This window comes from Streptomyces canus (assembly GCF_030815415.1).
Classification (GTDB): Bacteria; Actinomycetota; Actinomycetes; order Streptomycetales; family Streptomycetaceae; genus Streptomyces; species Streptomyces canus_F.
The window spans coordinates 8145044-8201053 of the sequence record NZ_JAUSWW010000001.1; the positions used below are offsets into that span (position 1 = coordinate 8145044).

Here is a 56010-nt window from a genome sequence, read left to right on the forward strand (position 1 = left end):
CCCGACGCCGTGAACGCTGACGGCGAGGACGGCGAGGACGTCGAGGCCGCCGACGCTGTTGCCGAGGCTCCTGCTGAGGCCCCTGCCGAGGCTCCCGCCGAGGCGTGATCCCAGGGGACGCGAGTCCCCCAGGACGTAACCGATACAAGAGCGACGCTCCACCGTGTGCCCGGTTTCACGACCGGGCACCGGAGCGCCACCCAGAGGAGAGAACGGCGCTATGCCGAAGAACAAGTCGCACAGCGGTGCCAGCAAGCGCTTCAAGATCACCGGCTCCGGCAAGGTGCTCCGCGAGCGTGCCGGCAAGCGCCACCTGCTCGAGCACAAGTCGTCCCGCGTGACGCGCCGGCTCACCGGCAACGCCGAGATGGCCCCGGGCGACGCCAAGAAGATCAAGAAGCTTCTCGGCAAGTGACGTACCCGGCGCCTTCACTGAGCGCCGTACGTCTGGACCGGGACCCTATCGATACCGGGCCGTGTGAGTCCCACCACGGCCCCGCTACAAGGAGTTAACAAGTGGCACGCGTCAAGCGGGCAGTCAACGCCCACAAGAAGCGCCGGGCGATCCTCGAGGCGGCCTCCGGCTACCGCGGTCAGCGCTCGCGCCTGTACCGCAAGGCCAAGGAGCAGGTCACCCACTCGCTGGTCTACAACTACAACGACCGCAAGAAGCGCAAGGGTGACTTCCGTCGGCTGTGGATCCAGCGCATCAACGCCGCTGCCCGCGCCAACGGCATCACGTACAACCGCTTCATCCAGGGTCTGAACGCGGCGAACATCGAGGTCGACCGCAAGATCCTGGCCGAGCTGGCCGTCAACGACGCCACCGCGTTCGCCGCGCTGGTCGAGGTCGCGCAGAAGGCTCTGCCGGCCGACGTCAACGCCCCCAAGGCGGCCTGACGCCTGGCTTTGCGCCGACGTGACATGAGGGACCCGCAGGCTTTTGGGCTTGCGGGTCCTGTTGTGTAGTTCTGAAAGTGAGCCTCATGCACTCCGCACCCCCCGAGCTGATCTCCCCCCGTTCCCCCCGCGTCTCCGCCGCCCGGCGGCTCGCCAAGCGGAACTTCCGGGGCAAGGAGCGGCTGTTCCTGGCCGAGGGGCCGCAGGCCGTGCGGGAGGCCGCCGGGCACGGACTCGTGGAGTTGTTCGCCACCGTCGAGGCCGCCGAGCGGTACGCCGAGATCATCGGGGAGGCCCGCGCCGTCGGAGCGCGTGTGCACCTCGCGTCCGAGGACGTCATCGCCGACATCTCCACCACCGTCGCCCCGCAGGGGCTCGTCGGTGTGTGCCGGTTCCTCGACACTCCCTTCGAGGAGATCCTCGCCGCCCGCCCCCGGCTCGTCGCCGTGCTCGCGAACGTCCGCGACCCCGGGAACGCCGGGACCGTGCTGCGGTGCGCGGACGCCGCCGGGGCCGGGGCCGTCGTACTGACCGACGCGTCCGTGGATCTCTACAACCCCAAGGCCGTGCGGGCCTCCGTGGGCTCCCTCTTCCATCTCCCCGTCGCCGTCGGGGTCCCCGTGGAGCAGGCGGTCCAGGGGCTCAAGGACGCCGGTGTGCGGATCCTCGCCGCCGACGGGGCCGGGACCGACGACCTCGACGACGAGCTCGACAAGGGGACCATGGGCGGACCGACCGCCTGGATCTTCGGGAACGAGGCGTGGGGGCTCCCGGAGGAGACCCGGGCGCTCGCGGACGCCGTCGTGCGCGTCCCGATCCACGGGAAGGCCGAGAGCCTGAACCTGGCGACCGCCGCCGCCGTATGTCTCTACGCGTCGGCCCGTGCACAGCGCGCCTCCGGAGGGTGCCGCTCCGTCACCGAGAGCTAGTAGGGTGACCAGCTCGGGGGCCCTCCGTCGAAGAGGTGGGGTACGGGGACATGAGCGTCGGCACGAGCAGCGCACCGGGAGCACGGGACGTGCGGCACCGGTCCGCGTCCGGCCCCGGTGACCTGGCCGGGCCCGGCATCGACCCCGACCTCCTGCCCGACGGACTGGTCGTCGCCGACGAGCACGGACGGGTTGTCTGCTTCAACGCCGCCGCCGAGCGCATCACCGCCGTACCGGCCGCCGAGGCCCTCGGACAGCGGCTCGACAAGGCGCTGCCGTTAGAGGACCTGGAAGGCCGGCGCTGGTGGCAGGTGACGGACCCCTACGGGGGGCTCGCCATTCGGCGCCGCCAGCCCGAGCGGAATCTGCTCCTTCCCGGCGGACATGAGGTCCTCGTCTCCGCGCAGTACGTGCGCACCGAGCCCCTCGGGCCCGTCCACCGCGTCGTCGTGTGCCTCCGCGACACCGAGGCCCGGCGCCGCACCGAGCGCAGTCACGCCGAACTGATCGCCACCGTCGCCCATGAACTGCGCTCACCCCTCACCTCCGTCAAGGGCTTCACCGCCACGCTGCTCGCGAAGTGGGAACGGTTCACCGACGACCAGAAGCGGCTGATGCTGGAGACCGTCGACGCGGACGCCGACCGGGTCACCCGGCTCATCGCCGAGCTGCTCGACATCTCGCGCATCGACTCCGGACGCCTGGAGGTGCGGCGCCAGCCCGTCGACATCGGGGCCGCGGTGGGGCGGCACATCCAGGCCTACGTCGCCGCCGGGCAGACCGCCGACCGGTTCCTGCTGCGCATCGAGCAGCCGCTGCCCATGCTGTGGGCCGACCCCGACAAGATCGACCAGGTGCTCAGCAACCTGCTCGAAAATGCCGTGCGCCACGGCGAGGGAACGGTCACGATTGACGTCACGCCCTCGGCGTCGCCCCGGGAAGGGGAGGACGTCGGTACGTCGGTCACGGTGAGCGACGAGGGGTCCGGCATCCCGGAGGAGTCCATGAACCGCGTCTTCACCCGCTTCTGGCGGGGCAGCAAGCGCGGCGGCACGGGCCTCGGGCTGTACATCGTCAAGGGCATCGTCGAAGCCCACGGCGGCACCATCACCGTCGGCCGCGCCCCCGAGGGCGGCGCGGAGTTCCGATTTACGTTGCCCGTGGCGGCGCCGGCGTATCTCGCCTAGCGGCCCACGGGCGCATGCGTACACCCCCACCCCGTTAGACTCGGCCTTTGGCACCTTTGTGTCCCATGGACGGCCCTCTGACCTCTGTGTGAGTCGGTGACGGGGACCTTCAGCCAGCCAATCGGAAGCACGGGAAGAGATGTCGGCACCGAACAAGTCGTACGACCCTGTAGAGGTCGAGGCGTTGAAGCCAGAAGAGATCGAGCGCATGCGGGACGAGGCGCTCGCCGCCTTCGCCGCCGCGGACTCCCTCGACGCGCTCCAGGAGGCCAAGGTCGCCCACACCGGCGGCACCTCGCCGCTGGCCCTCGCCAACCGCGAGATCGGCGCCCTGCCCCCGCAGGCCAAGGCCGCCGCCGGAAAGCTCGTCGGACAGGCACGCGGCGCCGTGAACAAGGCGCTCGCAGGCCGTCAGACCGAGCTCGAGGCCGAGCGCGACGCGCGGGTCCTGGTCGAGGAGTCGGTGGACGTCACGCTGCCGTACGACCGTGTACCGGCCGGCGCCCGCCACCCGCTCACCACCCTGTCGGAGCGCATCGAGGACGTCTTCGTGGCCATGGGCTACGAGGTCGCCGAGGGCCCGCAGGTCGAGGCCGAGTGGTTCAACTTCGACGCCCTCAACATCGGCCCGGACCACCCGGCCCGCGGCGAGGCCGACACCTTCTTCGTGCAGGGCCCCGAAGGCGGCACCGAGTCCGGCGTCGTGCTGCGCACCCACACCTCGCCCGTGCAGATCCGCTCGCTGCTCGACCGCGAGCTGCCGGTGTACGTGATCTGCCCCGGTGTCGTCTACCGCACCGACGAGCTGGACGCCACGCACACCCCGGTCTTCCGCCAGGTCGAGCTGCTGGCCGTCGACGAGGGCCTCACCATGGCCGACCTCAAGGGCACCATGGACCACATGGTCCAGTCCCTGTTCGGCGAGGGCATGAAGACCCGGCTGCGGCCGAACTTCTTCCCCTTCACCGAGCCGTCCGCCGAGATGGACATGGTCTGCTACGTCTGCCGCGGCGAGTCCGTCGGCAACCCCGACCGCCCCTGCCGTACCTGCTCCAGCGAGGGCTGGATCGAGCTCGGCGGCTGCGGCATGGTCAACCCCAAGGTGCTGACCGCCTGCGGCGTCGACCCGGAGAAGTACAGCGGGTTCGCCTTCGGGTTCGGCATCGAGCGGATGCTGATGTTCCGCCACAACGTCGAAGACATGCGAGACATGGTCGAGGGTGACGTCCGGTTCACTCGGCCGTTCGGGATGGAGATCTGATGCGGGTCCCGCTTTCCTGGCTGCGGGAGTACGTCGACCTGCCGGCGACCGAAACCGGCCGTGACGTCCAGGCCAAGCTCATTTCGGCGGGCCTCGAGGTCGAGACCGTCGAGCACCTCGGTGCCGACCTCAAGGGCCCCCTCGTCGTCGGCCAGGTGCTGACCATCGAGGAGCTGACCGAGTTCAAGAAGCCCATCCGCTTCTGCACCGTGAACGTCGGCCACGCCAACGGCACCGGCGAGCCGCAGGAGATCGTCTGCGGCGCCCGCAACTTCGCCGTCGGCGACAAGGTCGTCGTGGTCCTCCCCGGTGCCACCCTGCCGGGCGGCTTCTCGATCTCCGCGCGCAAGACGTACGGCAAGACGTCCCACGGCATGATCTGCTCCGGCGACGAGCTGGGCATGGGCGACGACGGCAGCCACGGCATCATCGTGCTGCCGCCGGAGACCGAGGTCGGCAAGGACGCCATCGAGCTGCTCGAACTGGTCGACGAGGTCCTGGACATCGCCGTCACCGCCAACCGCGGCGACTGTCTGTCCATCCGCGGCGTCGCCCGCGAGACCGCCATCGCCTACGGCCTGCCGCTGCGCGACCCGGCGCTCCTGGACGTCCCGGGCCCCAACGCGTACGGCTACCCGGTGCAGGTCTCCGAGCCGCTCGGCTGCGACCGCTTCACGGCCCGTACGGTGAGCGGTCTCAGCCCCGAGGCCCGCTCCCCGCTCTGGCTCCAGCGCCGGCTCCAGAAGGTCGGCATGCGCCCGATCTCGCTCGCCGTCGACATCACCAACTACGTGATGATGGAGCTCGGCCAGCCGCTGCACGCCTACGACCGCAAGCTGGTCCAGGGCACCATCGGCGTCCGCCGGGCCGGTGAGGGCGAGGAGATCGTCACCCTCGACGGCGCCAAGCGGAAGCTGCACGCCGAGGACCTGGTCATCACCGACGAGCGCGGCCCGATCGGCCTCGCGGGTGTCATGGGAGGCGCGAACACCGAGATCGCCGACCACGAGGAAGCCGAAGGCACGACCGACGTGGTCATCGAGGCCGCGCACTTCGACGCGGTCTCCATCGCCCGTACGGCCCGGCGCCACAAGCTCTCCTCCGAGGCGTCCCGGCGCTTCGAGCGCGGTGTCGACCCGGCGGCCGCCGCGGCCGCGGCCCAGCGCACCGTCGACCTCCTCGTGCTGCTCGCGGGCGGCACCGCCGACGCCGGTGTCACCGAGGTCGCCGCACCGTCGGCGCCGCACAGCATCGCCGTCGCGGCCGACCACCCCGACAAGGTCGCGGGTGTGGAGTACGGCCGCGAGACCGTCGTACGCCGTCTCCAGCAGGTCGGCTGCGATGTGTACGGGCAGGACGAGCTGATCGTCACCGTGCCGTCCTGGCGTCCCGACCTCACCGAGGTCAACGACCTGGCCGAAGAGGTCATCCGCCTGGAGGGCTACGAGAACCTGCCCTCCACGCTGCCCAAGCCCCCCTCGGGCCGCGGCCTCACCCACCGGCAGCGGCTGCACCGCCGCGTCGGCCGGGCGCTGGCCGGTGCCGGGTACGTCGAGGCGCCGAACTACCCCTTCCTCGGTGAGCAGGTCTTCGACCAGCTTCTGCTGGAGGCCGACGACCCGGCCCGCCGCGTCGTCAAGCTGACCAACCCGCTCAACGACGAGGAGCCCGCGCTCCGTACGTCGCTGCTGCCGGGTCTCCTCGGTGCGCTGCGGCGCAACGACGGACGGGGCTCGCACGACCTGGCCCTCTTCGAGACGGGCCTGGTCTTCAACCCGCGCGAGGAGCAGCGCGTCGCCGTTTCGCTGCCCGTCGACCGGCGTCCCACGGACGAGGAGCTCGCCTCGCTGAACGCCGCGCTGCCCGCGCAGCCGCGGCATGTGGCGGCCGTTCTCGCGGGCGCCCGTGAGCAGGCCGGCTGGTGGGGCAAGGGCCGTCCGGCGGACTGGGCCGACGCGATCGAGGCGGCCCGGGCCGTCGCCCGTGAGGCCGGTGCCGAACTGGTCGTCCGCGGTGGGCAGTACGGGCCGTGGCACCCGGGGCGGTGCGCCGAGCTCGTGGTCGTCGCCGAGGGCGTGGAGAAGGTCGTCGGGCACGCCGGTGAGCTGCACCCGCGGGTCGTGAAGGCGTTCGGGCTGCCCGCGCGCACCTCCGCGATGGAGCTGGACCTGGATGCGCTGGAGGCCGTCGGCGACGACACGCCTCGGGCGCCGGGCATCTCCACGTTCCCTGTCGCCACGCAGGATGTGGCGCTGGTCGTGGACCAGTTCGTGCCGCATGCCGAGGTCGAGGACGCGCTGCGTGAGGGTGCGGGTTCGCTTCTTGAGGCGATCCGGTTGTTCGACGTGTACGAGAACGCGGAGCAGCTGGGGGACGGCAAGAAGTCGCTCGCGTACGCGTTGCGGTTCCGGGCGGCTGATCGCACTCTGACCGTGGATGAGGCTTCAGCTGCGAGGGATGCGGCTGTTGCCCTTGCGGGTGAGCGTACGGGAGCGGTCCTGCGCGGCTGATGTCGTGTGCCGGGTGCGGGTGAGCTGTGGCTGGTCGCGCCCACGCGGCGGAGCCGCAAATCGACACAGCCCCGCACCCCTGAGGGGCGCGTGCAGTCACCTCACTCAATTGAGTGACATTTCCTGGTGATCTGGTCCTTCCGGGTCATGCTGTCGACAGAATCGGACCGGCCCTTCGGGGTCGGTCCTTCTGTGCTGTCTGGGCCTATTGGGGGGCCATCGGCATGATCCGTATCAGGGGTCGGCTTCCCCGCAGGGTGCTCTCGCTGGGGTTGCCCACCGCGTGGGGGGCCGTGGCGGTCTCGTACAAGCTGACCTGTCCGCTCGCCCAGCAGACCGGCTTCGAGGCACGCCTCGCGACCAGTGCCGTGTTCTTCGCCGTCGGCACCGGGCTGATCCTTCACGTCCGGCATGCGCTGTTGCGCGAACTCCGGCAGATCCGGCAGGTGGCCGGTGCCGCGCAGAGTGCCCTGCTGCGACCGCTCCCGCCCCGCGTCGAGGGGCTGGACATCGCCGCCGCCCAGCTCTCCGCGGACCGCGGTGCCTCTGTCGGCGGTGACCTGTACGAGGTGATCGCCACCGAGTACGGCGTACGGGTCGTCATGGGTGACGTCCGTGGGCACGGCCTCGCCGCTCTCGGTACCGTCGCCGCCGTCCTCGGCAGCTTCCGTGAGGCCGTCCATGACGAGCCCGAACTCGGCGGTGTGCTGCGCCGGTTGGAGCGCGCGCTGGGCAGACATCTGCGCGAGCGGGCCCGGGACGACGACGCGGTCGCCGAGGAGTTCGTCACCGTACTGCTTCTGGAGATCGGCCGGGACGGCGACGTATGCGCACTGAACTGCGGCCACCCGTGGCCGTACCTGCTGAGCGGCGCCCGGGTCGACCCCCTGACCCGAGCGGATCCCCTCCCTCCGCTCGGGCCGTTCCCGCTCCCGTCCGAACTGCCGCCCATGCAATGCGGCTTCCTGCTCCCCGGCGAATCCCTGGTCCTCCACACAGACGGAGCCGAGGATGCGCGAGACCCTCATGGCCGGTTCTTTTCCCTGCCGACGGCTTTGGCGAAAGCCGCAGGCGAGCCTCCTCAAGCGGTTCTCGGTTCTGTTTTCGCAGACCTGTTGCGCCACGCGGCGGGGGCTCCCGCCGATGACATCGCCCTACTGGTACTGCGAAACGAGCGTTGCCAGAGGTATGCCTCAGGGGCGCGGGGCTGTATCGACATGCGGCTCCGCCGCGTGGGCGCGACCAGCCGCATCGCAGCCGCAGCCGACAACGCACCTTTAGACACCCGGTGATTGGTCGTGCTGCCAAGCCGGCGGCAGCCGTCCGCCCCGCCACGGAGTGTCGGGCAGGCAGCTGGGCGGACGGCGCGGAGACGGGCCGCCGCACTGTACGAGGGGGGAGCCGGCGGCCCGGCCGGCCTCTTGCGAGGCATTTCAGTCAACCGGCTGGAAACTCTCCGCGACAGTGCGCGCACGCTACGGATTCGAGCACTCCGTTCACACCCCGTGTGAAGCCACACCCACTACTCTGACGGCACCGAGCCACCCGGGGGGCATATATGCAGCCCAACACTCTGCTCGACGCGATCCTGGACGAAGCGGGAATCTCGCACGCGGGGTTGGCCGCACACGTGAACCAGGCCGGACGTGCGCGCGGGCTCGCGCTCCGGTACGAACACACCGCCGTAGCACGATGGCTCAAGGGCCAGCGACCCCGCGGTCAGGTGCCCGACCTGATCTGCGAGGTGCTCGCCGCCCGGCTGCACCGCACCGTCAACCTCGACGACATCGGCCTCGGTGTCCCCGGTGAGCCCTCCGCCCCGCACGTCACCTCGCTCTCCGGGTTCGTGGAGCGGGCCACCGCGCTGTGGCGCTCCGACGAGCAGCAGCGGCCGCACATACTGGGCGCCCCCGCGGTCACCGGCACGCCCGCGGTCATGCCGGTGTGGGAGTGGGAGAACCCGCCCGAGGACGTCGATGTGTCGCGCGGAGGGCGGCACCGGGTCACCGCCGGCGACCTGGAGATGCTGCGTGCCGCCCGTACGCACTACGAGCAGATGTACCGCAAGGCCGGCGGCATCGCGACCCGCACCCGGATCGTCGGCTTCCTCAACGCCGAGGCCGCCCCGCTGCTGCGCGGCAGCTACACCGACGAGACGGGTCGTCAACTCCACCGGGCCACAGGCGGGTTGGTGGCCGTCGCCGGGATCTGTGCCTACGACTCCGACGCGCACGGTCTTGCCCAGCGGTACTTCCATCAGGCGCTGCGCCTGGCGAAGGCCAGCGGGGACAGGGGGCTCGGCGCCTATGTGATCGCGCTCCTCGTCAACCAGTCGCTGTTCATGCGGGAGAACCGGCAGGCCGTCGCCTTCGCGGAGGCCGCGCTGCGTGCCGCGGGCCGGCACATCACCCCCGCGCTCGCCTCCGACCTGTACGCGATGCAGGCGAAGGCGTACGCGCACCTCGGCGACGGCACGAGCGCGCTGTCCTGCATCCGGCGTGCCGAGCAGGCCGCCGAACGCATCCGGCGGGGATACGAACCCGACGAAACCGGCTATGTCCAGCCGGGGTTGGTCAATGTCCAGGTGGCGGAGGCGCTGCTCAGCCTCGGCGAGCTGGTGGCGGCGCGCGAGCATGCCTCCGTGGCCGTCGACAATCCGGCCCACGACCGGGGCCGGGTGCACCGGCTCGCGATGCTCAGCACGATCGAGCTGCGCCAGGGCAACGCCGACAAGGCGGTGGCCACCGCGGTGCAGATGGCCGAACAGGCCCGCGGGATGGAGTCCCAGCGTCTGCGCGACAGACTCCGCGCGGTACGCGAACACCTGGTCCGCAGCGGCTGTGCGGGCACGTCAGAAGCGGCCGAACTCATCGACGGAGCTCTGCGCGTACCGCTGTAAACCCCTGTCAAGACACCGCGCTGCGGCGGTGAGAGGTCGTTCTGCGTCTGCTGCCGAACTGCTCCTGCTGCGATATTGCCACTTACTCAGCGGAAGGTGGCAGAACCGTGCAGTGGACGAAGCAGAACGAACAAACTGTGTATGAAAACCGCTGGTTCAGCGTCAACCTCGCGGATGTCGAGCTGCCGGACGGTCGGCACCTCGATCACTTTTTGATACGGCTGCGGCCCGTCGCCGTGGCCACGGTGGTGAACGAGGCCAATGAGGTCCTCCTCCTGTGGCGCCACCGCTTCATCACCGATAGTTGGGGGTGGGAACTGGCCGCGGGCGTCGTCGAGGACGGCGAGGACATCGTGTGCGCGGCCGCCAGGGAACTCGAGGAAGAGACCGGCTGGCGACCGGGACCTCTGCACCACCTCATGAGCGTGGAACCGTCCAACGGACTCACCGACGCCCGGCACCACATCTACTGGGCCGAGGAGGGCCAGTACGTCGGACACCCCGTGGACGACTTCGAGTCGGACCGCCGGGAATGGGTCCCCCTCAAGCTCGTCCCCGACATGGTCGCCCGCGGGGAGGTCCCGGCCGCCAACATGGCGGCCGCATTACTCCTGCTGCACCATCTCAGGCTCGGGCAGGACGCTTTGCCCTGAATCCCCCCACCGCGTCCCGCGCTCTAGTGCCCGATGGCCTGCCAGACCGTCGCGATCAGCGCGCCCACGGCCGTGACGGCCGCGACGGCGGGCAGGGGCCAACGGGCGTGCTCCAGTACGACGATGCGTGCGCTGAGGTCGTCCAGTTCCTTGTCCGTCTCCTCCGTGCGATGGCTGAGCAGAGCGAGCCCTCCCTCGACGCGCGCGTACGCGACATCGAGTCGGCGGCGTAACTCTGCGAGTTCTCCATGGACCACGGGATGCTCCGGGTCGGCGGTCACTAGTCCGCTCCTTTCCGTAGTCGTCACATCCCTTGCATGCGCATGAAGAGTCAACTCGCCTGGTGGGCGCGTGGGGAGCGTGTGCGACAGGCATATGCGGGCCCGGCGCGCACACGGTGTGTGAATACGGCGGGCCCGGCGCTCCGAAGAGTGCCGGGCCCGTGTTCGTCGCACTGTGTCATCAGCACCCTGTAACGGGCACTGTGCACACGGCCGGGAGATGTCAGGCGACGCGGTCAGCCGTAGGTGTAGAAGCCGGAACCGGTCTTGCGGCCCAGGCGGCCGGCGTCGACCATGCGCTGGAGCAGCGGGGGAGCGGCGTAGAGCGGCTCCTTGTACTCGTCGTACATCGAATTGGCGATGGAGACGATCGTGTCCAGACCGATCAGGTCCGACAGCTTCAGCGGGCCCATCGGGTGGGCGCAGCCCATCTCCATGCCGTTGTCGATGTCCTCGCGGCCCGCGATGCCCGACTCGAACATCCGGATGGCGGAGAGCAGATACGGCACGAGGAGTGCGTTGACCACGAACCCGGAGCGGTCCTGGGCGCGGATCGCGTGCTTGCCGAGCAGCTTCTCGGCGAAGGTCTGGGCGCGGCTGATCGTGCCCTCGGACGTGGTGAGCGCCGGGATCAGCTCGACGAGCTTCTGCACCGGGGCCGGGTTGAAGAAGTGGATGCCGATGACGTGATCGGGGCGCGAGGTGGCGACCGCCAGCTTCACCAGGGGGATGGAGGAGGTGTTGGAGGCGAGGATCGCGTCCGGGCGCGTCATGACCTGGTCGAGCACCTGGAAGATCTCGGTCTTCACCTGCTCGTTCTCGACGACGGCCTCGATCACCAGATCGCGCTCGGAGAACTCGCCGAGGTCGGTGGTGAAGGACAGGCGCGCCAGGGTCGCGTCGCGCTCCTCCTCGCTGATCTTGCCGCGTTCGGCGGCCTTCGTCAGCGAGTTGAACAGCCGGGTCCGGCCGATCTCCAGGGCTTCACCGGTGGTCTCGGCGACCTTCACGTCCAGTCCGGAACGGGCGCAGACCTCGGCGATGCCGGCCCCCATCTGGCCGCAGCCCACTACTCCGACGCGCTCGATGTCGGTCACATCGTCCCTTTCGCTGGGTCTACGACTGTCCAGGGGTCTCTTTGTGGAGATGCCCTGCTCCGTTCGTGCACGTTACTGGAAAGTATCGATGATCGATCGGCGGGGTCGGGCATCCTGGGCGCGAACGGTCCGCGGTCGGGCGGATCCGCCGTGTTTCGGGGTGTACAGATGGGGCGTTTGTCACGCCGGGCGTTCGCGCTGGCCGTGCTTTCCACGGTCACGACAGCGTCGGGCACCGCGTCGGCCGCACCGGCCCGCCGACCGCGCGAGGTCCGGGAGATGCGGGGCGTCTGGATCGCCAGTGTGGCCAACCGCGACTGGCCCTCCAGGACCGGGCTGACCGCCGCCCAGCAGCGCGCCGAGCTGATGGCGCACCTCGACAAGGCGGTGGCGGACCGTCTCAACGCCGTGATCCTCCAGGTACGGCCCACCGCGGACGCGCTCTGGCCCTCGCCGTACGAGCCCTGGTCGCAGTACCTCACCGGCACCCAGGGCAAGTCCCCCGGCTGGGACCCGCTCGGCACAGCCGTGCGGGAGGCGCACGAGCGGGGCCTGGAACTGCACGCCTGGTTCAACCCGTACCGCATCTCCAACCAGGCGGACCTGACAAAACTGGTCGCCTCCCACCCCGCCCGCCGGAACCCGGAGTGGGTGGTGGCCTACGGCGGGAAGCTCTACTACAACCCCGGGCTGCCCGAGGTCCGCTCCTTCGTGCAGGACGCGATCCTGGACGCGGTGGAGAAGTACCCGGTGGACGCCGTCCACTTCGACGACTACTTCTATCCGTACCCGGTGGCGGGCCAGACCTTCGACGACGACGCGGCCTACGACGAGCACGGCGGCGGCTTCGCCACCCGGGCCGACTGGCGGCGGGACAACATCGACCGACTGGTGCTGGAGACCGCGGCCCGCATCCGGCAGACCCGGCCCGCCACCCGCTTCGGCATCAGCCCCTTCGGGGTGTGGCGCAACGCCGCCACCGATCCGCTCGGCTCCGACACACGGGCGGGTGTGCAGTCGTACGACGACAACTACGCGGACACCCGCAAGTGGGTCCGCGAGGGCTGGATCGACTACCTCGTGCCGCAGCTCTACTGGAACATCGGCTTCGCCGCCGCCGACTACGCGACACTGGCGCCCTGGTGGGCCGAGGTGGCGCGGGGGAGCAGGACGAAGCTGTATCTGGGCGAGGCCCTCTACAAAGCGGGGGATCCGGCCCAGCCGGCCGCCTGGCAGGACCCCGCCGAACTGTCCCGGCACCTCACCCTCGCCAAGGACCACCCGGAGCTGTGCGGGCATGTCTTCTTCGCGGCCAAGGAGGTGTCGGCGGATCCCGTCGGCGCGATGGCGCGCGTGGTCGCCGACCACTACCAGCAGCCGGCGAGGCCTTCACGCTGACCTAGTGCGCGGTGTCCTTGTGACGGATCTCGCTGTCGGGGCCGGGTGAGCACACGCCCACGTGCCCGTCCTCGAAGCGGACGCGGTACGGGGGGTTGCCCCCTTGTCCCATCACTTCGACGATCTCGCCGATCTTGTCGTGTTGTCCGACCACCCTGCCGTGCTGCACAAGCTGGTCGCCCACGGTTGCAAGCATCTGTGGGTCCTCCTCACGAGGTGCGGAAGCAGCGGTCCGTGGCCTTGAGTTTACGGCGCGGCGGCCCGGTTGGACCGTCCCGTGCGCGCCGCTCAGCCTCGCGCCCGCTGGGTGACGGCGATGCAGACAAGCACCGCCGCGGCCGTCAGCGGGGCGGCCACCGTCAGGTGCTCACCCAGCAGCAGCACCGACCACACCAGTGTGAGCAGGGGCTGGGCCAACTGCAACTGGCTGGCCTTGGGGATGCCGATCATGGCCATGCCCCGGTACCAGACGACCAGACCGAGGAACTGCGAGCCCGCCGCGACCCACAGCAGTCCGGTCACGCTGTGCGCGGTGAGGTGCACGGGTTCGTACGACAGGGCCACCACGGTCGCGGGCACGGAGAACGGCAGGCACAGCACCAGCGCCCAGCCGACGACCTGCCAGCCCGGTATGACCTTGGCCAGCCGGCCGCCCTCGGTGTAGCCGGCCGCGCACACCAGCAGGGAGCCGAAGAGATACAGGTCGGCGGAGGTGAGGGCGCCGCCGCTCTGCTGCACGGTGAAGGCGAGGACCGCGGCCGCGCCCGCGAGGGCGGCCGTCCAGAAGGTACGGGACGGGCGGGTGCCCATGCGCAGGGCGGAGAACAGCGCCGTGGTGAGCGGGAGCAGGCCGACCACCACGGCGGCGTGGGAGGTGGTCGAGGTCCGCAGCGCGAGAGTGGTGAGCATCGGGAAGCCGACGACGACACCGCCGGCGACCACCGCGAGCCCCGCCCAGTGGCGGCGGGCGGGAACGGGAACGCGCAGCGCCAGCAGACAGGATCCGGCGATCAGCGCGGCGAGCACGCTCCGCACCCCGACCAGTGACCAGGGCCCGAAGCCCTCCAGACCCCATGCTGTCGCCGGGAAGGTGAGGGAGAAGGCGACGACGCCGAGGGCGGCAACCAGGGTGCCGGCAGTGGTGTTCGGCTTGGCGCCGACCGCTATCGTGATCGGGTCAGTAGCGCTACTCTGTACTCTCATGCAAGAGCGTAGCAGCGTCGATGAGCTGGCGGAACGGCTGAGAAGTGAACTGAACCGCTACTCCGCGGGTGGAAAGCTCCCGTCGAGTCGAGCCCTGGTCGAGCAGTACCGGGTGAGCCCGGTGACGGTCTCCCGGGCGCTGGCGCAGCTGGCCGCCGAGGGGCTCGTCGTCACCCGGCCCGGTGCCGGGGTGTTCCGGGCGGTACCGCGCACCACGGCCGCCCCGGTGGGGGACACCTCCTGGCAGGAGGTGGCGCTGAGCGCGGACGCGTCCACCGACCTCGTGCCGCGCTCGGTGGACGCGAGCGGTGTCCTGGTCTCCCTCACCGAGCCGCCGCCCGAGGTGATCGAGTTCACCGGCGGCTATCTGCACCCCTCGCTCCAGCCCGAGCAGGCACTCGCCGCCGCGCTCTCCCGTGCCGCGCGCCGTCCCGGCGCCTGGGGCCGGCCGCCCATGGAGGGGCTGACGGAGCTGCGCTCGTGGTTCGCGCGGAGCATCGGCGGCTCCGTCACGGCGGCGGAGGTGCTGATCGCCGCCGGCGGGCAGTCGGCGCTGACCATCGCGCTGCGTGCGCTGGCCGCTCCCGGGGCCCCGGTGCTCGTCGAGTCGCCCACCTACCCCGGCATGCTGGCGATCGCCCGAGCGGCCGGGCTGCGGCCCGTGCCCGTCCCGGTCGACCCGGACGGGGTCAAGCCGGAGCTGCTGGCCGACGCCTTCCGGGCCACCGGCGCCCGGGTGTTCGTCTGCCAGCCGCTGTTCCAGAACCCGACCGGTGCCGTGCTCGCGCCTGAACGCCGGGGCGAGGTGCTGCGCATCGCGCGCGAGGCCGGCGCGTTCGTCGTCGAGGACGATTTCGTACGACGGCTCGTGCACGCGGACGCGGGCGAACTGCCGCGTCCGCTGGCCGCCGAGGACGCCGACGGGGTCGTCGTCCATGTGTGCTCGCTGACCAAGGCGACCTCGCCCAGCTTCCGGGTGTGTGCGCTCGCCGCGCGGGGGCCGGTGCTGGAACGGCTGCGTGCCATCCAGGTCGTCGACACCTTCTTCGTGCCGCGCCCCTTGCAGGAGGCGGCGCTGGAACTCGTGGGGTCGGCCGCCTGGCCGCGTCATCTGCGGGCGATCTCCACGGACTTGAAGACGCGTCGGGACGCCATGACCACGGCGCTCGGCCTCCACCTCCCCGAACTCGCCCTCCCGCACGTCCCCTCGGGCGGCTACCACCTCTGGCTGCGCCTGCCGGACGATTCCGGGAGCACCTCCCAGGCTTTCGGCTCCAGGAGGGAGGCCGCGCTGACGGCGGCCGCCCTGCGCGCGGGGGTCGCGATCACCCCGGGCCGCCCGTACTTCAGCGCGGAGCCACCGGCGGGGCATGTGCGGTTGAGTTTCGCGGCGGTGGCGGGGGTCGGGGAGATCGCGGAGGGGGTACGGCGGTTGCGGCAGGCGGCGGACGAGGTGCTCTAACCGGTCGGGGCGATGCCGCACCTGAACTCGGCGGAGGCGAACAGCTCAGGCGTCAGGCGTACGCCGGTGAGGCGGTGCGCCAGCGCGAAGGACGCCTCGGTGTGCGGGCCGAAGTCCCGGTCGTCGGCGTCGCGCAGGTCGAAGCCCGACTCCCGCATCTCCGCGAGGAGTCCGTCGGGACGGCTGCCGTCGCGGGCGTAGGGGAAGAGCGGTTCGAAGTGCAGGCGTATGTCGCCGTCCTCGAACCAGTAGAAGTGGTCCACCGCGTTGACGTTGCGGAAGTGGGAGACCGCTCGGCGCCCGCGCGAGACGGGGAGCATGGCCTCGGGAGTGACGCCCAGGTAGCCGTTGAACTCCACCATCAGCGCCCAGCCGTCCAGGGTCGCCGCGCCCACGAACAGCCGGTCGTGGTCGGACAGGTCGTAGCACGGCTCGTACAGCAGGTCGACGCCGGTCAGCCGGCCCGCGGGCTCGGCCTTGAGCTCCTCCAGCAGTTCGTCGGCCGTGAGCCCCCGGACCAGGGTGACGCAGTACGCCTGCATCAAGAGCTCGTACTGCTCCTTCAGCCATGTGTAGTCGGCGGGGCCCGTGATCCCGGTCATGGACTCAGCGTCGCATCCGGCACTGACAACGCCCCCTGGAAACCGTTCGACCAGGGCCTCCGGCCCTGCGAAGATCCCGGCATGAACGACCTCGCCGCCGGCTACGAGATCTCCACCGACCCCGACCGTATCGACGCCGCCCGCGTCCACCACTGGCTCTCCACCGACGCGTACTGGGCGGTCGGCCGCCCCCGGGAGAAGCAGGACCGGGCGATCGGGGGATCGCTCAACTTCGGGGTCTATGAGACGGCTTCGGGGGAGCAGGTGGCGTATGCCCGGATCATCACCGACCGGGCCACTTTCGCGTGGCTGTGCGATGTGTATGTCGATCCGTCCGTGCGGGGCAAGGGGATCGGGACCGCGCTCGTCGAGGCCGTACGCGAAGAGCTGCGGCCGTACGGGCTGCGCCGCATCCTGCTCGCCACGCATGACGCGCACGGGGTGTACGAGAAGGCCGGCTTCGCGCCGCTCGCGAACCCGGATCACTGGATGGCGTACCTCTACTAAGGCCCCTCGTTTCTGGTGAGTTGTCCGGCAGGTCCTGACCTTGCAGTAAGGTTTTGCCAACCCTGCGTAACTCCCGGGTAACACCTCTTGACCTGCGCACTTTCTCCACTCACCATCGCCGCATGGCACTTCGGGTCACATTCGTCGCCGCCGCCCGCAGCTCCCCGCTGCTCGCGGAGCGCTTCGAGGACGATCGGCCGCTCGACCAGGCCGGCTGGGACGAGGTGCAGCGCGCCGCGGGGGACTTGCTGCCGCTGGCCGCGGCCGAACTGCGCTACTGCTCACCGACTCCGCGCAGCCGCGCGACCGGGGACGGGCTCGGCTACGCCCCGCTCGTGCAACTCGCCCTGCGGGACTGTGACATGGGCCGCTGGCGCGGGCTGACGCTGGGCGAGGCGATGGCGCGCGAACCGGAGGCGGTGGACGCCTGGCTCGCCGACCCACGCGGTATCCCGCACGGCGGCGAGTCGCTGCTGGCCTTCATCTCCCGCGTCGGCGGCTGGCTCGACACCCGGCCCGTGGACGACGGCGGCCGTATCGTCGCAGTCGCCGAGCCCTCGGTGGTCCGCGCCGCGGTGGTGTACGCCCTGAAGGCGCCGCCGTCGACGTACTGGAACATCGACGTCCGCCCCCTCTCCACGACCACCGTCACCGGCCACGCGGGCCGCTGGAACCTGCGCTTCGACGGGGCCCAGGCCCAGCCGTCACGGGCGTGAGCCCGGCGGGTGTGCTCCGCGCCCTGGTGCCGTGTCCCGAGCCGTCGCGGACGTGGCTCGGACCCTCGCGGATGCGGTCCTGACTCCGCCCGACGACTCGTGCGCCCAGGCCTCGCGGATGTGAAGCCAGGCCTCGCGGGCGTGGCTCGGGTTGTCGCGGGTGGGGTCCGGGTCCCCGTTCGGTGCGGTGCCGGCCCGGCCGTCGCGGGTGTGAGCCAGGCCTTGCGGGCGTGGCTCGGGTTGTCGCGGGTGGGGTCCGGGTCCCCGTTCGGTGCGGTGCCGGCCCGGCCGTCGCGGACGTGAAGCCAGGCCTTGCGGGCGTGGCTCGGGTTGTCGCGGGTGGGGTCCGGGTCCCCGTTCGGTGCGGTGCCGGCCCGGCCGTCGCGGACGTGAAGCCAGGCCTTGCGGGCGTGGCTCGGGTTGTCGCGGGTGGGGTCCGGGTCCCCGTTCGGTGCGGTGCCGGCCCGGCCCTCGCGGGTGTGAAGCCAGGCTTGGGAGTGTGGCGTCGGCCCTTGGGGGTGTGACCCGGGGCCGTGTGGTTGTGGCCCTGGCCTTCGTAGGCGTCGCCCCGGGCCGCGACGCGTGCCCGTGGTCTGTGAGCCCGGCGCTCAGCCGCCGCGTGATCCGTCTGGTGTCTCGCGTGCGTACTCGGTCGTGAGGACGAGGTCCTTGGCGGGGCCGCCCACCTGCCACACCGTCCGCCAGTGTTGCTCGTCGAGGACGGTGAACTCGCCGCGGTAGAGGTCCGCCGCGCAGGGGTGGTCGGTGACGTGGTGGCCGGAGGTCAGGTCCAGGTCGTGGAAGTAGCGGCCGTCGGCGAAGCGCACCTCGGTCTCGGCCGGCGAAGTCCCGGGCAGGAAGCGCAAGGTGCGCTCGGCGGGGCGGGCGACGCCCTGCCAGGTGAAGGTGCCGGATTCCTGGTGCAGCAGCCCTTCGCCGTCCCATGGGCCGAAAACCGTCGTGCCCGAGAAGTGCCCGGTGTCCCCGCTCGCCAGGTCCCGCACGGACCGTTCGACCCGCCAACTCCCGGCCAGGTACGTCAGTACCTCCGGCACTGGCCAGAATCCGCCCACTCGTTCCCCCCTTCCGACACTTTCGGTACCGCCCGACCCGTTGACCTCGCGAGTCCCTCTCCCTATCTTGCCGTTCGAAGTGTTGATCAGTGTCTGATATTTCGAACAGCACCCCCGATCGAGCCGCGGAGCATCCATGTCACGCACCCGCTGGAGATTCGGCCTCGCCGCCACCGCGTTCCTGGTGACGGCCGGTCTCATGCCGGCCCCCGCCCATGCCGAGGACACCGCCGACTACGCCATCACCGTCGACCCCACCGCCAAGGGCGCGAAGATCGACGACACGATGTACGGCGTCTTCTTCGAGGACATCAACCGGGCCGCCGATGGAGGCCTGTACGCCGAGCTCGTCCAGAACCGGTCCTTCGAGTACTCCACGGACGACAACCGCTCGTACACCCCCCTCACCTCCTGGACCGTCGACGGCACCGGACAGGTCGTGAACGACGACGGCCGGCTCAATGCGCGCAACCGCAACTACCTCTCCCTGGCCGCCGGTTCGACCGTGACCAACGCCGGATACAACACCGGTGTCCACGTCGAGGAGGGCAAGAAGTACGACTTCTCCGTGTGGGCCCGCGCCGAGAGCGGCACGACCCTCACGGTCTCGCTCCAGGACGCCGACGGCAGCCTCGCCACCGCCCGCCAGGTCGCCGCGAAGGGCGGCTGGGCCAAGTACAAGGCCACCTTCACCGCCACCCGCACCAGCAGCAATGGCCGTCTGACCGTGGCCTCCTCGGCCGCGGCCGCCCTCGACATGGTCTCCCTCTTCCCGCGCGACACCTACAAGCACCAGGCGAACGGCCTGCGCAAGGACCTCGCCGAGAAGATCGCCGCCCTCCACCCGGGCTTCGTGCGCTTCCCCGGCGGCTGCCTGGTCAACACCGGCTCGATGGAGGACTACAGCGAGGCCTCCGACTGGCAGCGCAAGCGCTCCTACCAGTGGAAGGACACCATCGGCCCGGTCGAGGAGCGCGCGACCAACTCCAACTTCTGGGGCTACAACCAGAGTTACGGCCTCGGCTACTACGAGTACTTCCGCCTCTCCGAGGACATCGGCGCCATGCCGCTGCCCGTCGTCCCCGCCCTGGTGACCGGCTGCGGCCAGAACCAGGCCGTCGACGACGAGGCGCTGCTCAAGCGGCACATCCAGGACACCCTCGACCTCATCGAGTTCGCCAACGGCCCGGTCACCTCGACCTGGGGCAAGAAGCGCGCCCGGATGGGCCACCCCAAGCCCTTCCACCTCACCCACATCGAGGTCGGCAACGAGGAGAACCTCCCGGTCGAGTTCTTCGCCCGCTTCAAGGAGTTCCGCGCCGCCATCGCGGCCAAGTACCCGGACATCACCGTCATCTCCAACTCCGGCCCCGACGACGCCGGCTCGGTCTTCGACACGGCCTGGCAGCTGAACAAGGACGCCAAGGTCGACATGGTCGACGAGCACTACTACAACAGCCCGCAGTGGTTCCTGCAGAACAACGACCGCTACGACTCCTACGACCGCAGCGGCCCGAAGGTCTTCCTCGGCGAGTACGCCTCCTGGGGCAACGCCTTCAAGAACGGTCTCGCCGAAGCGGCCTTCATGACCGGCCTGGAGCGCAACGCGGACGTCGTCAAACTCGCCTCGTACGCCCCGCTGTTCGCCAACGAGGACTACGTCCAGTGGCAGCCGGACCTCGTCTGGTTCAACAACCACGCCTCCTGGAACTCCGCCAACTACGAGGTCCAGAAACTCTTCATGACCAATGTCGGCGACCGCGTGGTGCCCTCCACGGCCACCGGGACACCGGCGCTGACGGGTCCCATCGCGGGTGCGGTCGGCCTGTCGACCTGGGCGACCACGGCGGCGTACGACGACGTGAAGGTGACGGACGCCGACGGCAACCCCCTGCTGAGCGACGACTTCTCCGGTGACGCCTCGAAGTGGACCCACACCGGCGGCGGCAGCTGGAGCGTCCAGGACGGTCAGTACGTGCAGACCGACGTGGCCGCCGAGAACACCATGGTCTCGGCCGGCGACACCAAGTGGCACGACTACGACCTGCATGTGAAGGCCACCAAGAAGTCCGGCAAGGAGGGCTTCCTCATCGCCTTCGGCGTCAAGGACACCGGCAACTACTACTGGTGGAACCTCGGCGGCTGGAACAACACCCAGTCCGCCGTCGAGCAGGCCGCGGACGGCGGCAAGTCGACGCTGATCTCCAAGGCCGGGTCGGTCGAGACGGGCCGTGCCTACGACATCGACATCAAGGTGAGAGGCCGCCAGGTCACCCTGTACCTCGACGGACAGGAGTGGGGCAGCTTCACCGACGACAAGCCGGCCGAGCCGTTCCGCCAGGTCGTGACCAAGGACAAGAAGACCGGCGACCTGATCGTCAAGGTCGTCAACGCCCAGTCCACGGCGGCCCGCACGGCGATCGACCTGGGCGGCGCCAAGGTCGCGTCCAAGGCCCGCGTCACCACGCTGACGGCCGACCCGAACGCGGTGAACTCGGAGACCGAGACGCCGGTCACGCCGGTGAAGTCCACGTTCGACGGGGTGGCGGGCGAGTTCACCTACACCTTCCCGGCGAACTCGATCACCTTCCTGCGGATCAGGCAGCGCTAGCGGATCCCGGCGGGTGCGGGCGACACCGGCCCGCACCCGCCGGGCCTCCCGCGTCCCTCAGGCGTCCTTGCGGCGCCGGAACCAGCCGCGCCCGGGCGGCGGCGGGTGAGGGAGCGGCTGCGGGGCGCTCGGCCCGTCGAACGGCGGCAGGGTTTTGAAGCGGTCGTCGAAGGTGATCGTGGGTGTGATCCGGTGCAGGGCGGCGCGCACGAGGGTGAGCGGATGGCCGGGAAACCGGGCGTCCCACTGCTCGTGGTCGCCGACGTGGTACGGCAGGCCGCCCAGCTGTCCCTCCGTGTAGGGGTGGGGCCGGAAGTACTCCGCCGGACCCACCTGCGCCATGATCATGGCCTCCCGCATCCCGGTCGTGGCGCCCTCGGCGGCCTGCACCTTCACGACCGTGCCGGACCCTGCCCTCGGCACGGTCCAGGAGCCGAGGAACGCCTGCCCGGGCCGGCTGCCCAGCGGCATCTTGACCAGCTGGCGCACCGCCGGGACGCCGTCCACAGAGCCGGACACCGCCTCGATGGGCCCGGCTCACGCTCGGAGAAGCCGGTCAGGTCCAGGCTGGTCATCGGTGTCATGGCGATCACCGGGCCGAGGTCACGCAGCCCCTCGGCCCTGGGCAAAGATCGCTCCGGACCGTGCATGGATTGCATAAACGTGCAGCGAAACGTATAGTCATGCCATCCAAGAGGAGGATTCCATGGCGGTACGTGCGGCAGTGGCCGGAGCGAGTGGGTACGCGGGCGGCGAAGTCCTGCGGCTGCTCCTGGCGCACCCCGAGGTCGAGATCGGTGCCCTGACCGGCAACTCGAATGCCGGGCAGAAGCTGGGCGCGCTCCAGCCGCATCTGCTGCCGCTGGCCGACCGCGTACTCCAGGAGACCACGGCCGACGTCCTCGCCGGTCATGACGTCGTCTTCCTCGCCCTGCCCCACGGCCAGTCCGCCGCCGTCGCCGAGCAGCTCGGCCCGGACGTCCTCGTCGTCGACATGGGCGCCGACTTCCGGCTGAAGGAAGCCGCCGACTGGGAGAAGTTCTACGGCTCCCCGCACGCCGGCACCTGGCCGTACGGCCTTCCCGAACTTCCGGGTGCCCGCGCCGCGCTGGAGGGGTCCAAGCGCATCGCGGTGCCCGGTTGCTACCCGACCGCCGTCTCGCTCGCGCTCTTCCCGGCGTACGTCGCCGGACTCGCCGAGAACGAGGCCGTGATCGTCGCCGCCTCCGGGACCTCCGGCGCGGGCAAGGCGCCCAAGGCCAGTCTGCTGGGCTCCGAGGTCATGGGCTCCATGTCGCCGTACGGCGTCGGCGGCGGTCACCGGCACACGCCCGAGATGATCCAGAACCTCAGCGGGGCGGCCGCGGAGAAGGTGAGTGTCTCCTTCACGCCGACCCTCGCGCCGATGTCCCGCGGCATCCTCGCCACGTGCACTGCCAAGGCGAAGCCCGGCGTCACCGCCGAGTCCGTCCGCGCCGCCTACGAGAAGGCCTTCGCCGACGAGCCCTTCGTCCATCTGCTGCCCGAGGGGCAGTGGCCCGCGACGGCGTCCGTCTACGGTTCCAACGCCGTTCAGGTGCAGGTCGCGTACGACGAGGCCGCCGGCCGCATCATCGCCATCAGCGCCATCGACAACCTGACCAAGGGCACCGCGGGCGGGGCCCTGCAGAGCATGAACATCGCCCTCGGACTCGACGAGTCCACCGGGCTTTCCACGATCGGAGTCGCACCGTGAGCGTCACGGCAGCCAAGGGATTCCAGGCGGCGGGCATCGCCGCCGGGATCAAGGAGAACGGCAACCCGGACCTGGCCCTCGTGGTCAACACCGGGCCGCGCCGCGCCGCCGCCGGCGTCTTCACCTCCAACCGTGTGAAGGCCGCCCCCGTCCTGTGGTCCGAGCAGGTGCTGAAGGCCGGCCAGTTGACGGCCGTCGTTCTCAACTCGGGCGGCGCCAACGCCTGTACGGGTCCCAAGGGCTTCCAGGACACGCACGCCACCGCCGAGAAGGTCGCCGACGTCCTCGGTATCGGCGCGGGCGAGGTGGCCGTCGCCTCCACCGGCCTGATCGGCGTGCTGCTCCCCATGGACAAGCTGCTGCCGGGTGTCGCCACGGCCGCCGAGGCCCTGAGTGAGCACGGCGGCGAGAAGGCCGCCATCGCCATCAAGACCACCGACAGCGTCCACAAGACGTCGGTCGTCACCAAGGACGGCTGGACCGTCGGCGGCATGGCCAAGGGCGCGGGCATGCTCGCCCCCGGCCTCGCCACCATGCTCGTCGTCCTCACCACCGACGCGGATGTCGAGAGCGACGTGCTGGACAAGGCGCTGCGCGCCGCCACGCACACGACCTTCGACCGCGTCGACTCCGACGGCTGCATGTCCACCAACGACACCGTGCTGCTGCTCGCCTCCGGCGCCGCCGAAGTCACCCCGGGCCACGAGGAGTTCGCCGAGGCCGTACGGGCCGTCTGCGACGACCTCGGACAGCAGCTCATCCGGGACGCCGAGGGCGCCAGCAAGGACATCAAGGTCGAGGTGATCAACGCCGCGACCGAGGCCGACGCCGTCGAGGTGGGCCGCTCCATCGCCCGCAACAACCTCCTCAAGTGCGCCATCCACGGTGAGGACCCCAACTGGGGCCGGGTGCTCTCCGCGATCGGTACCACGCAGGCCGCCTTCGAGCCGGACCGGCTCAACGTCGCCATCAACGGCGTCTGGGTCTGCAAGAGCGGCGGAGTCGGCGAGGACCGCGACAAGGTCGACATGCGCTACCGCGAGGTGCACATCGTCGCCGACCTGGCAGCGGGCTCCGAGACCGCCACCATCTGGACCAACGACCTCACCGCCGACTACGTCCACGAGAACAGCGCCTACTCGTCATGAGCACTACTCGCAAGCACACGGCACTGCCGAAGGCCCAGATCCTCATCGAAGCGCTGCCCTGGCTGGTCCGGCACAACGGCAAGACGGTCGTCATCAAGTTCGGCGGCAACGCCATGATCGACGAGGACCTGAAAGCCGCGTTCGCCCAGGACGTCGTCTTCCTGCACCACGCCGGCCTCAAGCCGGTCGTCGTGCACGGCGGCGGCCCGCAGATCAGCGCCGCCCTCGACCAGGCCGGCATCGTCAGCGAGTTCAAGGCCGGCCTGCGGGTCACCACCGAGGACGCCATGGACGTCGTACGCATGGTGCTGGCCGGGCACGTGCAGCGCGAGCTCGTCGGGCTCCTCAACCAGCACGGACCGCTCGCCGTGGGACTCACCGGCGAGGACGCGCACACCATCACCGCCACCAAGCACCAGCCCGAGATCGACGGCGAGTTGGTCGACATCGGGCGGGTGGGCGAGATCACCGCGATCGACACGGGCGCGATCGAGGCACTGCTCGCCGACGGCCGGATCCCGGTCGTCTCGTCGATCGCCCGTAGCCAGGACGACGGACATGTCTACAACGTCAATGCTGATACGGCGGCTGCGGCACTCGCTGCTGCTCTGGGCGCCGAAACCCTCATGGTCCTCACGGACGTCGAGGGTCTCTACGAGGACTGGCCGAACAGCGACGAGGTGATCAGCCGCCTCACGGCTTCCCAACTGGAGAAGCTGCTGCCGGAGTTGAGCTCCGGCATGGTCCCGAAGATGGAGGGCTGCCTGCACGCCGTGCGAGGCGGCGTCAACACGGCCCGGGTCATCGACGGGCGGGTCCAGCACTCGATCCTGCTGGAGATCTTCACCGACGAAGGCATCGGCACGATGGTCGTGGCGGATGCCGAAGAGGGGGATGGGGAATGACCGGTACCGCGACCAACGCAGAGCTCACCCAGCGGTGGCAGGGCTCGCTCATGAACAACTACGGCACCCCCCGGCTGCCCCTCGTCCGCGGTGCGGGCCTCAAGGTCTGGGACACCGAGGGCAAGCAGTACTACGACTTCGTCGGCGGCATCGCCACCAATGCGCTCGGCCACGCTCACCCGGCGATCGTCGAGGCCGTCAGCAAGCAGATCGCCTCCCTCGGCCACATCTCCAACTTCTTCATGGCCGAGCCCACCGTCGCCCTCGCCGAACGGCTCGTCCAGCACTTCGGGCGGGACGGCAAGGTCTTCTTCTGCAACTCCGGCGCCGAGGCCAACGAGGCCGCCTTCAAGATCGGCCGGCTGACCGGACGGACCCACATGGTCGCCACCAGCGGAGGTTTCCACGGCCGGACCATGGGTGCCCTCGCCCTCACCGGCCAACCCGCCAAGCAGGAACCCTTCCTGCCGCTGCCCGGCGACGTCACGCACGTGCCGTTCGGCGACGCGCAGGCGCTGGCCGCCGCGGTCACCGAGGAGACAGCCCTCGTCGTCATCGAGCCGATCCAGGGCGAGAACGGCGTGATCGTGCCGCCCGCCGGCTATCTGAAGGCGGCCCGGGCGATCACGGCGGCCAAGGGTGCGCTGCTGGTGCTGGACGAGGTGCAGACCGGCATCGGCCGGACCGGCCACTGGTTCGAGTACCAGGCCCACGAGGGTGTCCTGCCGGACGTCGTCACCCTCGCCAAGCAGCTCGGCGGCGGCCTGCCGCTCGGCGCGACCGTGGCCTTCGGCCGGGCCGCCGAGCTGCTCCAGCCCGGCCACCACGGCACGACCTTCGGCGGCAACCCGGTCGCCTGCGCCGCCGGGCTCGCCGTGCTCGACACCATCGCGGGCGAGGGGCTGCTCGACAACGTCAAGCGCCAGAGCGCCGCGCTGTCCGACGGAGTCGAGGCCCTGGGGCACCCGCTGATCTCCCACGTCCGGGGCTCCGGCCTCCTCCTGGGTATCGTGCTCACCGAGCCGCTCGCGCCCCAGGTGCAGCAGGCGGCTCAGGACGCCGGTTTCCTGGTGAACGCGCCCGCCCCCGATGTCGTACGGCTGATGCCGCCGCTGAACCTCGGCGACGACGAGGTGGCGGCGCTGCTCCAGGCGCTGCCCGGCATCCTGGACGTGGCCAACGGGGATGGATGAGCCGGAGAGATGAGACGTCGATGAGCCAGGCGCAGGATCACGAGCAGACCCACGGGCCTGCCGTACCGCAGACCCGCACCGCACGGCACCGCCGGATCGTGGACATCCTCAACCGGCAACCGGTGCGTTCGCAGAGCCAGTTGGCCAAGCTGCTGTCCGACGACGGGCTGAGCGTCACACAGGCGACGCTCTCCCGGGATCTGGACGAGCTGAACGCGGTGAAGATCCGTAACAACGACGGCGACCTGATCTACGCGGTGCCGAGTGAGGGTGGGTTCCGTACTCCTCGCGTGCCGCTCGGGGAGTCCGCCAAGGAGGAGCGGATGCGGCGGCTCTCCCAGGAGCTGCTGATCTCCGCGGAGGCGTCCGCGAACCTTGTCGTTCTGCGGACGCCACCGGGTGCCGCGCAGTTCCTGGCGTCGGCGATCGATCAGGCCGAGCTGCAGGACATTCTCGGGACGATCGCGGGTGACGACACGTTGATGTTGATCAGCCGGGATCCCACTGGGGGGCAGGCGTTGGCCGAGCACTTGTTGCGGTTGGCTCAGAACGGCCACTGAGTGGGGTGGTGTCCGAGGTGTGCCGGGGGCGCGGGCTGTATCGATGTGCGACTCCGCCGCGTGGGCGCGACCAGCCACGAAGCACCCGCCCCCGGGCGGGTGCACTCAGCCCAGTCTTGAAGCCAGGCCGCCGGTGCACCGGACCTCGTCGCCCGCCGTGATCAGCAGTGCCTCCACGTCCGGCAGCGACTCCAGCCACCGCAAGCCCTCCCGCGACCCCATCGCGAACGCCGCCGTCGCCCAGCAGTCCGCCCAGGTCACGCTGGGAGTCACCACGGTCACCGCGACCAGGTCCGTGACCGCCGAGCGGCCGGTGCGGGGGTCGACGATGTGGGCGCCGCGCTCGGCCGTACCGGATGTCGCCACGGCCAGTTCGGTCGTCCCCGCCGCCGACACCACCGCCGCCAGGCCCCCCGGCCGCAGCGGATCCGCCACCCCCACCCGCCATGGCCGCTGCGGACCCGGCGTCCCCAGCAGCTGTACGTCGCCGCCGCCGTTGAGGCTCACCCCGGTCGCCCCGGCCTCGGCGAGGGCGCGTGCCGCGCGTTCGACGGCCCAGCCCTTGACGATGCCCGTCGGGTCCAGGCGGCCCTCGTAGCGCAGGCTGAACCAGCCGTCGCTCGCTTCCTCCGCCTCGGCGCCCAGGGCCAGGACCGCGGCGACCTCGGGGTCGCAGTCGTCGACCGTCAGCTCACCGCGGGCCAGCCGGGAGATCTGGCTGTCGTCGCGGTACGTGCTGAAGACGGCGTCGGCGCGATGCAGACCCGCGACCGCCTTCGCCAGGGCCGCCTCGACGGCGGCCGGTTCCCCGCCGCGGACGTCGAAGGAGAAGACGGTCCCCATGACCTCCTCCGTATGACGTACCGCGGCGGGAGCTTCTGCCGGTTCGGCCACCGTGTCAGCCACCGGCCTGGTCCAGCGCCGACTGCAGGGACTGCTTGTAGCCGGCGCTCGTATAGGTCGCGCCCGAGACCGCGTCGATGTCCGCGTTGCCCGCCGCGACCGCCGCCTGGTTGAGCTTCGGGATGGCGTTGCCGTTGACCTGGTCGCTCTGGCCCCCGGTGGGCTGCTGGACCGCCTCGGCCTTGGTGATCTTGCCGTTGCTGACCGTGACACGGACCTGGACGGGGCCGTACTGGGTCTGGGAGACGGTGCCGGTGACGACCTTGGGGGCGGCGGCCTCGGCGTTGCCCGCGCTCTCCGAGGGGGCCGGCGAGGACGCTCCCGTCGCGGCCGCGGCGTTGCCCTTGTCGATGGCGGACTGGAGCGACTTCTTGTAGCCCTCGCTGGTGTAGGTCGCCCCGGACACCGTGTCGATCTGCGCACTCTGCTTGGCGAGTGTCGCCGCGTTGAGCTTCGGCACCGCGTTGCCGGTGATCTGGTCGCTCTGGCCGCCCTTTGGCTGCTGGACCGTCTCGGCCTTGGTGATCTTGTTGTTGACGAAGGTGATACGGACCTGGATGGCCCCGTACTGGGTCTCCACGGCGTCGCCGGTCGCCGTGCCGGTGGCCGCCTGGGCGCCGCCCTGCGCGGACTCCTGTGCCGCCGCGGTCTGCTGCGGGGCCGCACCGCCTGCCGCGGACGCCGAGGCCGGGTCCGACCCCGGTTTGAGCGACAGCAGCAGCACGATCCCTGAGACGGTGGCGGCGCCGGCCAGGACGACACGCCGGATCGGGTGACTCTTCCTCATGGCTTCCAAGCTCCTGAAGTCTTTGAAGGTCCCGTCGCTCACATCTCGAACGACTCGTGATGGATGCGGCGGGCGGGCACACCCGCACCGCGCAGTGCCTCGTACACGCCCTGCGCGAAGCCGGGCGGCCCGCACATGAAGACGTCGTGCTCCTCGATGTCCGGCAGCTTCTGCTGCAGCCGCTCCGCCGAGATGTCGGGCCGCTCGCCGTCCGGACTGTTGACCGCGTACATCAGCCGGGCGCCCCGCTCGTCGGCGATGGCGGCCAGTTCGTCCCAGAGCGCCAGGTCCTGGGTGCTGTTGGCCCGGTAGAGCAGCGTGATGTCGCCGGACGCCCCGGGCAGCGTCTCGAACAGCGCCCGCATCGGCGTGATGCCGACCCCGCCCGCGACCAGCAGCACCTTGCCGCGGCTGCGGCGCTGGGCGGTGAGGGCGCCGTACGGGCCCTCGGCCCACACCTTGGTGCCGGGCGTCAGTTCACGCAGCCGGGCGGTGTGGTCGCCGATCGCCTTGACCGTGATCCGCAGCATGTCCGGACGCGGTGCCGCCGACAGCGAGTACGGGTGCGAGCTGAAGCGCATGCCCGGCGCCATGAACCGCCAGCGGAAGAACTGCCCCGCCTCCGCGCCCATCCGGTGCAGCTTCTTGCCGCCGATGAGGACCGACACGATGCCCGGTGTCTCCTCGATGACCGCCTCGACATACATCCGGTGGCGCAGGTTGAGACGGAGCGGCGTGATGATCCGGTACCAGACGACCAGCGCGGTGACCGCGCCGTACAGGCCGTACCAGAAGGTCTTCGCGGTCGGCTCGACGGCGAACTCGTTGCCGGTGGTGATCTGGTGCCAGAACGTCAGGTACACCACGGCGTACGTGAGCAGGTGCACGTGGTACCAGGTGTCGTACGGCAGCCGGCGCCGGACCCCGCCGATCGACAGCAGCGCGATGACCAGCAGCAGCCCGGTGCCGATGGCCGCCTTGCCCATGTCGGGCAGGGTGGTGATCAGGTCGATGAACTGCTGCACGACGTCGCCGAGCGTCTTGCCGGCCTGGAGCGCGTACGCCCAGGTGATGAGGAAGACGTGCGCGATGACGAGGCTGACCGTGTAGCGGCCGCTCATCGCGTGCCAGCGGGCGACTCGGTCCGAGCCCACCCGCCGTTCCAGAGCGGGCACCCGGGCCATCTGGAGCACCACGAGCGCCATGAGATAGCCGGCGAGCAGACCGGTGATCCGGCCCGCGGCGAGGATCTTGGCGGTGTTGTCCGCGAGGGACGGTGTGTTGTCCCACCACAGCCACAGCACCGCGGCCGCGCCCGCCCATAGGGCGATCACCAGCGGGACGGCCGGGGAGCGGCGCGGGCGGATGCGGCGCATCGTCTGGCGGCGGGCGGCGCGGCCGCCTGCGAGCGTGGTGGTCACGGTTCCTCCGGGAGCGGGGCAAGGGGGTTGGCGTGGTCCCTTGGCCCAGAGGTACGTGCCGCGACGCCCGTGTGTTCAGAGCCCGGCCGAGTTCGGGGCGGACTGGAGTGACTCGTGGTAACCCCTCAGTACCGGGTGATCGCCGTACGTCCGCTCGTCGTGCCGATCGCGATGTGCGGATCGTCGTCCGGGCCGGCCCACCGGAGGATCCGCCGCATGGCGTCCGCGGACACCGACACACAACCCGCCGTCGCCCCGTTGCCGTTGACATGGAGGAAGATCCCGGCACCCCGGCCGCGCACGGGCTCGGTGTAGTTGAAGCCGATGACCATGGCGTGGGCGTACTGCTTCTCGTACGAGATCAGATGCTCGGACTCGGCGGCCCGGCAGTCCTTGGCGCGGGGCTCGCTCCAACGGTTGTAGGAGCGGGAGTCGTTGTCCTGGCACCACCAGGATCTCTCGTGCACGGGACGGTACTTGTACGTCGTCCCGTCCGGCGCCTCTTTGATGCCGAAGGCGTACGGCAGGTCGTAGAGCCCCGTCGGTGTCGTGCTGGTGCCCTGCCGGCGCGAGGCTCCCTCGACGAGTCCGTTCGCCCCGAACCGGGCCTTGGCCGAACCGGCCCGCACCCACTGCCCGTTGCGCAGATCCCACCAGGTGAGCGTGCCGGTGGTCGAGCCGGTCCGCGCGGCGACCGCGGTGATCAGCTGCGTGCCGCCCCCCGTGTCGGCCATCCGGGCGGGCAGGGGCCGCCCGCCGCCGGGCACGGCACCGAGTACGAGAAGGGACGCGGACACGAGAGCCGTGGCGACGGCGGGGGAGCGCATGGCTCAGACCGTAGAGGGAGGCAGCGGCAGTGGCAGCCCGGGTAGGCCATCCAGGCTCGTGGCGATCTGGCGCTTGGCGAAGTAGGCGCTCAGTGATGCGTCGTCCTCGCGCGCGAAGCGCCTGGCGTGCAGATCGCGGTCCTCGTCGTACGTCATGAAGGGCACCGCGTAGCCGCAGGAGTCGCGGATCGTCTCGGCCGTCACGACGATGATCGCCCGCAGTCCGTGCAGGCCCGGGTCGATGTCCGGGAAGTGGCCGAGGAGTTCCTTGAAGCGCGGGTCGTCCCGCAGGACCGCCTCGCCGCGGCCGTGCACCCGGACGATGTTGGGCGGGCCCTCGAACGCGCACCACATCAAGGTGATCCGGCCGTTCTCCCGCAGATGCGCGACCGTCTCGGCGTTGGATCCCGCGAAGTCCAGGTAGGCGAAGGTGAGTTCGTCCAGAACCGCGAAAGAGCCCTTGAGGCCCTTGGGGGAGAGGTTGACCGTGCCGTCGCCGGAGAGAGGGGCGGTCGCGGTGAAGAAAATGGGCTGCGCCTCGATGAAGGTGCGCAGCCTGCCGTCTATGCGTTCATACGTCTTTCCCATGTCTAACGATTATGGGTGCAACTCTTTCGCCTGTCTAATGAATTGCGGTATCCATCCGGCAGGCGTCCGCACACGCATCGCCGTGGCCGCCCCGGCCGGCGCTGGAGACGGGGCGGCCACGGCGCCTGTCACGTCACTTCGTGAGCGTGCAGGCGGCGAGGGACTCCAGGCCCTGCGGCTTCTCGGCGGTACGGCCGATGGAGATGGCGATGCGCTCGATGGCGGCGGTGCGCTTGCTGGCCAGCGGGCCGACGATGGCGTTCTGGACGAAGTTCGGTCCGCCCTGGCCGACCGTGTTGACCAGACGCTCGTTGGCCTCGTCGATCTGCGTCTGCAGAAGGGCGAGGTTGCGGTCGACCTCGGCCTGCGCGGTCGCCGGGATCGCGGGGAGCTGGGAGGCCACGTCCGGGCAGGTGATGGTCCCGACGCCGGCGTTGCCCGCTTCCTCGCCGGCCTCGTTGCCCGCCTCCTCGGCGGCGTCCGACGCCGTGGCGCTCGGGGCGGCCTCGGCCTCCTCGCCGGCGCCGGCCTCCTCGCCCGCTCCCGCTCCCGCCTCTTCCTCGGCGGCGCCGCCCGTGTTGAGCGCGCAGGGCGCGAGCGCCTCCAGACCCGCCGGGCGGTCGGCGGTGCGTCCGATGGCGGTGGCGATGCGGTTGACCACGGCGATCCGCTTGTCCTCCAGCGGGCCGAGGATGGCGTTCTGGACGAAGTTGGCTCCGCCCTGGCCCACGGTGTCGATCAGGCGCTGGTTGGCCTCGTCGATCTGGGTCTGCAGGAGGGTGAGGTTGCGGTCGACCTCGGCCTGCGCGGTCGCCGGGATCGCGGGGAGCTGGGAGGCCACGTCCGGGCAGCTGATGGTGCCGGGGGCGGCGAGGGTCTGCGCGTTGGTCGTGCCGTTGCTCTTGGAGCTCTCTCCGGCGAGGGCGGAACCGGCGATCACCGCACCGGTCAGCACGAGGGCGGTGGCACCGCCGATGAACGCGACGCGGCGCTTGTTGTACTTCGGAAGAGCCCTGGACATGCTGATGCCTCACAAGGGTCGAGGGGTGTCGTCGTTGCTGTGTTGTACAAACGCGGCGCCTGCGTTCGGCGGGAAGTACGGGTAAGCGGTTTCCCGTGTTCAAAGGACTCTTGAATTCGTGGCCGAACCGACCGCGATTGACGAATCATGCATTGCACTGCATACTCATGCATGACAGTGCAGGCGCCACACCCTCTCTAGGAGCAACGCAAGTGAGCAGCAACAGCGGTGATGTCCGGCTCTGGGGCGCCCGTTTCGCCGACGGCCCCGCCGAGGCCCTGGCGAAGCTGTCCGCGTCCGTCCACTTCGACTGGCGGCTGGCGCCCTATGACATCGCCGGTTCGCGTGCCCACGCGCGCGTGCTCCACAAGGCGGGACTGCTCACGGACGACGAGCTGACGCGGATGACCGCGGGCCTGGACCAGCTCGCGGCGGACGTCGCCGACGGTTCCTTCGTGGGCACGATCGCCGACGAGGACGTCCACACGGCCCTCGAGCGTGGCCTCCTGGAGCGCCTCGGCCCCGACCTCGGCGGCAAGCTCCGCGCGGGCCGCTCCCGCAACGACCAGGTCGCGACCCTCTTCCGCATGTACCTGCGGGACCACGCCCGGATCATCGGCGGCCTCATCGCCGAGCTCCAGGACGCGCTGATCGGCCTGGCCGAGGCCCACCCGGACGTGGCGATGCCCGGCCGCACCCACCTCCAGCACGCCCAGCCGGTGCTCTTCGCCCACCATGTCCTGGCGCACGCGCAGTCCCTGTCCCGGGACGCGGAGCGGCTGCGTCAGTGGGACGAGCGGACGGCGGTCTCCCCCTACGGCTCGGGCGCCCTGGCCGGCTCCTCCCTGGGCCTGGACCCGGAGGCGGTCGCCGCGGACCTTGGCTTCGAGCACGGCAGCGTCGGCAACTCGATCGACGGCACGGCGTCGCGTGACTTCGTCGCCGAGTTCGCCTTCATCACCGCGATGATCGGCGTGAACCTCTCCCGGATCGCCGAGGAGATCATCATCTGGAACACGAAGGAGTTCTCCTTCGTGACCCTGCACGACGCGTTCTCGACCGGCTCGTCGATCATGCCGCAGAAGAAGAACCCGGACATCGCGGAGCTGGCGCGCGGCAAGAGCGGCCGCCTGATCGGCAACCTGACGGGCCTCATGGCCACTCTCAAGGCGCTCCCGCTGGCGTACAACCGCGACCTCCAGGAGGACAAGGAGCCGGTCTTCGACTCCTGCGACCAGCTCGAGGTCCTGCTCCCCGCCTTCACCGGCATGATGGCCACCCTGACGGTCCACCGCGAGCGCATGGAGGAGCTGGCCCCGGCGGGCTTCTCCCTCGCCACCGACATCGCCGAGTGGCTGGTCAGGCAGGGCGTGCCCTTCCGTGTCGCCCACGAGGTCGCCGGTGAGTGCGTCAAGGCCGCGGAGGCCGAGGGCAAGGAACTGGGCGACCTGACGGACGAACAGTTCGCGAAGATCAGCGCCCATCTGACGCCGGAGGTGCGGACGGTACTGAACGTGCCGGGCGCGCTGGCTTCCCGCAACGGCCGCGGCGGCACGGCGCCGAGCGCGGTGGCGGTACAGCTGGCAGAGGTGAAGGCGAACGTGGCGGCACAGCACGAGTGGGCAACGGCCAAGAAGAAGTAGCTTTCGGGTGGGATCGCCTCTGAGGACCGAAGGTCCTTCAGGGGCGCGGGGCTGCATCTCTTTGCGGCTCCGCCGCGGGGCGCGACAAGCCACAATGAGCCCGCAGCCGCCAAAGCACCGCACCGACCGAGCTCTTGGGCGAATCCAAAGGTCATCGCGGGTTACGTTGGTCGGAGACCGTCACCGGACCCGACCGAACGGAGCCCGCGATGCCCTTCGCCCGCCTGGCAACAGCGACAACCCCCACCTGCCACATCGGACTCGGGCTCGCGGCCGTCGGCCGCCCCGGCTACATCAACCTCGGCCGCGACGAAGACCTCGGACAGAACCGCAGCGTCGAGAAGCTCCGCGCCCGCACCCATGAACTCCTCGACGCCGCCTACTTCCAGGGCGTCCGCTACTTCGACGCCGCCCGCTCCTACGGCCGCTCCGAGGAGTTCCTCGCCGACTGGCTGAACGCGCGCCCCGACATCGACGACATCGTCGTAGGCAGCAAATGGGGCTACACCTACACCGCAGCCTGGACCACCGACGCCGAGAAACACGAGGTCAAGGACCACAGCGTCCAGACCTACGTCCGCCAGCGCGGCGAAACCGCCGAGCTCCTCGGCGACCGTCTGGACCTCTACCAGATCCACTCGGTGACCCCGGACAGCCCGGCCCTGACCGACAAGGAACTCCACGCGAAGCTGGCCGAAGCGGCCGCCGCGGGCGTGAGCATCGGCTTCTCCACCAGCGGCCCCGCCCAGGCCGACGCCATCCGCGCCGCGCTCGCCGTGACGGTCGACGGCGAACTCCTCTTCCGCACGGTCCAGTCCACCTACAACGCCCTGGAGACCTCGGCCGCCCCCGCCCTCGCCGAGGCCCACGACGCCGGGCTGACCGTGATCGTCAAGGAGGGCATGGCCAACGGCAGGCTCGCGGACCCGTACGCGCCGGACGCCCTGAAGGCGGTGGCCGCGGAGACGGGCCTCGGCTGCGACGCGGTCGCCCTCGCCCTGATCCTGCGACAGCCCTGGGCCGGCGTCGTCCTCTCCGGTGCCGCCACCGCCGGCCAGCTCGCCTCCAACCTGCACGCCGCGGTCGTGGACCTGGACGAGGACCAGCTGGCCCGCCTCGCCGGGCTCGTGGAGGAGCCGCAGGCGTACTGGGCGCGGCGCGGGCAGTTGCCCTGGCACTGACAGAAACGCGGCTCGACGGCCACTCGTGAGACACTCGTGCCCATGATGAGACGAAGATGTCTCACATGGGCTATGGTTGTCTCATGGCTGTCGATCGTGACCACGTGCTGCGCAGTGCCGCGGCCCTGCTGACCCGCAAATCCACCGCGACCATGGACGAGGTCGCGAAGGCCGCCGGGATCAGCCGCGCCACCCTGCACCGCCAGTTCGCCGGGCGCGACGCGCTCGTACGGGCCCTGGAGGCGCTCGGCATCGCCGAATGCGAGGCCGCCCTGGACGCGGCCCGCCCGGACGAGGGCCCCGCCGGCGACGCCGTACGGCGACTGGTGCGCGAGATCGAACCGGCCGCAGCCCTCCTCGCCTTCCTCTACAGCGAGAATCAGCTGTTCGAAGGTGAGCAGAACGCGGGCTGGACCCGCATCGACGAGCGCATCGCGGCCCTGTTCAAGCGCGGCCAGGCGGGCGGCGAGTTCCGCATCGACCTCACGCCGACCTGGCTCACCGAAGCGCTGTACGGCCTGCTGGCCTCCGGCGCCTGGGCGGTGTCGGAGGGCCGGGTGGCCGCCAACGACTTCCATTACATGATCGTCGAGCTGTTGCTCGGCGGAGCACTACGGAGAGAGGAATCATGACCAGCACCCTGCAGCCGGCGTCGACGACCGAGGCGGTGACCAAGCGCCCGGGACGTTGGCTCGCGCTGTCCGTCCTCGTGCTCGCCGTGCTGCTGGTGGCCGTCGACGCGACCGTCCTCGGTCTCGCGAGCCCCTACATCAGTGAGGACCTGAAGCCGTCCGGCACCCAGCTCCTGTGGATCGGCGACGTCTACTCCTTCGTCATCGCCGGTCTGCTCGTCTCGATGGGCAGCCTCGGCGACCGTATAGGCCGCAAGAAGATACTCCTCGTCGGTGCCACGGCGTTCGGTGCGATATCGGTCCTCAACGCCTATGCCACGACACCGGAGATGATGATCTTCGCCCGCGCCCTGCTGGGCGTGGCGGGCGCGACGCTGATGCCGGCGACCCTCGCCCTGATCCGCAACCTCTTCCACGACCCGCGCGAACGCAGCCTCGCGGTGGGCATCTGGGGCGCGACCGCCTCCGCCGGTACGGCGATCGGCCCGATCGCCGGCGGCTTCCTGCTCGAACACTTCTGGTGGGGCTCGGTCTTCCTGATCAACCTGCCCGTGATGGCGGTCCTGGTCGTCGTCGGCATCAAACTGCTGCCGGAGCCGAAGAACCCGGACCCGGGCCCGTGGGACATGCTCAGCGTGACCCTGTCCCTGGTCGGCATGATCGCCCTGGTCTACGCCGTCAAGGAGGCCGCCACCCACGGCTTCAGCGGCGAGGCCGCCGCCGTCGCCCTGCTGGGCGCGGGTGCGCTGATCTGGTTCGTCCGCCGCCAGCTGACCCTGCCGACCCCGCTGCTGGACATGCGGCTGTTCCGCAACCGCGGCTTCAGCGCGGCGGTCCTCGCCGACCTGCTGACCATCCTCGGCCTGTCGGGTCTGGTGTTCTTCCTGTCGCAGTACCTGCAACTCGTGCAGGGCAGGCGCCCGTTGGAGGCGGGCCTGGCCGAACTGCCCGCGGCGATCGGCGCGGTGGCGGCGGGCTTGCTCGCCGGCCGCGCGGCCCGCCGCTTCTCGGTCCGCTCGGTGGTCGCGGGCGGTCTGGCGGCGGTCGGTCTCGCCCTGGCCTCCCTGACGGTGATCGACCAGTCGACGGGCTACCCGCTGCTGGGCGCGGCCCTGCTGGTCGTCGGCATCGGCGCGGGCTTCTCGTTCACGGTGACGGCGGACGTGATCCTGTCGAGCGTCCCGAAGGAACAGGCGGGCTCGGCGTCGGCGGTCTCGGAGACGGCCTACGAACTGGGCGCGGCCCTGGGCATCGCCGTACTGGGCTCCATCGTGACGGGCGTGTACCGCGACTTCACGGGCCCGGCGGGCACACCGGACGGGGCACACGAGTCGCTGGGCGGCGCGGTGGAGGCGGCGGCCGGGATGCCGGCGCAGCAGTCGGCGGCACTCCTGGACTCGGCGCGGCAGGCCTTCGTGGACGGCCTGTCACTGGCGGTGGGCCTGGGAGCAGCGGTCCTGCTGGCAGCGGCGGTGGCGGCCTGGTTCATGCTCCGGGACCAGCGGCTGGGCAATTAGGGGCGCGGGGCTGTATCGATGTGCGGCTCCGCCGCGTGAGCGCGACCAGCCACGAACCACCTGCACCCGCCCTCGCGCAGCCCCCTGAACGGCGATCAGGCAGCCTTCGCCTTCGTGGCGTACATGTCCACGTACTCCTGACCCGACAGCCGCATGACCTCCGTCATCACAGAGTCCGTGACCGCCCGCAGCACATACCGGTCCCGGTCCATCCCCTCGTACCGGGAGAACTCCATCGCCTCACCGAACCGCACGGTCACGCGGCCGGGCCGCGGAATCCCCGCACCGCCCGGCTGCACCTTGTCCGTACCGATGATGGCGAACGGGACAACCGGCGCACCGGTCATCATGGCCAGCCGCGCGATCCCGGTGCGACCGCGGTAGAGCCGGCCGTCGGGGGAGCGGGTGCCCTCCGGGTAGATGCTGAAGACCTTGCCCTCCTCCAGCACCCGGCGCCCGGTCATCAGCGCCGCGACACCACCGCGCCCGCCGTCCCGGTCGACCGGGATCATGCCGCAGCCCGTGAAGAACCAGGCCATCAGCCGCCCCTTGAGGCCCTTGCCGGTGACGTACTCGTCCTTGCCGATGAAGAAGACCTGACGGTCGCAGAAGAGCGGCATGATCATCGAGTCGATGAACGTGAGGTGGTTGCCGGCGAGGATCACCGGACCGTCTCCCGGGATGTGCTCCGCGCCCTCCACCCGGGGGCGGAACATCAGGCGCATGATCGGTCCGAGCACTGCCTTGATGAGCACGAAGCGGGACAACGGATCCTCCGGTGTCAAGTGAATCGGTATATGTCTGTGCAGGTGAGGACGATACTCGCGGTTCCCGGGGTCGTGCACATCGGGTTCACCGGGTTCACCGAGGTCTTACGTACTGTTGACGCTGGTTTACCTGCGGTGGCGCCCGGCGTACCGCCCGTAACCCATTGGCCATGATGTGACGGACATCGCGTACCCCTTCTGATGAGCCGTCAACTCAAACCTTCGGTACGACATCCAGCGTCACCCGCGTGTTCTGCCGGAGGTCTCCCGTCCGACATGTACACACACCTACGATCGGCCCGCACTGAAGAGCCGACGCAGGGAGGGCCCTCATGGGAACGCAGAACTCGGACGAGCAGGTGGGCGGGACCGGCCGGCGGGCACTTCTCGGCGCCGCGGTGCTCGGTGCGAGCGGAGCGGTCCTCGGACTGCCGGGTACCGCGAGAGCGGGCGAGGCACGGCATGGTGGAGGGGTGAAGAGCCTGCCCGTGCCGACGATCATCGGCCACCGGGGCGCCAGCGGCTACCGGCCGGAGCACACCCTCGGCTCGTACCAGCTCGCCCTCGACCTGGGCGCCCATGTCGTGGAGGCCGGCGACCTGGTGCCCACCAAGGACGGCCACATCGTCTGCCGCCACGAGCCGGAGATCGGCGGCACGACGGACGTCGCGGACCATCCCGAGTTCGCCGGCCGCAGGACGACCAAGCTCCTCGACGGTGTCTCCGTCACCGGCTGGTTCACCGAGGACTTCACGCTCGCCGAGCTGAAGACACTGCGCGCGATCGAGCGCATCCCGGCCAACCGTCCGCACAACACCCTCTACAACGGACGCTGGGAGATCCCCACCTTCGAAGAGGTCCTGAAGTGGCAGGACGAGCAGACCCGCAAGCGGGGCAAGCAGGTCTGGATCTACCCCGAGACCAAGCACCCCACGTACTTCCGCAAGCTGGGCCTGGGCCTGGAGGAGCGGGTCGCGAAGCTGCTGCGCAAGTACGGCAAGGACGGCAAGAACGCGCCGGTCATCCTCCAGTCCTTCGAGCCGACCAGCATCCAGCGGCTGAACAAGCTGGTCGGCAACCCGCTGGTCGTCCTGCTCTCCTCCGCGACCAGCCGCCCCTGGGACTTCGTCGAGACGGGTGATCCGCGCACGGTCGCCGACCTGATCACGCCCAAGGGACTCAAGGAGATCGCCGGCTACGCCCAGGGCATCGGCCCGACCCTCGACCTGGTCATCCCGAAGGACGCGAACGGCAGCCTCACCACGCCGACCACCCTCGTCGCGGACGCGCACAAAGCGGGCCTGATCCTGCACCCGTACACCATGCGCAACGAGAACCCCTTCCTGCCCGCCGAGTACCGCAAGGGCACCGACGCCGACGCGTACGGCGATGTCTTCGGGGCCTACCGGACGTACTTCGCCACGGGCATCGACGGTGTCTTCACCGACAACCCGGACACCGGGCTGCTGGCCCGCCAGGATTTCGTCAACGGCTGAGCATGCGACCCCGGTTGGGGTGACAATCGGCCGTCCGGGCAACCCGCCGCCCGGCGGCCGCGTCGTCAGGCATATGACGCACGACCTCGTGGCCACGCTGCGCCCCCTGCTCACCGCCGAGGCCTCCGCCGAGGCACATGCCACCGGTACGGAACCGGGCGACCTGGAACAGGCGGTCTGGCTCCGCCTTCTGGAGCGCCTCGACACCGACGGCCCGCCGACCGACCCACAGGGCTGGCTGCGCAGAGCGGTCCGCTCGGAGTCCCGCCGTACCCGTCGTACGACCCGGCTCGAACGGCCGTATGAGACCGAGCCCGCGGACGACGTGGACCGCACCCCGGAACACCAGGCTCTCGCGGCGGCCCGCGGCCGGGCCCTGCGTGATGCCGTACGCCGTTTGCCGGGCCGCTGCCCGAGTCTGATGGAGGCGCTGCTCTCCCCGATGGACCTCACCTATCGGGAAATCGCGGGGGAGTTGGGTATCTCACAGGGCAGTCTCGGTCCGGAACGTTCCAGATGCCTGGGTTGTCTTCGCCGATTGCTCACACCGGAGGTTGCGGCCCGCGGAGCGCGGGGATAGGAGTGATGGACGAAACGGCGATCAGGTGAGCGGGAGGCGTGCGCACATGGGCATGAGCGTGACCATCTCGGTGGCGACCGAACAGGACGCGGAGCAGATCTTCAGGCTTCAGTACCTGTGCTTCCAGAGCGAGGCGGCGCTGTACGGCAACTACCGCATCGATCCGCTTGTCCAGACCCTGGACTCGGTCCGGGAGGAGGTCGCCGCGGACTGCGTCTTCGTGGCCCGGCTCGGCGAGGAGGTGGTCGGCTCGGTGCGCGGCCGCATCACCGAGGACGGCTCGGCCGCCATCGGCAAGCTCTGCGTCCACCCCCGCCTCCAGGGCCACGGCATCGGCGCGCGACTTCTCCGCGCGGCGGAATCGGCTCTGGCCGAGGAGCGCGGCGCCACCCGGTTCCGCCTCTTCACGGGCCACCGCAGCGAGGGCAACCTCCGCCTCTACCGCAAGGTGGGCTATGAGGCGGTCGGCACGTCCAAGGGCGCGGACGGCGTACCGATGATCGTCCTGGAGAAGCCGGCCGGCGCCTACGTGGCGACGGCCTGAGGGCTTCTCAGACGGTCCGCGCCTTACGGAGCCAGTAGATGGCCGACAGCGGCAGCAGTACGGGGATGAAGACATACCCCATGCCGTAGTCCGACCAGACGGTCGCGTCGGGGAACGCCGACGGGTCCAGCAGGGTCCAGGTGCCCACCGTCAGCACGCCCACCAGCTCGGCGGCGCAGCACACCAGCGCCGCCTTGCGGGCGGTCTCCCCGCCCCGCACCAGCGTGTAGGTGATGAAGCCGTAGACCAGGCCCGCGAGGGCGGACAGGGAGTAGGCGAGCGGCGCCCGGTCGAACTCGGTCGCGATCTGGTAGATCGAACGCGACACGGCGCCGACGACCATCACGCCGTACAGCCACACCAGCAGCGTGCCAGGACCGCTGACCAATCGGTTCTTCGCCGACTCGCCCTCCGTCACGGTCACCTCAGCCTCCCCAGATGTCATAGAGCCGTACTTCGAGAACGGCCAGCACCACGGCGCCGGCGGCAGCCGTCACCGAGCCCCACTTCGACCGCTCCGACAGCGACATGAGCCCCGCGGCCGGGACGCAGGCGAACGCGCCCAGCAGATACGCCACGAAGATCGTCGTCCCCTGCTCCGGCTTCTCGCCCCGCGCCAGCTGCACGATTCCGACCACCAGCTGCACAAGCGCCAGCAGCGACACCACACCCATCCCGATGAAGTGCCAGTCCTTGGTCGGCTCATCGCGATAGGCCGCCCAGCCGCACCACGCGGCGAGCAACAGCGCGGCGACGCCGGTCACAAGCGTCAGGGCATCAAGCATGCGCCGACCCTATTACGGCCCGAAAGCCCTGATGCGGCCGACCCCGGCCCTCGCTGTGCCGTCCCAGGCCCCGGCCGACGAGCTCCCGCGGCCCCGTAGGGTCTAGACCATGACGATCCACGCTCAAGCCCTCCTCTTCGACGACGACGGCACCCTCGTCTCCTCCCTCGCCTCGGTGGACCGCTGCTGGCGGCAGTGGGCCGGGGAGTACGGGATCACGGCCGAGGAGTTCGGGCGGGTCGAGCTGCACGGTCGTACGGCTGCCGAGATAGCCGCTGACCTGCTGCCCGCCGAGGTCGTGCCGGAGGCGGTCGCGCGGATCGAGAAGCTGGAGGTGGAGGACGTGCCGAACGGCGGCGTGCGGTTGCTGCCCGGGACGAAGGCGTTCCTCGCCTCCTTGCCCGCCGACCGCTGGGCCGTCGTCACCTCCGCCACCCGGCGTCTCGCCGAGGCCCGGCTGGACGCCGTCGGCATCCTGCCCAAGACCCTCGTCGCCGCCGAGGACGTCACCCGCGGCAAGCCCGACCCCGAGCCCTATCTCCTCGCCGCCCGCGCACTCGGCGTCGACCCGGCGCACTGCGTAGTCTTCGAGGACGCCCCCGCGGGCTTGAGGGCCGGTCGCGCCGCCGGGATGATCACCGTGGCATTGGCCACAACCCACCGGGCCCACGAGCTCGACGCGGACCTCGTCGTCGACGACCTGTCGGCCCTGTCGGCCCTGGTCACCGACGGGGGCGTGGAGATCTCCGTCCGCCCCTGACTCCCTGTCCGCCGCTGTCCGGCATGCGGACAGCGGCGTTTTGTCAGCACCGTAGATCTGCTTTACTCATTCCATGACCACGACGAGCAGCCGCACCCTTGCGACCGAGGCGACCATGACGCCCGGTGCTCGCTGTATGTGTCGAATGTGCGCCTTCTAGAGGGCCCCCGCACCACCCCGAGCTCGCGCCCCGAAGCGAGACGCCGTGGCATGTCCGTGCGCTGAATGCCGTACGTGACCGACGCCTCCCCCACTGCCTGAACGGCGTGGGGGGACCCCCACCGCGCACATGTTCTCCCCGGCTCCTGTGCCACCGCATGAGAACCGTGCCGCGTTCCCGACCGAATGCACCCGCCAGGGCACACCCACGCCCTGCACCTGACAGTGACGGAAACCCACGTGATCACCACCTCGGGCCTGACCAAGGTCTACCGCTCCCGCGGCCGTGAGGTCACCGCCCTAGACGGCGTCGATCTCCACGTCCGCGAAGGCGAGGTCTACGGCGTCATCGGCCAGTCCGGCGCCGGCAAGTCCTCGCTCATCCGCTGCGTCAACCTGCTGGAGAAGCCCACCGCCGGCACGGTCACCGTGGCCGGCCAGGACCTCACCGCCCTCGCGGGCCGCGGTCCGCGGGCCGGCCGCGAACTGCGCCGGGCCCGCAGCCGTATCGGCATGGTCTTCCAGCACTTCAACCTGCTGTCCACCCGGACCGTCCAGGACAACGTCGAGCTGCCGCTGGAGATCCTCGGCACGTCCGGCAAGGACCGCTCCCGCAAGGCGCTCGAACTCCTCGACCTCGTCGGACTCTCCGACAAGGCCAAGGCCTACCCCGCCCAGCTCTCCGGCGGCCAGAAGCAGCGCGTCGGCATCGCCCGCGCCCTGGCCGGCGACCCCAAGGTCCTCCTCTCCGACGAGGCCACCAGCGCCCTCGACCCGGAGACCACCCGTTCGATCCTCCAGCTGCTGCGCGACCTGAACCGGCAGCTGGGCCTGACCGTCCTGCTCATCACCCACGAGATGGACGTGGTCAAGAGCATCTGCGACTCGGCCGCCCTCATGGAGAACGGCCGCATCGTCGAGTCCGGCACCGTCAGTGAACTCCTCGCCACCCCCGGCTCCGAGCTCGCCGCCGCGCTCTTCCCGGTCGGCGGCGAGGCCACCGGCGACGACCGCACCGTCATCGACGTCACCTTCCACGGCGAGGCCGCGACCCAGCCGGTCATCTCCCAGCTCTCGCGCACGTACAACATCGACATCTCGATCCTCGGCGCCGCCATCGACACCGTCGGCGGCCTCCAGGTCGGCCGGATGCGCATCGAACTGCCCGGCCGCTACGAGGACAACGTCGTGCCGATCGGCTTCCTGCGCGAACAGGGCCTTCAGATCGACGTCGTGGGCCAGGAGCCGGTCTCCGTGCTGGTGAAGGAAGGTGCGAAGTGACCTGGTCCGAGATGCAGCCCCTGCTGGAGCAGGCGTGTTGGGACACCCTCTACATGGTCGGCTGGTCCACCGTCATCGCCGTCGTCGGCGGCCTCCCGCTCGGCATCCTCCTCGTCCTCACCGACCGCGGCGGACTGCTCCAGAACGTCGTCGCGCAGAAGGTCATCGGGCAGGTCGTGAATGTCGCCCGCTCGATGCCGTTCATCATCCTGATGGTCGCGCTGATGGGCTTCACCCGCTCCATCACCGGCACGACCATCGGCCGTGAGGCCGCGATCGTCCCGCTCGCCATCGGCGCCATCCCGTTCTTCGCGCGCCTGGTCGAGACGGCGGTCCGCGAAGTGGACGGCGGACTCGTGGAGGCCGTGCAGTCGATGGGCGGCAGCACCTGGACGATCGTCCGCAAGGTTCTCGTACCGGAGTCGCTGCCCTCGCTGATCGCCAGCACCACCACCACGATCGTCGCCCTCATCGGCTACTCCGCGATGGCCGGCACCGTCGGCGCCGGCGGCCTCGGCGACATCGCCATCCGCTACGGCTACCAGCGCTTCGAGACCGAACTCATGTGGATCACGGTCGCGATCCTCGCGGTCGTCATCTCGCTGATCCAGTTCGCCGGCGACTACGCCGCCCGCTCGCTGCACAGCCGCGGCGGACGTGGCGGTGCCGCGCCGAAGCTACGGCTACTGAAGGCCTCGACGGCCGAGACCAACACCGCCTGAGCCTCCCGCAGACCACCCTCCAGATCTCCCGTGCACCCCTTCACGGGACAGCTCCGCCCAAAAGGAAAGGCACTTTTCGTGCGTAACACCGTAAAGCTCACCACCGCCGTCCTCGCCGCCGGAGCCCTCACCTTCGGGCTCGCCGCCTGCGGCTCGGAGGACTCCTCCACATCCGCCTCCTCCAGCGGCCCGCTGGTCGTCGCCGCGAGCCCCGTCCCGCACGCCGAGATCCTGAACTACGTGAAGGACAACCTGGCGAAGAAGGCGGGCCTCGACCTGGAGGTCAAGGAGTTCACGGACTACGTCACGCCGAACACGGCGACCGAAGACGGTTCGGTGGGCGCCAACTACTTCCAGAACCAGCCGTACCTCGACGACTTCAACAAGAAGAACGGCACCCACATCGTGCCCGTCGTGACGGTCCACCTGGAGCCGCTCGGCCTCTACTCGAACAAGGTGAAGAGCGCCGACGCCCTCAAGAGCGGTGCGACGATCGCCGTCCCGAACGACAGTGTCAACGAGGCCCGTGCCCTCAAGCTGCTCGACGCCAACGGGATCATCACCCTCAAGGACGGCGTGGGCAACGACGCGACCCCGGCCGACATCGCCAAGAACCCCAAGAACCTCGAGTTCAAGGAGCTGGAGGCGGCCCAGACCCCGCGCTCCCTGGACGACGTCGACGCCGCGGTCGTCAACGGCAACTACGCCATCGAGGCCGACCTCTCGCCCGCGAAGGACGCCCTCGTCCTGGAGTCCGCCAAGGACAACCCGTACGGCAACTTCCTCGCGGTGAAGGAGGGCGACGAGGACGACCCGCGGGTGAAGAAGCTCGCCGAGCTCCTCACCTCCGCCGAGGTCAAGAAGTTCATCGAGGACAAGTACGAGGGCTCCGTCATCGCCTCGTTCTGAGCCCGCTGATCAACTGACCACGCGTATACCGCGTATCGCCACGCACAGGGTCCACTCGCTCACCCCGAGTGGACCCTGCAGTGCGGTCCGGTGCTTCCATGCTGCATGCTGGGCAGTTCAGCAGGAGCTCAGCAGGACTTGCAGGTTTTCCGAAGGTTACGGAGCGGCGATGACTAGCACCTTCCCCAACATCTCCATCAGCACGGAGCGGTTGGTGCTGCGTCCCCTCGACGAGGACGATGTGTCGGCGCTGGCCGAGATGATGAACGACGAGCAGGTCGCCGCCTGGACCCACGTCCCCCAGCCCTTCACCGAGGACGGCGCCCGCACCTGGATCACCGATCACGCGCCTACCGAACGCGAGGCGGGCCGCGGACTCGACCTCGCCGTCACGGAGTTCCTCACCCAGCGCCTGGTCGGCATCGTCCAACTCACCAAGACGAACTGGTACATCCGCGCCACCGAACTGTCGTACATCATCGCCCCCTGGGCCCGCGGCGAGGGCTACGCCTCCGAGGCGGCGCTCGCCACCGCCCAATGGCTGTTCACGGACCAGAAGTTCGAGCGCATAGAACTGCGCACGGCGGCCGACAACACCGCCTCCCAGCAGGTCGCCCAGAAGATCGGCTGCATCAGCGAGGGCGTCCTGCGCAACGCCTGCATCGCGCGAGTCCGTACCGAGGACGACACCTGGGCCGATGTCCGCACCGACTTCATCGTCTGGAGCCTGCTGCCGGAGGACATCGAGGGCTCGGGAGAGCAGCTGACCGATTCCGACGGTTTCACCTCGTACGGCGACTGGAACTGAACCAGGGGGCAACGGGACCGCTGCCGCGTTCGCCGGGTCGACCAGGTACCCTCACGGTGCCCGCCCCTGACGACCTGCGCAAACCCTCTGGAGACTGACGACGATGGCCGACCGGGTCACGGTGATCGGCTGGGACGGCTCGCCGCTGACCGCCGCGGCACGCTCCGCCCTCGGTGCCGCCACGCTGGTGGCGGGCGCCGCCCACCACCTGGCACTGCCCGAGGTGCCCCCCGCCGCCGAACGCGTCCGACTCGGCAGCGTCGACCTGGCCGCCCGCCGGATCGCGGGCCATCGCGGCACGGCGGTCGTGTTCGCCGACGGGGACCCCGGGTTCTTCGGAGTCGTACGAACCCTGCGCGCACCCGAGTTCGGCCTGGAGGTCGAGGTCGTCCCCGCCGTCTCCTCGGTCGCCGCCGCCTTCGCCCGCGCCGGCATGCCCTGGGACGACGCACAGGTGGTCGTCGCACACCGGCGCACCCTGCGACGCGCGGTGAACGTATGCCGAGCCCACACCAAGGTCGCCGTCCTCACCTCCCCCGGCGCAGGGCCCGCCGAACTCGGCCTGCTGATGGAGGGAGTCCACCGCACCTTCGTCATCTGCGAGGAACTCGGCACCGAGCGGGAACAGGTCACGATCCTCACCTCCGACAAGGTCGCCGACCACAGCTGGCGGGACCCGAACGTCGTCATCGTGATCGGCGGCCCGGTGACCGCCGGGGAGGGCGGCGGCTGGATCTCCGGCCGTGAGCCGGCCGCCGGGCCCCGTGGCTGGGCACTGCCCGCCGAGGCGTACGACGGTCCGCTCGGCGAGGGTGAGACGGATCTGCTGCGCGCGGCCCAACTCGCCCGCCTCGGGCCCCGCGTCGGCGACCTCGTGTGGGACATCGGCTGCGGCGGCGGCGCCTTCGCCGTCGAGGCCGCCCGGGCCGGTGCCGCCGTCATCGCCGTCGACCGGGACCTCATCGCCTGCGGCCGCACCGACGCCGCCGCCCGCCGCTTCGGCGTCCAGCTCCAAATCGTCCGGGGCAGGGCCCCGCACGTGCTGGAGAACCTCCCCGAGCCGGACGTCGTCCGTGTCGGCGGCGGGGGAGCGGCCGTGGTCTCCGCGGTCGCCGACCGCCGCCCGCAGGGCATCGTCGCCCACGCCATGACGCGCGACGAGGCCGAACTCGTCGGCCGGGACCTGACCGAACACGGCTACCGCGTCGAGTGTGCCCTGATCCAGTCCGTCGAACTCGACACGCGGGCCTGGACGGAGAAGGAGCGGAGCGTGGCGTTCCTGCTCAGCGGGGTTCTGCCGGACCGCGCGATGTGACCCCATTTGTTGGTCCCGTGATCCTGTTGTCGTACTGCGCGCGGTAGGCTGGCCGACTGTTGTACCGCTTCGGTGGACCGGCCTTTCGTTCGTCAATGTCCGGAAAACGCGCCCGTTTTGGGGTGGGTGTGGTACGGCAGAACCGGAGGACGCGCAACGTGGCGCAGTCCACAGCGAGCTGTCGCGGATCAAGCTGTCGCGACGGGGGAACGGCCGCGACAATGCCAGTTAATGGCTTTGTCGTCTTTCTCGACGGGCCGTTCGTGCCGCTGGGCACGCACGCTCGTTCTTCACTGCGGGGGCGGTCGGTGCGCCGTCCCCGGTGAGCTGGTCGTAGAAGCACTAACCGATGGGCGAGGGGTACGCATGACCGACACCGGCCAGGTCCCGGGCGAGGGACTGCCGGAGAACGCAGGCATGGTGGAACAGCCGGGCGTTCCCGCGCACGGTGCGTACACCTACCTCTCCGAGACCACCGCCGAGGACGAAGACCTGTTGCTGCTGCCGGGCGCCCAGGGCGCATGGGGCAACGAGGTCGCCCCACCGGCGCCCGAGCCGGTCGTCGAGACGGTCCACGCCCCGGGCCCGCACGAGATGTCTGGCCGCGACAGCGGCGCGCACGACCTCAGTGCGGTCCGCGGGCCCGACCCGGTGGCGGCCCCGTCGCTGCCGATCCCGCCGATCACCCCGCGCCGGCCCCTGCACCTCGGCCCGCCCATCCCCGACGCCTCCGCCAGCCCGGTCCGCTCCCTCGCCGACCGCGGCCCCGCGGGTGCGCCGGTCCGCCAGTCGGGCCCGCCCACCGCGAGCCCCGAATACCTCGACGCCCCGCAGCCGCTGCGTGAGATGTCCCCGCAGGGCGCGGCCCCTTGGGGCGCCCCGGCTCCCATGGGCACCATGACCCCGGCTGCCGAAACGGTTGTCCCGGTGCCGGAACAGGGCACCGAACCGGCGGGCGCGGCCCAGGCCGCGGTGTCCCGTCCCGCGACGGAGGCGGTCGAGGCCACCGGCGTACCGCAGCCCCAGGAGGACGCGTACGCCGAGCAGGGCATGGCAGGCGGCGACGCGGTGCCGGCCGCCGGGGAGGCGTACGGCGAGCCCGTCGTCGCCGAGCATGTGCCGGAAGCCGGGGGCGTCCCCGGCTCCGAGGGGCTTCCCGTGACCGGGGTTCCGGGCGCCGACGGGTTCCCGGGTGCTGAGGCTGTCACCGGAGATTCTTACGCGCCGGGGGCCGAGACCGTTCAGGGCGATGTGAACGTGCCGGGGTCCGCGGTGTTCCCGGAGACCGCGGCCGCGAACGCCCCCGAGGCGAACGGCATCCCGGTCGCCGCACACACGCCGGACGGAATCGCGCCGGAGGCCGCCGAGGGTCCCGCCGTGGTGTCCGCTCCGGAGGGCGGGGAAGCTCCGGCGGCCGAGCAGATCGATGGTCCCGGGTTCGCGGGTGAGGCCGGACAGTACGCCGGTGTCGCTCCGGCTCCGGAGGCCGTGCCGGTCCCGGATGCCGTGGATGCCGCCGACGCCGCTCAGGGCGCCGTTGCCGAGGACCCGGCTGGTGCCGGACAGGTGCCGGGTGCCGTCGAGGTACCGGAGGCCGCTCCCGTGCCGGACGCCGTGGAGGTGGCGGACTTCGCGCAGGTCCCGGCTCCCGCCGTGGTGCCCGACGCCGATCAGACCCCGACTTCCGTGCCCCTGCCGGACCTCGCGCAGACCCCCGAGGCGCCGCTCGCGCCCGAACCCGCCGAGCCCCAGGCCGTACCGGAACCGGAAGCGCCCGGTCCGGAGTTCGCTCAGGTCGCCGAGCCCACCGTGGTCGTGGCCGAGGTCGCCGAGCCCGCCGGACTCCAGGCCGTGCCGGTCCCGGAGGCCCCCGGCCCCGAGGCCGACCAGACCGCAGTGCCCATCCCTGTCGTGGCCGAGACCGCCGTACCGGAGCCCGTACCGGCCCCCGAGCCCGTGCCGGCCCCCGAAGCCATCGTTCCGGGCGCCCGCTCCCGAGCCCGCCGAAGCCGCGGCCCCGCCGGCCCCCGAACTCCCTGCCCTGGAGGCCCCCGCTCCTGTGCCGTGCCCCGAGGCCACCGACGCGGAGCAACTGCCGCACCCCGTGGACCCGGAGGCCGTCGCACAGCCGGAGCCGCTCGCTGCGGCAGCGGAACAGTTCGCGCAGCCGGAGGCCACCCCCGCGGACGTCACGCAGGAGCAGAGCGAGCAGCCTGCCCCCGTCGACGCTCTCGCGCAGTTCGCCGACGCCCCCGGCCCCGCGCCGGTCCCGGAGGCACCTCAGTCGGTGGCCGCCGCGGCAGAGGCACCCGCCGACGACCTCCAGGCCGTCCCCGCCCCGTCGCTCGTCGCCGAACCCGCGGGCCCGCAGGTCCTGTTCGTGGACCAGGACCAGCCGATCGTGGAGGCTCCGCAGCCCGTGGGCCAGTTCGTCCCGGTAGAGGGCTCGGTGCCGACGACCCCGCACCTCGCCCCCACCCCGCCCCAGGCCCTCGTCCTCCCCCCGGAGGAGCACACCGCCGTCCCCGCTCCCCGTGACGGTGACCCCGAACTCGTTCAGCACGCCGACGACCTGGACACCCGGGGCGCGGATCAGGAAGAGAGCACGGCCCCCGTGGAAGAAGTACGTCGGTCCACCGGCCCGGCCGCGCCCGCCTACGACGACGCCGAGCGCGAGGCCGTTCTCAAGGTCATGCGTGAGCGCCGTGACATCCGCAACGGCTTCCGCAGCGACCCCATCCCGCACGAGGTCCTGCTCCGCGTCCTGGAAGCGGCCCACACCGCACCGTCCGTGGGCCACTCCCAACCGTGGGACTTCGTCGTCATCCGCTCGGCCGAGACGCGCCGCACCATGCACGAACTGGCCATGCGCCAGCGCGACGCGTACGCCAAGTCCCTCCCCAAGGGCCGGGCCAAGCAGTTCAAGGAACTGAAGATCGAGGCCATCCTCGACACCCCGGTGAACATCGTCGTCACCGCGGACCCCACGCGCGGCGGGCGTCACACCCTCGGCCGGCACACCCAGCCGCAGATGGCCCCGTACTCCTCCGCGCTCGCCGTCGAGAACCTCTGGCTCGCCGCCCGCGCCGAGGGCCTCGGCGTCGGCTGGGTCAGCTTCTTCGACGAGCGCGAGATGGTCCGTTCCCTCGGCCTGCCCGAGCACCTGGAGGTCGTCGCCTACCTCTGCGTCGGCTATGTCGACGAGTTCCCGGACGAGCCCGAGCTGCTCCAGGCCGGCTGGTCCAAGCGGCGCCCGCTGTCATGGGTCGTCCACGAGGAGACGTACGGCCGTCGCGCGCTGCCCGGCGAGGAGCCGCACGACCTGCTCGCCGAGACCGTCTCCCAGATCCGCCCGCTGGACGCCAAGGCGCTCGGCGAGGCCTGGGAGCGACAGAAGCGCATGACCAAGCCGCCGGGCTCGCTCGGCATGCTGGAGATCATCTCCGCGCAGCTGTCGGGCCTGTCCCGGCAGTGCCCGCCGCCGATCCCGGAGCCCGCGGCGGTCGCGATCTTCACCGGTGACCACGGCGTCCACGCCCAGGGCGTCACCCCCTGGCCGCAGGAGGTGACGGCCCAGATGGTCGCCAACTTCCTCGGCGGGGGCGCGGTCTGCAACGCCTTCGCCGCCCAGGTCGGCGCCGAGGTCTGCGTGGTGGACGTCGGCGTGGCGGCCGACCTGCCCGCCACCCCCGGCCTGCTGCCCCGAAAGGTCCGCGCGGGCACCTCCGACATGACCACCGGCCCCGCGATGACCCGCGAGGAGGCCAAGCGAGCCATCGAGGTCGGCATCGAGACCGCCCGCGACCTGGTGGCGGCCGGCAACAAGGCCCTGCTCACCGGTGAGATGGGCATCGCGAACACCACCGCGTCCGCCGCCCTGATCTCGGTCTTCACGGACACCGACCCGGCCGACGTGACCGGCCGCGGCACCGGCATCAACGACGAGACCCTCGCCCGCAAGACCGAGGTCGTCCGCCGCGCTCTCGAGGTCCACCAGCCGGACCCGGCCGACCCCATCGGCGTACTCGCCGCGATCGGCGGCTTCGAACACGCGGCGATGGTCGGCCTCCTGCTGGGCGGCGCGTCCCTGCGCACCCCGGTGATCCTGGACGGCGTCAGCGCCGGCGCCGCCGCCCTGGTCGCGCGTGCCATCGCCCCCGAGGTCCTCGCGGCCTGCATCGCAGGCCACCGCAGCGCGGAGCCCGGGCACGTGGCCGCCCTGAACAAGCTCGGCCTGCGCCCTCTGGTCGACCTCGACCTCCGCCTGGGCGAGGGCACGGGCGCCCTGCTGGCCCTGCCCCTGGTGCAGAGCACCGCGCGCGCGATGCACGAGGTCGCGACGTTCGACTCGGCCGGGGTCACCGAGAAGTAGGCCGGATCCGGGGGTGGTCGGGGCAGGCGTTCCTGCGGGCCCCCCACCCCCGCCGTACGCTGAATCCGCAGCTTAAAATCCGCACGTCAGGGCAGCTCCAGAGCCGTAGCGCCCATCGCATCGCCCGTACGAGGAGCCGCACCCTCATGGCCGAAAACCCCGCCTACCCCGTAGGCCTCCGCCTCACCGGCCGCAAGGTCGTCGTCCTCGGCGGCGGCCAGGTCGCCCAGCGCCGCCTCCCGGCACTGATCGCAGCGGGCGCGGACATCCTCCTCGTATCCCCCGGAGCGACCCCCTCGGTCGAGGCGATGGCGGACGCGGGTGAGATCACCTGGGCGAAGCGGCCGTACGCCGAAGGCGACCTCGCCGACGCCTGGTACGCCCTCATCGCCACCAGCGACCCCGAGGCCAACACCGCGGCCTCCGCCGAAGCGGAGCGGCACCGCGTCTGGTGCGTCCGCTCGGACGACGCCGACCAGGCGACGGCCTGGACCCCGGCCACCGGCCACAGCGAGGGCGTCACGGTCGCCGTCCTCACCACGAACGCCAAGGGCCGCGACCCCCGCCACACCGCCGCGATCCGCGACGCGGTGGTGGAGGGCCTGCGCGACGGAACCCTCGTGGCGCCCCACCACCGCACCCGCACCTCCGGCGTCGCCCTCGTCGGTGGCGGCCCCGGCGACCCGGACCTCATCACGGTCCGCGGCCGCCGCCTCCTCGCCGAGGCCGACGTCGTCATCGCCGACCGCCTCGGCCCGCGCGACCTCCTCGCCGAACTCCCGCCGCACGTCGAGGTGATCGACGCGGCGAAGATCCCGTACGGCCGTTTCATGGCCCAGGAGGCCATCAACAACGCCCTCATCGAGCACGCCAAGCAGGGCAAGTCGGTCGTACGGCTGAAGGGCGGCGACCCCTACGTCTTCGGCCGTGGCATGGAGGAGCTGCACGCCCTCGCCGAGGCCGGCATCCCCTGCACCGTCGTCCCCGGCATCTCCAGCTCGATCTCGGTGCCGGGCGCGGCCGGCATCCCCGTCACCCACCGCGGTGTCGCACACGAGTTCACGGTGGTCAGCGGCCATGTCGCCCCTGACGACGAGCGCTCCCTGGTCGACTGGCCCGCGCTCGCCAGGCTCACGGGCACGCTGGTGATCCTGATGGGCGTCGACAAGATCGGGAAGATCGCCGAGACGCTCGTCGCGCACGGCAAGCCGGCGGACACTCCGGTGGCTCTCGTCCAGGAGGGCACGACGGCGGCCCAGCGCCGCGTGGACGCCACCCTCGCGACGGTCGCCGAGACGGTCCGTACGCAGGAGGTCAGGCCGCCGGCCGTCATCGTCATCGGCGCGGTCGTGAACGTCGGCCCCGGGGCAACCGCGTAACCCCGGGTAACCCAACTCGTCCCCAGCCGTTGGCACCGCACCCAGAGCAAGGCAGTATCACCCTGTGGCCGATCTCATCACCGTCGAGGATCCCGACGACCCGCGCCTGCGCGACTACACAGGCCTGACCGACGTCGAACTGCGCCGCAAACGAGAACCCGCCGAGGGCCTGTTCATCGCCGAGGGCGAGAAGGTCATCAGAAGGGCCAAGGACGCCGGGTACGAGATGCGTTCGATGCTGCTGTCCGCCAAGTGGGTCGACGTCATGCGCGACGTCATCGACGAGCTCCCGGCCCCGGTCTACGCGGTCAGCCCGGAGCTCGCCGAGCAGGTCACGGGCTATCACGTGCACCGCGGCGCGCTCGCCTCCATGCAGCGCAAGCCGCTCCCGACGGCGACCGACCTCCTCCAGACCGCCCGCCGCGTGGTGGTCATGGAGTCGGTCAACGACCACACCAACATCGGCGCGATCTTCCGCTCGGCGGCGGCGCTCGGCATGGACGCGGTCCTGCTCTCCCCGGACTGCGCCGACCCGCTGTACCGCCGTAGCGTCAAGGTCTCCATGGGCGCGGTCTTCTCGGTCCCCTACGCCCGTCTCGACACCTGGCCCAAGAGCCTGGAGTCCGTCCGCGAGGCCGGTTTCTCCCTCCTCGCCCTCACCCCGGACGAGAAGGCCAGGACCCTCGACGAGGCCGCCCCTCACAAAATGGACCGGGTCGCCCTGATGCTCGGCGCGGAGGGCGACGGCCTCTCCACCCAGGCCCTGGTCGCCGCCGACGAATGGGTCCGCATCCCCATGGCCCACGGCGTCGACTCGCTCAACGTCGGTGCGGCGGCCGCGGTCGCCTTCTACGCGGTGGCCACCGGCCGCCCCGAGCTCTAGGAGCCCGATGCCCCAGGGCGAGGCGATCGTCGCGGTCCTGCTCCGAGCCGATCGACTGTTGGTCATCCGCCGCGGCCCCACCGTCTCCCGCCCCGGCTACTGGCAACCTCTCAGCGGCCGCATCGAACCGGGCGAGACCCAACGGCAGGCGCTGCTCCGCGAGGTACGCGAGGAGGTCGGCCTCACCGTCGTACCGCTCGCGAAGGTCTGGGAGTCCGAGACCGACGACGGCCGCTACCGCCTCCACTGGTGGACCGCCCGCGCCGACGAAGGCTTGGTGGTCCCCGACCCCGTGGAGGTGGCCGAGGCCCGCTGGATCACCCCGGAGGAGTTCCCGGCCCTGGACCCGATCTTCGAAGGGGACCTGGAGTTCTTCGACCGGATCCTGCCGAGCCTGTGACCCGCTAGTCCGTCGATCGGTCCGGCGGCGTCACGTGCGCCTGCTCATGGCGTACGACACCACGGTCGCCGTCGAGCCCCCGTGCCGGACCCTGGCATCCCTGGGCCGCTGCGATACCGAGCGCCGCCAGCACCGTCACCACGACGAACACGAACAGCCGCTGGCGCAGCAGCCGGGGATTGGCGGGCCGGCGCCCCGTCCCCGTGGTCCTGGGACCCGGACGACCGGCGCCGCTGCGGGGCGCCGGACGGTTGCCGGAGCGCGTCGTGTTCCGCGAGGCGGGCGTGGGCCGCCCACCGCTGCGGGACGCAGATCCGTTGCGCGATGGTGCGGGCCCGCGCGAGGACGTGCCGCGGGGCGGGGGAGTGCGCTGCGTGGGTCCCGGCGTCTGCCCCTGCGGACGGCGCTGGGCGCGTTGCTGCTCCGGATGGCTCGGCTCGGCGAGCCGTCCCGTGGGCCGGTCGCTCTCGCCGGCCCGCGGCGCGGGCGGCCGGACGTCAGCGAGCCCCTGAGCCTCCCGCGACGCGATCTCCTTGAGCCGCAGCGACAGTTGGAGCGTGCTCGGCCGTTCCTCGGGATCCTTGGCGAGACAGGCCCGCACGAGCGGAGCCAGCGCGTCGGGCACCCCGCCCAGGTGCGCCTCCTCGTGCACCACGCGGTACAGCATCACCTCGGAACTGCCGTGCCCGAAGGGCGAGTCACCCATGGCGGCGTACGCCAGGGTCGCCCCCAGCGAGAACACGTCCGTGGCCGGGGTGACGGCGGCCCCGCGCACCTGCTCGGGCGCGAGGAAGCCGGGCGACCCGACGGCCGTACCCACATGAGTGAGCGTGGAGGCCCCCGTCGCCCAGGCGATGCCGAAGTCGATGATCCGCGGCCCCTTGGGGGACAGCAGGATGTTGGACGGCTTGAGATCCCGGTGCACGACCCCGGCCTCATGCACCGCGACGAGCCCCTCCGACAGGGCGGCCCCGATGGCGGCGACCTCGGCCGCGCCCAGCGAGCCCTCGTCGGCGACCTTGTCGTGCAGGGAGGGGCCGGGCACGTACTGCGTGGCGAACCACGGCCGTTCCGCGTCGAGATCGGCGGCCACGAGCCGTGCCGTGCACCCACCGCGAATCCGCCGGGCCGCCGAGACCTCACGCGCGAACCGCGAACGGAACTCCTGGTCCTCCGCCAGATCGGGCCGGATCACCTTCAGCGCGACCCGCTGCCCCTTCTTGTCGGAGCCCAGATAGACGACGCCCATCCCGCCCGCGCCGAGCCGTCTGTGAAGCCTGAACGAGCCGACGACGCGCGGGTCCTCGCGCCTCAGGCGCATCATCGCCATGTTCATCCCCGCTGCCCGGTCCGTGTGACGAGCCACAGCTTACGTTTCCACGGCCGCCCGCGCGCAGAGGCCGCGCCCTCTCGTCCCGATGGATTGTCAGTGCTGGGTGGGAGAATTGAGGGGTGGTCAGGGAGCGGCGGAGCGGGGTGGGTTCGCTCTGCCGGTGATCC

Annotated in this window: 52 protein-coding genes and 3 pseudogenes (1 of these 55 running past the window's edge); 38 read left to right on the top strand and 17 right to left on the bottom strand. The window is 70.8% G+C overall.

Annotation, left to right across the window (positions count from 1 at the left end):
- From infC to QF037_RS37700, 10 genes and pseudogenes are all read left to right on the top strand, one after another.
- Positions 1 to 108, top strand: a pseudogene (infC, locus tag QF037_RS37655) (translation initiation factor IF-3) (it extends 628 nt beyond the left edge of the window).
- 112 nt (positions 109 to 220) lie between these two features.
- A complete protein-coding gene (gene rpmI / locus QF037_RS37660) occupies positions 221 to 415 on the top strand; it encodes a 50S ribosomal protein L35 (protein WP_019065473.1) in 195 nt (64 codons plus the stop codon).
- Positions 416 to 516: 101 nt separating this feature from the next.
- Complete coding sequence (rplT, locus tag QF037_RS37665) at positions 517 to 900, top strand: 50S ribosomal protein L20 (protein WP_020132316.1); 384 nt, start codon at positions 517 to 519, stop codon at positions 898 to 900.
- An 86-nt stretch (positions 901 to 986) separates the two neighbouring features.
- Entirely contained in the window at positions 987 to 1829 is an 843-nt protein-coding gene (locus QF037_RS37670; RefSeq protein WP_307033085.1) for a TrmH family RNA methyltransferase, read from the top strand.
- A gap of 50 nt (positions 1830 to 1879) precedes the next feature.
- Positions 1880 to 3016, top strand: a complete 1137-nt coding sequence (locus QF037_RS37675; RefSeq protein WP_307033087.1) for a sensor histidine kinase — start codon at positions 1880 to 1882, stop codon at positions 3014 to 3016.
- Positions 3017 to 3155: 139 nt separating this feature from the next.
- A complete protein-coding gene (gene pheS / locus QF037_RS37680; RefSeq protein ID WP_266833369.1) occupies positions 3156 to 4277 on the top strand; it encodes a phenylalanine--tRNA ligase subunit alpha in 1122 nt (373 codons plus the stop codon).
- Positions 4277 to 6787 carry a phenylalanine--tRNA ligase subunit beta gene (gene pheT, locus QF037_RS37685; RefSeq protein ID WP_307033089.1) on the top strand — a complete coding sequence of 837 codons (2511 nt, stop codon included), beginning with the start codon at positions 4277 to 4279 and terminating at the stop codon, positions 6785 to 6787. The genes pheS and pheT overlap by 1 nt, the downstream gene beginning before the upstream one ends.
- 224 nt (positions 6788 to 7011) lie before the next feature.
- Positions 7012 to 8068, top strand: a pseudogene (locus QF037_RS37690) (PP2C family protein-serine/threonine phosphatase).
- A 277-nt stretch (positions 8069 to 8345) separates the two neighbouring features.
- Positions 8346 to 9686 (top strand): transcriptional regulator, encoded by a 1341-nt coding sequence (locus QF037_RS37695; protein WP_307033092.1) that lies wholly within the window; start codon positions 8346 to 8348, stop codon positions 9684 to 9686.
- Positions 9687 to 9793: 107 nt separating this feature from the next.
- Positions 9794 to 10339 (top strand): NUDIX hydrolase, encoded by a 546-nt coding sequence (locus QF037_RS37700; RefSeq protein ID WP_307033094.1) that lies wholly within the window; start codon positions 9794 to 9796, stop codon positions 10337 to 10339.
- Positions 10340 to 10362: 23 nt separating this feature from the next.
- On the opposite strand, the gene QF037_RS37705 is transcribed toward QF037_RS37700, so the two are convergent.
- Both QF037_RS37705 and QF037_RS37710 read right to left on the bottom strand, forming a co-directional pair.
- Complete coding sequence (locus QF037_RS37705) at positions 10363 to 10620, bottom strand: hypothetical protein (RefSeq protein WP_307033096.1); 258 nt, start codon at positions 10618 to 10620, stop codon at positions 10363 to 10365.
- A gap of 236 nt (positions 10621 to 10856) precedes the next feature.
- Positions 10857 to 11717 (bottom strand): 3-hydroxybutyryl-CoA dehydrogenase, encoded by an 861-nt coding sequence (locus tag QF037_RS37710; protein ID WP_307033097.1) that lies wholly within the window; start codon positions 11715 to 11717, stop codon positions 10857 to 10859.
- 168 nt (positions 11718 to 11885) lie between these two features.
- On the opposite strand from QF037_RS37710, the gene QF037_RS37715 reads away from it, so the two are divergent.
- A complete protein-coding gene (locus QF037_RS37715) occupies positions 11886 to 13115 on the top strand; it encodes a glycoside hydrolase family 10 protein (RefSeq protein WP_307033099.1) in 1230 nt (409 codons plus the stop codon).
- Between the two features lies 1 nt (position 13116).
- On the opposite strand, the gene QF037_RS37720 is transcribed toward QF037_RS37715, so the two are convergent.
- Complete coding sequence (locus tag QF037_RS37720; protein WP_307033101.1) at positions 13117 to 13311, bottom strand: DUF1918 domain-containing protein; 195 nt, start codon at positions 13309 to 13311, stop codon at positions 13117 to 13119.
- A 92-nt stretch (positions 13312 to 13403) separates the two neighbouring features.
- A complete protein-coding gene (locus tag QF037_RS37725) occupies positions 13404 to 14318 on the bottom strand; it encodes a DMT family transporter (RefSeq protein WP_307033103.1) in 915 nt (304 codons plus the stop codon).
- Between QF037_RS37725 and QF037_RS37730 the strand changes: the two genes are divergently transcribed.
- Positions 14317 to 15780 (top strand): aminotransferase-like domain-containing protein, encoded by a 1464-nt coding sequence (locus QF037_RS37730; protein ID WP_307033105.1) that lies wholly within the window; start codon positions 14317 to 14319, stop codon positions 15778 to 15780. The genes QF037_RS37725 and QF037_RS37730 overlap by 2 nt on opposite strands.
- Here QF037_RS37730 and QF037_RS37735 read toward each other — a convergent pair.
- The gene (locus QF037_RS37735; protein ID WP_307033107.1) at positions 15777 to 16382 is read right to left on the bottom strand and encodes a DUF6461 domain-containing protein; all 606 of its coding nucleotides are present in this window, start codon (positions 16380 to 16382) and stop codon (positions 15777 to 15779) included. The genes QF037_RS37730 and QF037_RS37735 overlap by 4 nt on opposite strands.
- An 81-nt stretch (positions 16383 to 16463) precedes the next feature.
- Between QF037_RS37735 and QF037_RS37740 the strand changes: the two genes are divergently transcribed.
- Both QF037_RS37740 and QF037_RS37745 read left to right on the top strand, forming a co-directional pair.
- Positions 16464 to 16889 carry a GNAT family N-acetyltransferase gene (locus tag QF037_RS37740; protein ID WP_307033109.1) on the top strand — a complete coding sequence of 142 codons (426 nt, stop codon included), beginning with the start codon at positions 16464 to 16466 and terminating at the stop codon, positions 16887 to 16889.
- Positions 16890 to 17011: 122 nt separating this feature from the next.
- Positions 17012 to 17605: a histidine phosphatase family protein gene (locus QF037_RS37745; protein WP_307033111.1), complete on the top strand. Its 594-nt coding sequence runs from the start codon at positions 17012 to 17014 to the stop codon at positions 17603 to 17605.
- Between the two features lie 608 nt (positions 17606 to 18213).
- Here the strand turns inward: QF037_RS37745 and QF037_RS37750 are convergent.
- The gene (locus tag QF037_RS37750; RefSeq protein ID WP_307033113.1) at positions 18214 to 18678 is read right to left on the bottom strand and encodes a DUF6314 family protein; all 465 of its coding nucleotides are present in this window, start codon (positions 18676 to 18678) and stop codon (positions 18214 to 18216) included.
- A 136-nt stretch (positions 18679 to 18814) separates the two neighbouring features.
- Here QF037_RS37750 and QF037_RS37755 point away from each other — a divergent pair, with 136 nt between their 5' ends.
- The gene (locus QF037_RS37755; protein WP_307033115.1) at positions 18815 to 21289 is read left to right on the top strand and encodes an alpha-L-arabinofuranosidase C-terminal domain-containing protein; all 2475 of its coding nucleotides are present in this window, start codon (positions 18815 to 18817) and stop codon (positions 21287 to 21289) included.
- A 57-nt stretch (positions 21290 to 21346) separates the two neighbouring features.
- On the opposite strand, the gene QF037_RS37760 is transcribed toward QF037_RS37755, so the two are convergent.
- Positions 21347 to 21808 (bottom strand): hypothetical protein, encoded by a 462-nt coding sequence (locus tag QF037_RS37760; RefSeq protein ID WP_307033118.1) that lies wholly within the window; start codon positions 21806 to 21808, stop codon positions 21347 to 21349.
- Between the two features lie 187 nt (positions 21809 to 21995).
- Here QF037_RS37760 and argC point away from each other — a divergent pair, with 187 nt between their 5' ends.
- Genes argC through QF037_RS37785 form a run of 5 tightly spaced genes read left to right on the top strand, consistent with a single transcriptional unit; the run spans position 21996 to position 26830 of the window.
- Positions 21996 to 23024: an N-acetyl-gamma-glutamyl-phosphate reductase gene (gene argC / locus QF037_RS37765; RefSeq protein ID WP_307033120.1), complete on the top strand. Its 1029-nt coding sequence runs from the start codon at positions 21996 to 21998 to the stop codon at positions 23022 to 23024.
- Positions 23021 to 24172 carry a bifunctional glutamate N-acetyltransferase/amino-acid acetyltransferase ArgJ gene (gene argJ / locus QF037_RS37770; RefSeq protein ID WP_307033122.1) on the top strand — a complete coding sequence of 384 codons (1152 nt, stop codon included), beginning with the start codon at positions 23021 to 23023 and terminating at the stop codon, positions 24170 to 24172. Before argC ends, argJ begins: the two co-directional genes overlap by 4 nt.
- Positions 24169 to 25077: an acetylglutamate kinase gene (gene argB, locus QF037_RS37775; protein ID WP_307033124.1), complete on the top strand. Its 909-nt coding sequence runs from the start codon at positions 24169 to 24171 to the stop codon at positions 25075 to 25077. Before argJ ends, argB begins: the two co-directional genes overlap by 4 nt.
- Complete coding sequence (locus QF037_RS37780) at positions 25074 to 26270, top strand: acetylornithine transaminase (RefSeq protein ID WP_307033126.1); 1197 nt, start codon at positions 25074 to 25076, stop codon at positions 26268 to 26270. Before argB ends, QF037_RS37780 begins: the two co-directional genes overlap by 4 nt.
- Before the next feature lie 20 nt (positions 26271 to 26290).
- Positions 26291 to 26830, top strand: coding sequence for an arginine repressor (locus tag QF037_RS37785; protein WP_307033128.1), 540 nt, complete (start codon positions 26291 to 26293; stop codon positions 26828 to 26830).
- Positions 26831 to 26935: 105 nt separating this feature from the next.
- Here QF037_RS37785 and QF037_RS37790 read toward each other — a convergent pair whose 3' ends face one another.
- The 6 genes from QF037_RS37790 to QF037_RS37815 form a co-directional block, all read right to left on the bottom strand.
- The gene (locus QF037_RS37790; protein WP_307033130.1) at positions 26936 to 27673 is read right to left on the bottom strand and encodes an FAD:protein FMN transferase; all 738 of its coding nucleotides are present in this window, start codon (positions 27671 to 27673) and stop codon (positions 26936 to 26938) included.
- A gap of 55 nt (positions 27674 to 27728) precedes the next feature.
- Positions 27729 to 28520 carry an FMN-binding protein gene (locus QF037_RS37795; protein ID WP_307033132.1) on the bottom strand — a complete coding sequence of 264 codons (792 nt, stop codon included), beginning with the start codon at positions 28518 to 28520 and terminating at the stop codon, positions 27729 to 27731.
- Positions 28521 to 28558: 38 nt separating this feature from the next.
- Positions 28559 to 29941: a ferredoxin reductase family protein gene (locus QF037_RS37800; RefSeq protein ID WP_307033134.1), complete on the bottom strand. Its 1383-nt coding sequence runs from the start codon at positions 29939 to 29941 to the stop codon at positions 28559 to 28561.
- Positions 29942 to 30066: 125 nt separating this feature from the next.
- The gene (locus QF037_RS37805) at positions 30067 to 30768 is read right to left on the bottom strand and encodes a L,D-transpeptidase family protein (RefSeq protein WP_307033136.1); all 702 of its coding nucleotides are present in this window, start codon (positions 30766 to 30768) and stop codon (positions 30067 to 30069) included.
- 3 nt (positions 30769 to 30771) lie between these two features.
- Positions 30772 to 31356, bottom strand: a complete 585-nt coding sequence (locus QF037_RS37810) for a pyridoxamine 5'-phosphate oxidase family protein (protein WP_307033138.1) — start codon at positions 31354 to 31356, stop codon at positions 30772 to 30774.
- A gap of 133 nt (positions 31357 to 31489) precedes the next feature.
- Complete coding sequence (locus tag QF037_RS37815; RefSeq protein WP_307033140.1) at positions 31490 to 32377, bottom strand: hypothetical protein; 888 nt, start codon at positions 32375 to 32377, stop codon at positions 31490 to 31492.
- A gap of 212 nt (positions 32378 to 32589) precedes the next feature.
- Between QF037_RS37815 and argH the strand changes: the two genes are divergently transcribed.
- From argH to QF037_RS37835, 4 genes are all read left to right on the top strand, one after another.
- Positions 32590 to 34020: an argininosuccinate lyase gene (argH, locus tag QF037_RS37820; protein WP_307033142.1), complete on the top strand. Its 1431-nt coding sequence runs from the start codon at positions 32590 to 32592 to the stop codon at positions 34018 to 34020.
- Positions 34021 to 34229: 209 nt separating this feature from the next.
- Positions 34230 to 35201, top strand: a complete 972-nt coding sequence (locus QF037_RS37825) for an aldo/keto reductase (RefSeq protein WP_307033144.1) — start codon at positions 34230 to 34232, stop codon at positions 35199 to 35201.
- Positions 35202 to 35284: 83 nt separating this feature from the next.
- A complete protein-coding gene (locus QF037_RS37830; protein ID WP_307033145.1) occupies positions 35285 to 35833 on the top strand; it encodes a TetR/AcrR family transcriptional regulator in 549 nt (182 codons plus the stop codon).
- Positions 35830 to 37350 (top strand): MFS transporter, encoded by a 1521-nt coding sequence (locus tag QF037_RS37835; protein ID WP_307033147.1) that lies wholly within the window; start codon positions 35830 to 35832, stop codon positions 37348 to 37350. The genes QF037_RS37830 and QF037_RS37835 overlap by 4 nt, the downstream gene beginning before the upstream one ends.
- Before the next feature lie 95 nt (positions 37351 to 37445).
- Here QF037_RS37835 and QF037_RS37840 read toward each other — a convergent pair whose 3' ends face one another.
- The gene (locus QF037_RS37840; RefSeq protein ID WP_307033149.1) at positions 37446 to 38135 is read right to left on the bottom strand and encodes a lysophospholipid acyltransferase family protein; all 690 of its coding nucleotides are present in this window, start codon (positions 38133 to 38135) and stop codon (positions 37446 to 37448) included.
- A gap of 314 nt (positions 38136 to 38449) precedes the next feature.
- On the opposite strand from QF037_RS37840, the gene QF037_RS37845 reads away from it, so the two are divergent.
- The 3 genes from QF037_RS37845 (at position 38450) to QF037_RS37855 (ending at position 40737) form a co-directional block, all read left to right on the top strand.
- Positions 38450 to 39613, top strand: a complete 1164-nt coding sequence (locus QF037_RS37845) for a glycerophosphodiester phosphodiesterase (RefSeq protein WP_307033151.1) — start codon at positions 38450 to 38452, stop codon at positions 39611 to 39613.
- A 73-nt stretch (positions 39614 to 39686) separates the two neighbouring features.
- On the top strand, positions 39687 to 40193 hold the full coding sequence (locus tag QF037_RS37850) for an RNA polymerase sigma factor (RefSeq protein ID WP_307033153.1): 507 nt from the start codon (positions 39687 to 39689) through the stop codon (positions 40191 to 40193).
- Between the two features lie 46 nt (positions 40194 to 40239).
- Positions 40240 to 40737, top strand: a complete 498-nt coding sequence (locus tag QF037_RS37855) for a GNAT family N-acetyltransferase (protein WP_307033155.1) — start codon at positions 40240 to 40242, stop codon at positions 40735 to 40737.
- 7 nt (positions 40738 to 40744) lie between these two features.
- On the opposite strand, the gene QF037_RS37860 is transcribed toward QF037_RS37855, so the two are convergent.
- Together QF037_RS37860 and QF037_RS37865 are read right to left on the bottom strand one after the other, a co-directional pair.
- Positions 40745 to 41182 (bottom strand): hypothetical protein, encoded by a 438-nt coding sequence (locus QF037_RS37860; RefSeq protein ID WP_307033156.1) that lies wholly within the window; start codon positions 41180 to 41182, stop codon positions 40745 to 40747.
- Positions 41163 to 41522: a hypothetical protein gene (locus tag QF037_RS37865; protein WP_266833283.1), complete on the bottom strand. Its 360-nt coding sequence runs from the start codon at positions 41520 to 41522 to the stop codon at positions 41163 to 41165. The genes QF037_RS37860 and QF037_RS37865 overlap by 20 nt, the downstream gene beginning before the upstream one ends.
- Positions 41523 to 41631: 109 nt before the next feature.
- Between QF037_RS37865 and QF037_RS37870 the strand changes: the two genes are divergently transcribed.
- From QF037_RS37870 to QF037_RS37915, 11 genes and pseudogenes are all read left to right on the top strand, one after another.
- On the top strand, positions 41632 to 42282 hold the full coding sequence (locus QF037_RS37870) for an HAD family hydrolase (RefSeq protein ID WP_307033159.1): 651 nt from the start codon (positions 41632 to 41634) through the stop codon (positions 42280 to 42282).
- Positions 42283 to 42681: 399 nt separating this feature from the next.
- Positions 42682 to 43722: a methionine ABC transporter ATP-binding protein gene (locus tag QF037_RS37875; protein WP_307033161.1), complete on the top strand. Its 1041-nt coding sequence runs from the start codon at positions 42682 to 42684 to the stop codon at positions 43720 to 43722.
- Entirely contained in the window at positions 43719 to 44444 is a 726-nt protein-coding gene (locus QF037_RS37880; RefSeq protein ID WP_307033163.1) for a methionine ABC transporter permease, read from the top strand. The genes QF037_RS37875 and QF037_RS37880 overlap by 4 nt, the downstream gene beginning before the upstream one ends.
- Positions 44445 to 44522: 78 nt before the next feature.
- Positions 44523 to 45353, top strand: a complete 831-nt coding sequence (locus QF037_RS37885; RefSeq protein ID WP_307033166.1) for a MetQ/NlpA family ABC transporter substrate-binding protein — start codon at positions 44523 to 44525, stop codon at positions 45351 to 45353.
- Between the two features lie 169 nt (positions 45354 to 45522).
- Complete coding sequence (locus tag QF037_RS37890; RefSeq protein ID WP_307033168.1) at positions 45523 to 46161, top strand: GNAT family N-acetyltransferase; 639 nt, start codon at positions 45523 to 45525, stop codon at positions 46159 to 46161.
- Between the two features lie 103 nt (positions 46162 to 46264).
- A complete protein-coding gene (gene cbiE, locus QF037_RS37895) occupies positions 46265 to 47476 on the top strand; it encodes a precorrin-6y C5,15-methyltransferase (decarboxylating) subunit CbiE (protein WP_307033170.1) in 1212 nt (403 codons plus the stop codon).
- 366 nt (positions 47477 to 47842) lie between these two features.
- Positions 47843 to 48577, top strand: a pseudogene (locus tag QF037_RS51520) (nicotinate-nucleotide--dimethylbenzimidazole phosphoribosyltransferase); the annotation flags it as partial.
- A gap of 1186 nt (positions 48578 to 49763) precedes the next feature.
- Positions 49764 to 51848, top strand: a complete 2085-nt coding sequence (gene cobT, locus QF037_RS51115; protein WP_444972134.1) for a nicotinate-nucleotide--dimethylbenzimidazole phosphoribosyltransferase — start codon at positions 49764 to 49766, stop codon at positions 51846 to 51848.
- Between the two features lie 146 nt (positions 51849 to 51994).
- Positions 51995 to 53227 carry a uroporphyrinogen-III C-methyltransferase gene (cobA, locus tag QF037_RS37905; RefSeq protein WP_307033172.1) on the top strand — a complete coding sequence of 411 codons (1233 nt, stop codon included), beginning with the start codon at positions 51995 to 51997 and terminating at the stop codon, positions 53225 to 53227.
- Positions 53228 to 53291: 64 nt separating this feature from the next.
- Positions 53292 to 54110: a TrmH family RNA methyltransferase gene (locus QF037_RS37910; protein ID WP_171147777.1), complete on the top strand. Its 819-nt coding sequence runs from the start codon at positions 53292 to 53294 to the stop codon at positions 54108 to 54110.
- Positions 54111 to 54117: 7 nt separating this feature from the next.
- Entirely contained in the window at positions 54118 to 54510 is a 393-nt protein-coding gene (locus tag QF037_RS37915; RefSeq protein ID WP_307033174.1) for an NUDIX domain-containing protein, read from the top strand.
- Between the two features lie 4 nt (positions 54511 to 54514).
- Here the strand turns inward: QF037_RS37915 and QF037_RS37920 are convergent, their stop codons facing one another.
- A complete protein-coding gene (locus QF037_RS37920) occupies positions 54515 to 55846 on the bottom strand; it encodes a serine/threonine-protein kinase (RefSeq protein WP_307037568.1) in 1332 nt (443 codons plus the stop codon).
- Between the last annotated feature and the right edge of the window lie 164 nt (positions 55847 to 56010).

What these genes read in the sequence shown, in the direction of transcription:
- rpmI (WP_019065473.1), top strand. Translation starts at nt 221, where the DNA reads ATGCCGAAGAACAAGTCGCACAGCGGTGCCAGCAAGCGCTTCAAGATC.
- QF037_RS37670 (WP_307033085.1), top strand. Translation starts at nt 987, where the DNA reads ATGCACTCCGCACCCCCCGAGCTGATCTCCCCCCGTTCCCCCCGCGTC.
- QF037_RS37675 (WP_307033087.1), top strand. Translation starts at nt 1,880, where the DNA reads ATGAGCGTCGGCACGAGCAGCGCACCGGGAGCACGGGACGTGCGGCAC.
- pheS (WP_266833369.1), top strand. Translation starts at nt 3,156, where the DNA reads ATGTCGGCACCGAACAAGTCGTACGACCCTGTAGAGGTCGAGGCGTTG.
- pheT (WP_307033089.1), top strand. Translation starts at nt 4,277, where the DNA reads ATGCGGGTCCCGCTTTCCTGGCTGCGGGAGTACGTCGACCTGCCGGCG.
- QF037_RS37695 (WP_307033092.1), top strand. Translation starts at nt 8,346, where the DNA reads ATGCAGCCCAACACTCTGCTCGACGCGATCCTGGACGAAGCGGGAATC.
- QF037_RS37715 (WP_307033099.1), top strand. Translation starts at nt 11,886, where the DNA reads ATGGGGCGTTTGTCACGCCGGGCGTTCGCGCTGGCCGTGCTTTCCACG.
- QF037_RS37720 (WP_307033101.1), bottom strand. Translation starts at nt 13,311, where the DNA reads ATGCTTGCAACCGTGGGCGACCAGCTTGTGCAGCACGGCAGGGTGGTC.
- QF037_RS37730 (WP_307033105.1), top strand. Translation starts at nt 14,317, where the DNA reads ATGCAAGAGCGTAGCAGCGTCGATGAGCTGGCGGAACGGCTGAGAAGT.
- QF037_RS37725 (WP_307033103.1), bottom strand. Translation starts at nt 14,318, where the DNA reads ATGAGAGTACAGAGTAGCGCTACTGACCCGATCACGATAGCGGTCGGC.
- QF037_RS37735 (WP_307033107.1), bottom strand. Translation starts at nt 16,382, where the DNA reads ATGACCGGGATCACGGGCCCCGCCGACTACACATGGCTGAAGGAGCAG.
- QF037_RS37740 (WP_307033109.1), top strand. Translation starts at nt 16,464, where the DNA reads ATGAACGACCTCGCCGCCGGCTACGAGATCTCCACCGACCCCGACCGT.
- QF037_RS37745 (WP_307033111.1), top strand. Translation starts at nt 17,012, where the DNA reads ATGGCACTTCGGGTCACATTCGTCGCCGCCGCCCGCAGCTCCCCGCTG.
- QF037_RS37755 (WP_307033115.1), top strand. Translation starts at nt 18,815, where the DNA reads ATGTCACGCACCCGCTGGAGATTCGGCCTCGCCGCCACCGCGTTCCTG.
- argC (WP_307033120.1), top strand. Translation starts at nt 21,996, where the DNA reads ATGGCGGTACGTGCGGCAGTGGCCGGAGCGAGTGGGTACGCGGGCGGC.
- argB (WP_307033124.1), top strand. Translation starts at nt 24,169, where the DNA reads ATGAGCACTACTCGCAAGCACACGGCACTGCCGAAGGCCCAGATCCTC.
- QF037_RS37780 (WP_307033126.1), top strand. Translation starts at nt 25,074, where the DNA reads ATGACCGGTACCGCGACCAACGCAGAGCTCACCCAGCGGTGGCAGGGC.
- QF037_RS37785 (WP_307033128.1), top strand. Translation starts at nt 26,291, where the DNA reads ATGAGCCAGGCGCAGGATCACGAGCAGACCCACGGGCCTGCCGTACCG.
- QF037_RS37790 (WP_307033130.1), bottom strand. Translation starts at nt 27,673, where the DNA reads ATGGGGACCGTCTTCTCCTTCGACGTCCGCGGCGGGGAACCGGCCGCC.
- QF037_RS37795 (WP_307033132.1), bottom strand. Translation starts at nt 28,520, where the DNA reads ATGAGGAAGAGTCACCCGATCCGGCGTGTCGTCCTGGCCGGCGCCGCC.
- QF037_RS37805 (WP_307033136.1), bottom strand. Translation starts at nt 30,768, where the DNA reads ATGCGCTCCCCCGCCGTCGCCACGGCTCTCGTGTCCGCGTCCCTTCTC.
- QF037_RS37810 (WP_307033138.1), bottom strand. Translation starts at nt 31,356, where the DNA reads ATGGGAAAGACGTATGAACGCATAGACGGCAGGCTGCGCACCTTCATC.
- QF037_RS37815 (WP_307033140.1), bottom strand. Translation starts at nt 32,377, where the DNA reads ATGTCCAGGGCTCTTCCGAAGTACAACAAGCGCCGCGTCGCGTTCATC.
- QF037_RS37825 (WP_307033144.1), top strand. Translation starts at nt 34,230, where the DNA reads ATGCCCTTCGCCCGCCTGGCAACAGCGACAACCCCCACCTGCCACATC.
- QF037_RS37830 (WP_307033145.1), top strand. Translation starts at nt 35,285, where the DNA reads ATGGCTGTCGATCGTGACCACGTGCTGCGCAGTGCCGCGGCCCTGCTG.
- QF037_RS37835 (WP_307033147.1), top strand. Translation starts at nt 35,830, where the DNA reads ATGACCAGCACCCTGCAGCCGGCGTCGACGACCGAGGCGGTGACCAAG.
- QF037_RS37845 (WP_307033151.1), top strand. Translation starts at nt 38,450, where the DNA reads ATGGGAACGCAGAACTCGGACGAGCAGGTGGGCGGGACCGGCCGGCGG.
- QF037_RS37850 (WP_307033153.1), top strand. Translation starts at nt 39,687, where the DNA reads ATGACGCACGACCTCGTGGCCACGCTGCGCCCCCTGCTCACCGCCGAG.
- QF037_RS37855 (WP_307033155.1), top strand. Translation starts at nt 40,240, where the DNA reads ATGGGCATGAGCGTGACCATCTCGGTGGCGACCGAACAGGACGCGGAG.
- QF037_RS37860 (WP_307033156.1), bottom strand. Translation starts at nt 41,182, where the DNA reads ATGACATCTGGGGAGGCTGAGGTGACCGTGACGGAGGGCGAGTCGGCG.
- QF037_RS37865 (WP_266833283.1), bottom strand. Translation starts at nt 41,522, where the DNA reads ATGCTTGATGCCCTGACGCTTGTGACCGGCGTCGCCGCGCTGTTGCTC.
- QF037_RS37870 (WP_307033159.1), top strand. Translation starts at nt 41,632, where the DNA reads ATGACGATCCACGCTCAAGCCCTCCTCTTCGACGACGACGGCACCCTC.
- QF037_RS37890 (WP_307033168.1), top strand. Translation starts at nt 45,523, where the DNA reads ATGACTAGCACCTTCCCCAACATCTCCATCAGCACGGAGCGGTTGGTG.
- cbiE (WP_307033170.1), top strand. Translation starts at nt 46,265, where the DNA reads ATGGCCGACCGGGTCACGGTGATCGGCTGGGACGGCTCGCCGCTGACC.
- cobA (WP_307033172.1), top strand. Translation starts at nt 51,995, where the DNA reads ATGGCCGAAAACCCCGCCTACCCCGTAGGCCTCCGCCTCACCGGCCGC.
- QF037_RS37915 (WP_307033174.1), top strand. Translation starts at nt 54,118, where the DNA reads ATGCCCCAGGGCGAGGCGATCGTCGCGGTCCTGCTCCGAGCCGATCGA.
- QF037_RS37920 (WP_307037568.1), bottom strand. Translation starts at nt 55,846, where the DNA reads ATGAACATGGCGATGATGCGCCTGAGGCGCGAGGACCCGCGCGTCGTC.